The sequence below is a fragment of the Salinarimonas chemoclinalis genome, assembly GCF_041514305.1.
Lineage (GTDB): Bacteria > Pseudomonadota > Alphaproteobacteria > Rhizobiales > Beijerinckiaceae > Salinarimonas > Salinarimonas chemoclinalis.
In genome coordinates this window covers 501,940-558,199 of the sequence record NZ_JBGMWH010000002.1, presented here as the reverse complement: position 1 = coordinate 558,199, position 56,260 = coordinate 501,940, and the positions used below count along the sequence as shown (strand labels likewise).

Annotated in this window: 52 protein-coding genes and 1 tRNA gene (2 of these 53 running past the window's edge); 26 read left to right on the top strand and 27 right to left on the bottom strand. The window is 71.5% G+C overall.

Annotated features, from left to right (window positions below; all coding sequences use genetic code 11):
- Window positions 1-157, bottom strand: partial view of a sodium:calcium antiporter gene (locus AB9M23_RS06415; RefSeq protein WP_372423473.1) — the 5' portion only. The gene continues 893 nt to the left of window position 1, outside the view; 157 of the gene's 1,050 nt are visible here — the first part of the coding sequence; it begins with the start codon at window positions 155-157; its stop codon lies beyond the left edge, outside the window.
- Window positions 158-353: 196 nt separating this feature from the next.
- Between AB9M23_RS06415 and AB9M23_RS06410 the strand changes: the two genes are divergently transcribed.
- Entirely contained in the window at window positions 354-1,283 is a 930-nt protein-coding gene (locus tag AB9M23_RS06410; protein WP_372423471.1) for an AEC family transporter, read from the top strand.
- A 113-nt stretch (window positions 1,284-1,396) separates the two neighbouring features.
- A complete protein-coding gene (locus AB9M23_RS06405; protein WP_372423469.1) occupies window positions 1,397-1,639 on the top strand; it encodes a hypothetical protein in 243 nt (80 codons plus the stop codon).
- A 32-nt stretch (window positions 1,640-1,671) separates the two neighbouring features.
- Here the strand turns inward: AB9M23_RS06405 and dprA are convergent, their stop codons facing one another.
- The 5 genes from dprA to AB9M23_RS06380 all read right to left on the bottom strand — a co-directional run bounded on the left by dprA (window position 1,672) and on the right by AB9M23_RS06380 (window position 6,423).
- Window positions 1,672-2,895 (bottom strand): DNA-processing protein DprA, encoded by a 1,224-nt coding sequence (dprA, locus tag AB9M23_RS06400; RefSeq protein WP_372423467.1) that lies wholly within the window; start codon window positions 2,893-2,895, stop codon window positions 1,672-1,674.
- Window positions 2,892-3,506, bottom strand: a complete 615-nt coding sequence (gene plsY / locus AB9M23_RS06395; protein WP_372423465.1) for a glycerol-3-phosphate 1-O-acyltransferase PlsY — start codon at window positions 3,504-3,506, stop codon at window positions 2,892-2,894. Before plsY ends, dprA begins: the two co-directional genes overlap by 4 nt.
- A 316-nt stretch (window positions 3,507-3,822) precedes the next feature.
- Window positions 3,823-5,112, bottom strand: a complete 1,290-nt coding sequence (locus AB9M23_RS06390) for a dihydroorotase (protein ID WP_372423463.1) — start codon at window positions 5,110-5,112, stop codon at window positions 3,823-3,825.
- Window positions 5,109-5,465: a DUF4406 domain-containing protein gene (locus AB9M23_RS06385; RefSeq protein ID WP_372423778.1), complete on the bottom strand. Its 357-nt coding sequence runs from the start codon at window positions 5,463-5,465 to the stop codon at window positions 5,109-5,111. The genes AB9M23_RS06390 and AB9M23_RS06385 overlap by 4 nt, the downstream gene beginning before the upstream one ends.
- A gap of 13 nt (window positions 5,466-5,478) precedes the next feature.
- On the bottom strand, window positions 5,479-6,423 hold the full coding sequence (locus AB9M23_RS06380) for an aspartate carbamoyltransferase catalytic subunit (protein ID WP_372423462.1): 945 nt from the start codon (window positions 6,421-6,423) through the stop codon (window positions 5,479-5,481).
- Window positions 6,424-6,858: 435 nt separating this feature from the next.
- On the opposite strand from AB9M23_RS06380, the gene AB9M23_RS06375 reads away from it, so the two are divergent.
- A complete protein-coding gene (locus tag AB9M23_RS06375; protein ID WP_372423460.1) occupies window positions 6,859-7,764 on the top strand; it encodes a 1-acyl-sn-glycerol-3-phosphate acyltransferase in 906 nt (301 codons plus the stop codon).
- On the opposite strand, the gene AB9M23_RS06370 is transcribed toward AB9M23_RS06375, so the two are convergent.
- Entirely contained in the window at window positions 7,765-8,271 is a 507-nt protein-coding gene (locus tag AB9M23_RS06370) for a DUF2244 domain-containing protein (protein ID WP_372423458.1), read from the bottom strand.
- A gap of 67 nt (window positions 8,272-8,338) precedes the next feature.
- On the opposite strand from AB9M23_RS06370, the gene nth reads away from it, so the two are divergent.
- From nth to AB9M23_RS06340, 6 genes are all read left to right on the top strand, one after another.
- A complete protein-coding gene (nth, locus tag AB9M23_RS06365; RefSeq protein WP_372423456.1) occupies window positions 8,339-9,226 on the top strand; it encodes an endonuclease III in 888 nt (295 codons plus the stop codon).
- A complete protein-coding gene (pyrF, locus tag AB9M23_RS06360) occupies window positions 9,223-9,930 on the top strand; it encodes an orotidine-5'-phosphate decarboxylase (protein ID WP_372423454.1) in 708 nt (235 codons plus the stop codon). The genes nth and pyrF overlap by 4 nt, the downstream gene beginning before the upstream one ends.
- A 91-nt stretch (window positions 9,931-10,021) precedes the next feature.
- Window positions 10,022-10,312 carry a DUF1330 domain-containing protein gene (locus AB9M23_RS06355; protein WP_372423452.1) on the top strand — a complete coding sequence of 97 codons (291 nt, stop codon included), beginning with the start codon at window positions 10,022-10,024 and terminating at the stop codon, window positions 10,310-10,312.
- On the top strand, window positions 10,312-10,623 hold the full coding sequence (locus AB9M23_RS06350; protein ID WP_372423450.1) for a DUF1330 domain-containing protein: 312 nt from the start codon (window positions 10,312-10,314) through the stop codon (window positions 10,621-10,623). The genes AB9M23_RS06355 and AB9M23_RS06350 overlap by 1 nt, the downstream gene beginning before the upstream one ends.
- Window positions 10,613-11,143 carry a GNAT family N-acetyltransferase gene (locus AB9M23_RS06345; protein ID WP_372423449.1) on the top strand — a complete coding sequence of 177 codons (531 nt, stop codon included), beginning with the start codon at window positions 10,613-10,615 and terminating at the stop codon, window positions 11,141-11,143. The genes AB9M23_RS06350 and AB9M23_RS06345 overlap by 11 nt, the downstream gene beginning before the upstream one ends.
- A gap of 94 nt (window positions 11,144-11,237) precedes the next feature.
- Complete coding sequence (locus tag AB9M23_RS06340; RefSeq protein WP_372423447.1) at window positions 11,238-11,723, top strand: MgtC/SapB family protein; 486 nt, start codon at window positions 11,238-11,240, stop codon at window positions 11,721-11,723.
- A gap of 18 nt (window positions 11,724-11,741) precedes the next feature.
- On the opposite strand, the gene AB9M23_RS06335 is transcribed toward AB9M23_RS06340, so the two are convergent.
- Together AB9M23_RS06335 and AB9M23_RS06330 are read right to left on the bottom strand one after the other, a co-directional pair.
- Entirely contained in the window at window positions 11,742-12,635 is an 894-nt protein-coding gene (locus AB9M23_RS06335) for an extensin-like domain-containing protein (RefSeq protein WP_372423445.1), read from the bottom strand.
- Window positions 12,632-13,624 (bottom strand): L,D-transpeptidase family protein, encoded by a 993-nt coding sequence (locus AB9M23_RS06330; RefSeq protein WP_372423443.1) that lies wholly within the window; start codon window positions 13,622-13,624, stop codon window positions 12,632-12,634. The genes AB9M23_RS06335 and AB9M23_RS06330 overlap by 4 nt, the downstream gene beginning before the upstream one ends.
- Window positions 13,625-13,785: 161 nt before the next feature.
- On the opposite strand from AB9M23_RS06330, the gene AB9M23_RS06325 reads away from it, so the two are divergent.
- The 11 genes from AB9M23_RS06325 (at window position 13,786) to AB9M23_RS06275 (ending at window position 25,557) form a co-directional block, all read left to right on the top strand.
- Window positions 13,786-13,871, top strand: a tRNA-Leu gene (locus AB9M23_RS06325).
- A gap of 548 nt (window positions 13,872-14,419) precedes the next feature.
- Entirely contained in the window at window positions 14,420-14,941 is a 522-nt protein-coding gene (locus AB9M23_RS06320) for a hypothetical protein (RefSeq protein ID WP_372423441.1), read from the top strand.
- A gap of 165 nt (window positions 14,942-15,106) precedes the next feature.
- Window positions 15,107-15,919: a CYTH domain-containing protein gene (locus AB9M23_RS06315; protein ID WP_372423439.1), complete on the top strand. Its 813-nt coding sequence runs from the start codon at window positions 15,107-15,109 to the stop codon at window positions 15,917-15,919.
- A gap of 134 nt (window positions 15,920-16,053) precedes the next feature.
- Complete coding sequence (locus AB9M23_RS06310) at window positions 16,054-18,153, top strand: S9 family peptidase (protein WP_372423437.1); 2,100 nt, start codon at window positions 16,054-16,056, stop codon at window positions 18,151-18,153.
- Window positions 18,150-18,557: a holo-ACP synthase gene (acpS, locus tag AB9M23_RS06305; protein WP_372423435.1), complete on the top strand. Its 408-nt coding sequence runs from the start codon at window positions 18,150-18,152 to the stop codon at window positions 18,555-18,557. The genes AB9M23_RS06310 and acpS overlap by 4 nt, the downstream gene beginning before the upstream one ends.
- Before the next feature lie 186 nt (window positions 18,558-18,743).
- On the top strand, window positions 18,744-19,493 hold the full coding sequence (lepB, locus tag AB9M23_RS06300; RefSeq protein ID WP_372423434.1) for a signal peptidase I: 750 nt from the start codon (window positions 18,744-18,746) through the stop codon (window positions 19,491-19,493).
- Between the two features lie 8 nt (window positions 19,494-19,501).
- Window positions 19,502-20,221 (top strand): ribonuclease III, encoded by a 720-nt coding sequence (gene rnc / locus AB9M23_RS06295; protein WP_372423432.1) that lies wholly within the window; start codon window positions 19,502-19,504, stop codon window positions 20,219-20,221.
- A 7-nt stretch (window positions 20,222-20,228) separates the two neighbouring features.
- Window positions 20,229-21,182: a GTPase Era gene (gene era / locus AB9M23_RS06290; RefSeq protein WP_372423776.1), complete on the top strand. Its 954-nt coding sequence runs from the start codon at window positions 20,229-20,231 to the stop codon at window positions 21,180-21,182.
- 583 nt (window positions 21,183-21,765) lie between these two features.
- Window positions 21,766-22,503 carry a DNA repair protein RecO gene (recO, locus tag AB9M23_RS06285; protein ID WP_372423430.1) on the top strand — a complete coding sequence of 246 codons (738 nt, stop codon included), beginning with the start codon at window positions 21,766-21,768 and terminating at the stop codon, window positions 22,501-22,503.
- A 106-nt stretch (window positions 22,504-22,609) separates the two neighbouring features.
- Complete coding sequence (parC, locus tag AB9M23_RS06280) at window positions 22,610-24,853, top strand: DNA topoisomerase IV subunit A (protein ID WP_372423428.1); 2,244 nt, start codon at window positions 22,610-22,612, stop codon at window positions 24,851-24,853.
- A gap of 128 nt (window positions 24,854-24,981) precedes the next feature.
- Window positions 24,982-25,557, top strand: a complete 576-nt coding sequence (locus AB9M23_RS06275; RefSeq protein WP_372423427.1) for a BLUF domain-containing protein — start codon at window positions 24,982-24,984, stop codon at window positions 25,555-25,557.
- Here AB9M23_RS06275 and AB9M23_RS06270 read toward each other — a convergent pair.
- Window positions 25,501-26,721, bottom strand: coding sequence for a TIGR03862 family flavoprotein (locus AB9M23_RS06270; protein ID WP_372423426.1), 1,221 nt, complete (start codon window positions 26,719-26,721; stop codon window positions 25,501-25,503). The genes AB9M23_RS06275 and AB9M23_RS06270 overlap by 57 nt on opposite strands.
- A 140-nt stretch (window positions 26,722-26,861) precedes the next feature.
- On the opposite strand from AB9M23_RS06270, the gene AB9M23_RS06265 reads away from it, so the two are divergent.
- Window positions 26,862-27,323, top strand: coding sequence for a CAP domain-containing protein (locus tag AB9M23_RS06265; RefSeq protein WP_372423424.1), 462 nt, complete (start codon window positions 26,862-26,864; stop codon window positions 27,321-27,323).
- A 12-nt stretch (window positions 27,324-27,335) separates the two neighbouring features.
- Here the strand turns inward: AB9M23_RS06265 and AB9M23_RS06260 are convergent, their stop codons facing one another.
- On the bottom strand, window positions 27,336-28,370 hold the full coding sequence (locus AB9M23_RS06260; RefSeq protein WP_372423422.1) for a serine hydrolase domain-containing protein: 1,035 nt from the start codon (window positions 28,368-28,370) through the stop codon (window positions 27,336-27,338).
- A gap of 117 nt (window positions 28,371-28,487) precedes the next feature.
- Between AB9M23_RS06260 and AB9M23_RS06255 the strand changes: the two genes are divergently transcribed.
- Complete coding sequence (locus AB9M23_RS06255) at window positions 28,488-29,276, top strand: class I SAM-dependent methyltransferase (RefSeq protein ID WP_372423420.1); 789 nt, start codon at window positions 28,488-28,490, stop codon at window positions 29,274-29,276.
- A gap of 11 nt (window positions 29,277-29,287) precedes the next feature.
- Here AB9M23_RS06255 and AB9M23_RS06250 read toward each other — a convergent pair whose 3' ends face one another.
- From AB9M23_RS06250 to betI, 4 genes are all read right to left on the bottom strand, one after another.
- The gene (locus AB9M23_RS06250) at window positions 29,288-30,565 is read right to left on the bottom strand and encodes a hypothetical protein (RefSeq protein WP_372423418.1); all 1,278 of its coding nucleotides are present in this window, start codon (window positions 30,563-30,565) and stop codon (window positions 29,288-29,290) included.
- 473 nt (window positions 30,566-31,038) lie between these two features.
- A complete protein-coding gene (betA, locus tag AB9M23_RS06245) occupies window positions 31,039-32,745 on the bottom strand; it encodes a choline dehydrogenase (RefSeq protein ID WP_372423416.1) in 1,707 nt (568 codons plus the stop codon).
- A gap of 237 nt (window positions 32,746-32,982) precedes the next feature.
- Window positions 32,983-34,443, bottom strand: a complete 1,461-nt coding sequence (gene betB, locus AB9M23_RS06240; protein ID WP_372423414.1) for a betaine-aldehyde dehydrogenase — start codon at window positions 34,441-34,443, stop codon at window positions 32,983-32,985.
- Window positions 34,440-35,063, bottom strand: a complete 624-nt coding sequence (gene betI, locus AB9M23_RS06235; RefSeq protein WP_372423413.1) for a choline-binding transcriptional repressor BetI — start codon at window positions 35,061-35,063, stop codon at window positions 34,440-34,442. Before betI ends, betB begins: the two co-directional genes overlap by 4 nt.
- 219 nt (window positions 35,064-35,282) lie before the next feature.
- Between betI and choX the strand changes: the two genes are divergently transcribed.
- The 3 genes from choX to choV all read left to right on the top strand — a co-directional run bounded on the left by choX (window position 35,283) and on the right by choV (window position 38,497).
- Window positions 35,283-36,230, top strand: coding sequence for a choline ABC transporter substrate-binding protein (choX, locus tag AB9M23_RS06230; protein ID WP_372423411.1), 948 nt, complete (start codon window positions 35,283-35,285; stop codon window positions 36,228-36,230).
- 174 nt (window positions 36,231-36,404) lie between these two features.
- A complete protein-coding gene (choW, locus tag AB9M23_RS06225; protein ID WP_372423409.1) occupies window positions 36,405-37,256 on the top strand; it encodes a choline ABC transporter permease subunit in 852 nt (283 codons plus the stop codon).
- Window positions 37,253-38,497 carry a choline ABC transporter ATP-binding protein gene (gene choV, locus AB9M23_RS06220; protein ID WP_372423407.1) on the top strand — a complete coding sequence of 415 codons (1,245 nt, stop codon included), beginning with the start codon at window positions 37,253-37,255 and terminating at the stop codon, window positions 38,495-38,497. The genes choW and choV overlap by 4 nt, the downstream gene beginning before the upstream one ends.
- A gap of 338 nt (window positions 38,498-38,835) precedes the next feature.
- On the opposite strand, the gene AB9M23_RS06215 is transcribed toward choV, so the two are convergent.
- Window positions 38,836-40,146, bottom strand: a complete 1,311-nt coding sequence (locus AB9M23_RS06215; RefSeq protein ID WP_372423406.1) for a class I SAM-dependent methyltransferase — start codon at window positions 40,144-40,146, stop codon at window positions 38,836-38,838.
- A 152-nt stretch (window positions 40,147-40,298) separates the two neighbouring features.
- Here AB9M23_RS06215 and AB9M23_RS06210 point away from each other — a divergent pair, with 152 nt between their 5' ends.
- Window positions 40,299-41,120 (top strand): manganese catalase family protein, encoded by an 822-nt coding sequence (locus AB9M23_RS06210; RefSeq protein WP_372423404.1) that lies wholly within the window; start codon window positions 40,299-40,301, stop codon window positions 41,118-41,120.
- A 37-nt stretch (window positions 41,121-41,157) separates the two neighbouring features.
- Here the strand turns inward: AB9M23_RS06210 and AB9M23_RS06205 are convergent, their stop codons facing one another.
- The 11 genes from AB9M23_RS06205 to AB9M23_RS06155 form a co-directional block, all read right to left on the bottom strand.
- On the bottom strand, window positions 41,158-41,823 hold the full coding sequence (locus AB9M23_RS06205; RefSeq protein WP_372423402.1) for a hypothetical protein: 666 nt from the start codon (window positions 41,821-41,823) through the stop codon (window positions 41,158-41,160).
- A 146-nt stretch (window positions 41,824-41,969) separates the two neighbouring features.
- Window positions 41,970-42,686: a hypothetical protein gene (locus AB9M23_RS06200; protein WP_372423400.1), complete on the bottom strand. Its 717-nt coding sequence runs from the start codon at window positions 42,684-42,686 to the stop codon at window positions 41,970-41,972.
- Between the two features lie 30 nt (window positions 42,687-42,716).
- Window positions 42,717-43,175: a hypothetical protein gene (locus AB9M23_RS06195; RefSeq protein ID WP_372423398.1), complete on the bottom strand. Its 459-nt coding sequence runs from the start codon at window positions 43,173-43,175 to the stop codon at window positions 42,717-42,719.
- Window positions 43,176-43,191: 16 nt separating this feature from the next.
- Window positions 43,192-43,902, bottom strand: coding sequence for a glycine zipper domain-containing protein (locus AB9M23_RS06190; RefSeq protein ID WP_372423396.1), 711 nt, complete (start codon window positions 43,900-43,902; stop codon window positions 43,192-43,194).
- A gap of 79 nt (window positions 43,903-43,981) precedes the next feature.
- Window positions 43,982-45,562, bottom strand: coding sequence for a formylglycine-generating enzyme family protein (locus AB9M23_RS06185; protein WP_372423395.1), 1,581 nt, complete (start codon window positions 45,560-45,562; stop codon window positions 43,982-43,984).
- Window positions 45,552-46,754, bottom strand: a complete 1,203-nt coding sequence (locus AB9M23_RS06180; protein WP_372423393.1) for an ABC transporter permease — start codon at window positions 46,752-46,754, stop codon at window positions 45,552-45,554. The genes AB9M23_RS06185 and AB9M23_RS06180 overlap by 11 nt, the downstream gene beginning before the upstream one ends.
- A complete protein-coding gene (locus AB9M23_RS06175) occupies window positions 46,751-47,467 on the bottom strand; it encodes an ABC transporter ATP-binding protein (protein WP_372423391.1) in 717 nt (238 codons plus the stop codon). The genes AB9M23_RS06180 and AB9M23_RS06175 overlap by 4 nt, the downstream gene beginning before the upstream one ends.
- A gap of 7 nt (window positions 47,468-47,474) precedes the next feature.
- Window positions 47,475-49,367 carry a vWA domain-containing protein gene (locus tag AB9M23_RS06170; protein ID WP_372423390.1) on the bottom strand — a complete coding sequence of 631 codons (1,893 nt, stop codon included), beginning with the start codon at window positions 49,365-49,367 and terminating at the stop codon, window positions 47,475-47,477.
- Between the two features lie 14 nt (window positions 49,368-49,381).
- Entirely contained in the window at window positions 49,382-50,506 is a 1,125-nt protein-coding gene (locus AB9M23_RS06165) for a hypothetical protein (RefSeq protein ID WP_372423388.1), read from the bottom strand.
- A 10-nt stretch (window positions 50,507-50,516) separates the two neighbouring features.
- Complete coding sequence (locus AB9M23_RS06160; RefSeq protein ID WP_372423386.1) at window positions 50,517-53,255, bottom strand: virulence factor SrfC family protein; 2,739 nt, start codon at window positions 53,253-53,255, stop codon at window positions 50,517-50,519.
- Between the two features lies 1 nt (window position 53,256).
- Window positions 53,257-56,260 carry the 3' portion of a virulence factor SrfB gene (locus tag AB9M23_RS06155; protein ID WP_372423384.1) on the bottom strand. Its footprint extends 122 nt past the window's final position, so only the last 3,004 of its 3,126 coding nucleotides appear in the window; its start codon lies off the right edge, out of view; its stop codon occupies window positions 53,257-53,259.

Below are 56,260 nucleotides of genomic sequence, written 5' to 3'. Positions count from 1 at the left end.
GCAGCACCGCGCCGACGAGGGCCTCCCCCCAGCCGATCCGGTCCGCCAGGACGTCGGCGCGCGCGGCGAGGAGCGTACCGGCGATCGCGATGACGGCGGCGCTGACGAGAAAGCCGCCGATGATCCAGGCCATGGAGGCGTCGGAAAGGTCGAGCACGGGTCCTCCCGAGCCGCCGCGTTCCGATGCTGCGTCGCGGCGGGTCGTGCGCCAACCTGCCCGCCACGGCGACGGTTCCGTCGCGGGGCTCGCGGACACGCATCGGCGCGTGCGACGGCGCGCTTGACTTGGCCGCGTCCGCGGCCCGACACAGCCGAGCGACCCGCCCGCGGCCGCGCGCCGCCCGAGTTTCCCGATGTCCAGCGTTCTCGCCTCGCTCGTTCCCGTCTTCCTGGTGATCGCCGCCGGCTGGTCGGCGCGGGTCACGGGGTTCGTCGAGGAGGCGCACTGGCCGGGGCTCGAGAAGGTGACCTACGTCGTCTTCTTCCCGGCCATCATCATCGCCACGCTCGCCCAGGCGGAACTCGCGACCGTGCCGGTGGGCGGCGTCGGCGCCGCGCTCGTCGCCGCGATCCTCGTCAACGCCGGCGGGCTCCTCGCCGCGCGCCGGACGCTGCAGCGGCGTGCGGGGATCTCCGGGCCGAGTTTCACCTCGGTGTTCCAGGGCTCGACGCGCTGGAACACCTTCGTGGCGCTCGCCGTCGCCGGCAGCCTCTACGGAGAGCGCGGTCTCGCGCTGATGGCGGTCGCCATCGCCGTGATGATCCCGCTCCTGAACCTGATGGCGATCGGCGTCCTCGTGCGATTCGCCGGCGGGCCGCCCCAGAGCGCCCGGCAGATCCTGCTCGCCATCGTGACGAACCCCTTCATCTGGTCCTCGGCCATCGGGATCGCGATCAACGCGAGCGGCCTCGTCCTGCCCGCGCCGGCGCTCGACTTCGTCGAGATCCTCGGCGCGGCGGCGCTGGCGGCGGGACTGCTCGTGGTCGGGGCCGGGCTCGACATGCGCCGCCTCGCGCGGCCGGGCCGGGCGCACTGGCTCGCGATCGCGACGAAGATGCTCGTCCTGCCGGTCGTCGCGGTGACGCTGGCGCGCCATCTCGGCGTCTTCGGCGACGATCTCGTCGTCGTGGCGATCGCCTCGAGCGTGCCGACCGCGAGCGGCGGGTACATCCTCGCCAAGCAGATGGGTGGCGACGCGCCGCTGATGGCGGAGATCATCACGCTTCAGACGCTCGCGGCCATGCTGACGATGCCCGTCATGATCACGGTGCTCGCATTGTGAACATGCGTGAAAAAACGTCCTGGAGATGATCAACTTTTTGCTGTAGCCAATATACAGGCTCGAATAGGTTGCACTAGCGCTCTGCGCGTGCGTCTGTCAGTCCGGAATTGGAAATGCGCTCGACCGACGATACCGACCCTGCACCCGAGACCGCCCCAGGTGGCGGACGCACGTCGCCTCTCTCGCGCGAGGAGGCCGCGCGCTACATAGGAGCGATCACCGCCGAGCTGGGCGAGATCGCGCGCCGTTCCGACCTCGATCTCCTCGCCTATTTCCTCGAGATGGCACGGATGGAGGCGCAGGAACTCACCAAGGCGCAGCGCAAGGCCGAGGCCAAAGCGCGCAAGGGCCTCTGACGGAGCCTCCCGCCCGGGCGGAGGCTCTGGCCTCACGGCGTGAGCGAGACGCCGTTTCCGCCGTGGCGCTCCAGCCGCCCGGAGAGCTCGAGTTCGGTGAGCACCCGGTTCACGGATCCAATCGGCAAACCGGACTGCCGGGCGAGGTCGTCGATGCCGACGGGCGCCGGGCCGAGGAGGGCGAGGACCCGAGCCTCCGGTTCCGCGGCGTCTCCGCCTGCGGCCGGCGCCTGCGACGGCGGCTCCTCGAGATCGATGCCGACGAGGGGTGCGCGCGGGGGAGGGGGCAGCGGCACGCCGAAGTCGAGCCAGTCGAGCTCGTCCCAGAGCGCCTCCGCCGTGATCTCGCCGGAGACCTCCTGCGCCTCCAGGCTGTCGATCCAGCTCGCGTCGACCAGCGGCATCAGCGCCGAAACGACGTGATCGGCGGCGGCGCAGAGGGTCGCGCCCTCGCGGATCAGCGCGTTGGCGCCTTCCGCCCGCGGGTCCAGCGGCGAGCCGGGAACGGCGAAGACGATGCGGCCCTGCTCGTTGGCGAAGCGCGCGGTGATCAGCGAACCCGACCGGCGCGCCGCCTCGACGACGACGGTCCCGAGCGACAGCCCCGAGACGATCCGGTTGCGGCGCGGGAAGTCGCGGGCCTTCGGCTCCCAGGAGAACGGCATCTCTGAGAGGACGGCGCCACCCTCGTCGAGGATGCGCGCGTGGAGCGGCTCGTTCTCGGCGGGGTAGACCCGGCCGAGCCCGCCGGCGAGCACCGCGATCGTCGCCCCCGGCGCCGCGCGGTGGGCGGCGGTGTCGACGCCCCGCGCGAGGCCCGAGACGACGCCGAAGCCGGCGTCCGCGAGCTCGCGCGCGAGGCGTCCGGCGAAGGTGAGGCCGGCCGCGGAGGCGTTGCGCGAGCCGACGATCGCGACGCAGGGCGCGGCGAGCGCCGCGACGTCGCCGCGCACGCAGATCACCGGCGGAGCGGTGTCGACGGCGCGCAGTGCCTTCGGGTATCCCGGCCCGGCGGAAGCGAGGAAGCGCGCGCCCACCGCCCGCGCCGCCCGCATCTCGCGCTCGATCTCGGCCTCGCTCGCGATCCGCAGCCGCGCGCGGCCGGACTTGCGGGCGAGGTCCGGCAGGGCCTCGAGCGCCGCGCGCGCGCCGCCGAACTGGTTGACGAGCGCACGGAAGGTTCGCGGGCCCACGTTCTCGCTGCGGATCAGGCGCAGCCAGTCGAAGAGCTGGTCGTCGCTGAATGGTGCCGTCATTTCCCCCCGATCCTGCTCTCGGAGCCGGCGAGCAACCGTCTCAGGTTCTCGCGATGCTTCCACCAGAGCAGGATTGTGAGGAGAATTGCAAGCTCCGCCATCTGCCGCTCGCCGACGTACCACAGCGCGAGCGGTGCCGTCAGACTGCCGACCAAGGCCGAGAGGGACGAGTAGCGGGTCGTGACGGCGACGAGCAGCCAGGCGGCGCAGAACGCGAGCCCGATCCGCCAGTCGAGCCCGAACAGCACGCCGATGTAGGTCGCCACGCCCTTGCCGCCCTTGAACCCGAGCCATACGGGATAGCAATGGCCGAGGAAGGCGGCGAAGGCGGCGATGACGGCGGTGTTCGGCCCCCATTGCCAGGCGATCAGCACCGCCACCGTGCCCTTGAGCGCGTCGCCGAGCAGGGTGGCCGCGGCGAGGTCCTTGCGGCCCGTGCGTAGCACGTTGGTCGTGCCGATGTTGCCCGAGCCGATGTCGCGCACGTCGCCGAGCCCGGCCGCCTTGGTGAGCAGCAGCCCGAAGGGGATCGAGCCGGCGAGGTAGCCGAGGGCGAGGGCGCCGAGATAGTAGGGCCACGCGAGGCCCCAGTTCATGGATTCGACGATCATGGGCATCCCTTCGAGCGAGGAGGCGTGACGGCGGCACGGCCGGAGGACGGGCGTGGTCGCCGATTACGGGCGCGCAGCGATTCCCCTCTCCCTCGTGGAGAGGGGCTAGGGGTGTGGGGCGTCGCGCAGCGCGGTCCGGTGGTCGGACGCGCGACGAGCGTGTTGCAGATCGGCATGCGCGTCGAACTGGTCCTGCACGCCCCACACCTCCGACCCCTCTCCACGAGGGAGAGGGGAGAGCCGCTGCGCGCGACATCGGCGTATCGCACGCTGCGATTCGGCGCGCTCGGGCGGCGGGAAGGCATGAGCCGCCCGCTCAGGGCTCGGCCGAATACGCCACCCGCCCGGCGACGAGGGTCAGGTGGACACGGCCTTCCATGCGCGCCTCGTCGAAGGGCGAGTTCTTCGAGCGGGACTTGAGGTCGGCCTTGTCGAGCACCCAGGGCTCGTCGGGGTCGAACAGGATCAGGTCGGCGGGCGCGCCGCGCGAGAGCCGGCCCTGCTCGAGGCCGAGGATGTCGGCGGGGCGCGAGGTCATCGCCGCGATCAGCGCCGGCAGCGAGATGCGGTCGGCGTGGACGAGGCGCAGGCCCGCGCACAGCAGCGTCTCGAGGCCGAGCGCGCCGTTCGCCGCCTCCGCGAAGGGCAGGCGCTTGGTCTCGACGTCCTGCGGGTCGTGGTCGGAGACGATCACGTCGAGCGTGCCCTCGACGAGCGCCTCGATCAGCGCCTGGCGGTCCTCCTCGCCACGCAAGGGGGGCGAGAGCTTGAAGAAGGTGCGGTAGCCGCCGATGTCGTTCTCGTTGAAGGTCAGCGAGTTGATCGAGACGCCGCAGGTGAGGCCGATGCCCGTGTCCTTGGCGCGGCGGGCGATCTCTATCGAATCGGGGCACGACAGCATGGGCGCGTGCAGGCGCGTTCCCGCGAGGCGGGCGAGGCGCACGTCGCGCTCGAGCACGATGGTCTCGGCCTCCTTCGGGATGCCGAGCAGGCCGAGCCGCGCGGAGAGCTCGCCCTCGTTCATCACCCCGTCGCCGACGAGGTCGGGGTCCTCGCAATGGTTCATCACGAGCGCGCCGACGTCGCGGGCGTAGAGGAGCGCGCGGCGCATGACGCGCGCGTTCGTCACGCAGCGCGCCCCGTCGGTGAAGGCGACGGCGCCGGCCTCGCCGAGGAGGCCGAACTCGGTCATTTCCCTGCCTTCGCGACCCTTGGTCAGCGCGGCGGCGGGGAGCACGCGCACGATCGCCGTGTCGCGGGCGCGGCGCAGCATGTAGTCGACGATCGCCGGCTCGTCGACGGCGGGGTCGGTGTCGGGCATGGTGACGAGCGTCGTCACCCCGCCCGCGGCGGCGGCCTCGCTCGCGGAGGCCAGCGTTTCGCGGTGCTCGGCGCCCGGCTCGCCGACGAAGGCGCGCATGTCGACGAGGCCCGGCGCGAGCACGCGCCCGTCGCAGGCGATCACCCGCGCGCCCTCCGGCGCCGGCGGCGCGGCGCCCCAGACGACGTCGGCGATCAGGCCGTCCTCGACGCGCACCGAGCCGCGGCCCTCGCGCAGGCGCTCGGGGTCGACGAGGTGCGCGTCCTGGAGAACGAGGCTCGTCATGCGGCGCTCGGGATCTCGTCGAGGGCGTGGAATACGCGGCATCCGTGGGACCGGGCGGTGGCGACCATGTCGTCGGCGCCGGCCGAAGGCCCGCCGATCCGCAGCACGCCGTCGCACTTGGCGACGAGGCGCCGCGCGATCGGATGGAAGATCTCGTCGAACACCGCGTCACCGATACCCGTCGAGCCCGCCCGCTCGATCAGCGGCAGCGCGTACCATTCCCCCAGCACCGGCAGGTGCCCGGCGCGGAACAGCGCCAGCGCCGTGTCCGTCATGGCATCGACGTTGGCCTGGATCTTGGCCGGGTCGTCGCCCGTGCCGGATCGATAGGGGCCGGCGACGAGGATCATCAATGCAGCCATGGTGTCACCCGTTCGGCAGATGCGAGGCGAGCGCCTCGAGGACGGCCATGCGGACCGCCACGCCCATCTCCACCTGCTCGCGGATGAGCGACTGCGCGCCGTCGGCCACGTCCGACGCGATCTCGACGCCCCGGTTCATCGGGCCTGGATGCATCACGAGCGCGTCGGGGGCGGCGTGGGAGAGCTTCTCCGCGTCGAGCCCGTGGTAGCGGAAGTACTCCTTCACCGAGGGCACGAAGGAACCGTGCATGCGCTCGCGCTGGAGGCGCAGCATCATGACGATGTCCGCGCCCTCGATGCCCCGGCGCAGGTCGGAGAAGCAGGGGAAGCCCAGCGCCTCGATGCCCGCGGGCAGCAGCGTCGAGGGCGCGACGAGCCGCACCTTGGCGCCCAGCGCCGCGAGCAGGATCATGTTCGAGCGCGCCACCCGCGAATGCAGGATGTCGCCGCAGATCGCGACCGTGAGCCCCTGGATGCGGCCCTTGTTGCGGCGGATCGTCAGCGCGTCGAGGAGCGCCTGGGTCGGATGCTCGTGCGCGCCGTCCCCGGCGTTGACCACAGCGCAGTCGACCTTGCGGGCGAGGAGGTGCACCGCGCCCGCGGAATGGTGGCGCACGACGATGATGTCGGGGTGCATGGCGTTGAGCGTCGCCGCGGTGTCGACGAGGGTCTCGCCCTTCTTCACCGAGGAGGAGGCGACCGCCATGTTCATGACGTCGGCGCCCAGCCGCTTGCCGGCGAGTTCGAAGGAGGCCTGCGTGCGCGTCGAGGGCTCGAAGAACAGGTTGATCTGCGTGCGGCCCCGCAGCGTGGACTTCTTCTTCTCGATACGCCGCGACACCTCCACCGCATCGTCCGCCGCGTCCAGCAACGCCTCTATGTCGAGGGGCGAGAGGCCCTCGATCCCGAGGAGGTGGCGATGCGGATAGCGGGGGCGGGCGTCGGGCATGAGAGGACGGTATAGACGCTCCGGGGGCGGGGGCAAGCGGTCGTGTGGGCGTGACGGAAGCGCCTTTGGGTGCCGACGTCGAGCGCCCCGGGTCCTCTCCGAGAGTGAGGAGAGCGCGTCTGCGGGTCCGATCCGCCGTCGACCTCGGCCGATCCGCGTCGACGGGACCGGCGTTCCCGCAGTGCCCTCCCGTCCTCCCGCACACCGGAGGAACGAGAAGCCGCCTTCGCGCGTATCGCTCGACGCCTCGCCCGCGCGCTCTAGCCTCGCGCGCTGCGGCTCCGCGAGACGGGGTCCCTCTGCCATGCCCTGCGCGCACGTGCGACATGCACGCCAGCGCTGCGCGGCGTCATCCACTTGTCAAGGACGACGGGCACGAGTCACGATCAAGCATCGCCGGGCGAGCCCGGCGCCGAGCGCGAAGGGGTGACCCGAATGAAGCTCATGTCCCGCACGCAGGCGCGCCTCCAGGCGCTGGTGGGGCGCATCGACACGCGCTCCGACGCCCGGAAGATCGTCGACGCGCTCATCGCCGAGCGCGGCCAGAAGATCATGGAGGCCTGGTGGTGGCCGGCGGCGAAGCCGCTCGTCGAGGGCGTGCTGCGCTATCCGGAAGCGGTGCGCATGGCCGAGACGATCGCCCCGATGCAGGCGGACGCCGTGTTCGAGCATCTCTCCCGGCGCCTGAAGCTCGACGTGCGCACGAAGAACGCCGAGCGGCTGCCGCGGACCGGCAAGGTCGTCATCGTCTCGAATCACCCCACGGGCATCGCGGACGGCGTCGCGCTCTGGAACGCGGTGAAGGAGCGCCGGCGCGACCTCTCGATCTTCGCCAACCGCGACGCGATCCGCCTCAACCCGCGGCTCGCCGACATCATCGTGCCGGTCGAGTGGCGTTCCGCGTTCAAGACGCGGGAGAAGACGCGCGAGACGATTCGCCTCTCCACCCGCGCCTTCGACGACGAGCGCGCGGTGGTGCTGTTCCCGTCGGGGCGGCTCGCCTATTGGAACGACGACGAGAAGCGGCTGTGCGAGCGGCCGTGGATGTCCTCGGCGCTGGCGCTGGCGCGCCGCTACGATGCGCCGATCGTGCCGATCCACATGGGCGCGCGCAATTCCGGGCTGTTCCACTTCCTGGCGCGGGTATCGACGGAGCTGCGCGACATGACCGTGTTCTACGAGCTCCTGAACAAGACCGGCCAGCGCTTCGACATCCACTTCGGCGAGCCGATCGTGCCGGAGGCGCTCGAGGGGCGCGACATCCAGGTGCTGACGGAGCGCATGCGCGCGCACTGCTTCGAGACGCTGGCGCGCGACCCGGACGCCGCCTTCCTACCGTGATCAGAGCCCGCGCTTGGCCCGTGCCAGCGCGTCCCCGAACGCGTCGGCGAAGTCCGCCCGCTCGGGCGGGGAGAGCTCGCGGGCGATGACGACGCGCTCGCCGCGGGAGACGAGGGCGAGCGCCATCAGGCCGTAGTCCTCGTCGTGCTCCCGGTCGAGGCGCGTCCAGAGGGGGTTGAAGCGCCGTTCGGACCGCTCGCCGCGATGCGTCACCTTCCGGAAGAGCAGCTCGAGCGGCGTGAGAACCACCTCCTCGAAGCCCTTGGCCGAGCGGAAGCTCGCCTTGAAGGCGATCGCGAGCGCGACGAGATCGAGGCCGAGGAAGCCCGCCACGGGCCAGGCGCCGAGCACGATGAAGGGGATGCTCGATCCCACCGCCGCGAGGCAGCACAGGACGAGCACCAGCCGCGCGCCCGAGGGCGCGAGCGAGCGGTGCGGGGTGATCTTCGCCGAGAACAGCGGTGCCGTCTCGTCTCCTGGATCGTCTCGGGTATCGGTATCGGCCATCGGGGGAACGCCTTGCCGTCTTCGCGAGGGAGAGTATAACGCGCACGTCGCCGCTTGGGAGTGTGCCGTGCGCTCGAAATCGCCGGAGGAGACGGTCGCCGACGCCGCACCCGCCGACGGGAGCGGGGAGGGGCGGCCCGTTCGCGGACGCGCCGCGACGGCGAAGACGGCCTCGAAGCCCCGACCGAAAGCGACCAAGCCGAAGCCAGCCGCCAAGTTCGCCGGCGCCATCGGCCGCAAGCCGCCCAGGCCCGTCGACGCCGAGACGCGCCGCGAGATCTTCCGCCGCCTCGCCGCCGCCGATCCCGATCCGCGCTCGGATCTCGAGTACACGAACCCCTTCACGCTCCTCGTCGCCGTCGTCCTCTCCGCCCAGGCGACGGACGCCGGCGTCAACAAGGCGACCCGCGGCCTCTTCCCGGTGGCGGACACGCCCGCCGCCATGCTGGCGCTCGGCGAGGAGGGGGTGCGCGAGCGCATCAAGACGATCGGCCTGTTCAACGCCAAGGCGAAGAACGTGATCGCGCTGTCGCGGATCCTGGTCGAGGAGCACGGCGGCGCGGTGCCGGCGGACCGGTCGGTGCTGGAGACGCTGCCCGGCGTCGGGCGCAAGACGGCGGCCGTCGTGATGAACGTCGCCTTCGGCGAGCCGACGCTCGCCGTCGACACGCACATCTTCCGCGTCTCCCACCGCATCCCGCTCGCCTACGGGCGCGACACCGATGCGATCGAGGCCGCGCTGACCCCGCTCGTGCCGGAGCCCTACCGGCGCAATGCGCATCATTGGCTGATCCTGCACGGCCGCTACGTCTGCAAGGCCCGCAAGCCCGAATGCTGGCGCTGCGCCGTCGCCGATCTCTGCCGCTTCCCCGACAAGACGCCCGTGCCGAGCCCCGGCAAGGGCAGGCCCCGAACCGCGCCGACCATCGAGCCCGAGGAGGACCCGAGCCCGTGACCCGTCCCGCCATCCCGCTCGAGGAGCGCCTGATCATCGGCCTCGACGTCCCCTCCGTCGAGGAGGCCCGCGCCCTCGTGGCGCGCATCGGCGACGCGGGGCGGTTCTACAAGATCGGCTACCGGCTGGGCTTCTCGGGCGGGCTCGGCTTCGCGCGGGAGCTCGTCGACGCGGGCAAGAAGGTCTTCCTCGACTTCAAGCTCCACGACATCGCCAACACGGTGGAGGAGGGCGTCGGCGCGGTCGCGGCGATGGGGGTGGATTTCCTGACCGTGCACGCCTACCCGCAGACCATGCGCGCGGCCGTGGCCGGGCGTGGCGAAGGTGGCCTGCGGATCCTCGCGGTCACCGTGCTGACCTCCTGGGACGACGCCGACCTCGCCGAGGCGGGGTTCTCCGGCGACGTCGCGAGCCTCGTCGCACGCCGCGCGGCGCAGGCCGGCGCGATCGGCATCGACGGCATCGTCGCCTCGGCGGCGGAGGCGGCGCGCCTGCGCGGCGTCGTGGGCGACGAGACGCTGATCGTCACGCCGGGCATTCGCCCCGCCGGCGCGGAGGCCGGCGACCAGAAGCGCGTCGTCACCCCGGCGGCCGCGCTGGCCGCGGGCGCAGACCACCTCGTCGTCGCCCGCCCGATCATCCGCGCGGAGGACCCGCGCGCCGCCGCGCAGAGCGTGCTCGACGAGATGGCGCAGGCCGTCTGAGCGTCTCCGCCGCTTGCCTTCGCGACGGGCGGATCGGCTAGGATGCGCGCACCGGGCGCCGCGTCGGCACCGCCCGAGACCAGGAGACACCATGCCCAAGGCCTATTTCATCGCCCGCGTCACCGTCACCGACCCGGAGCGCTACGCCGAGTACGCCAAGGGCGCCACCGAGGCGATCCGCAAGTACGGCGGCCGGCCGATCGTGCGCGGCGGCGCGATGAAGGTCATGGAAGGCGAAGGGCGCCCGCGCAACGTCGTCATCGAGTTCGAGTCGATGGAGCAGGCGCAAGCCTACTACCACTCGCCGGAGTACCAGGCGGCGAAGGCCAAGCGCGAGGGCGCCGGCATCGCCGACATGGTCATCGTCGAGGGAGCGGAGTGATGCCCAAGGGCTACTGGGTGGGCCGCATCGACGTGCGCGACGCCGACGCCTACAAGGACTACGTCGCCAGGAACGGCATCGCCTTCGCCAAGTACGGCGGGCGCTTTCTGGTGCGCGGCGGGACCTTCGAGGCGGTGAAGGGCGCGGCGCGGGCACGCAACGTCGTCATCGAGTTCCCGAGCTATCGGGCCGCGCTCGATTGCTTCCATTCGCCGGAGTATCAGGAGGCGCTCGCCGCCCAGAAGGGCGGGGCGGACATCGACCTCATCGTCGTCGAGGGCTACGACGGGCCCCAGCCTGGTGAGGGCTGATCCGGCGCCCGGCTACCGCATCCGCCCGGCGGCGGAGCCGGACGTGCCGCTCCTGCCGGCGATCGAGGCGTCCGCCGCGACGCTCCTCGCCGAATCCGCCGTCGGACTGCCGGAGCCGTCGGCGACGATGCCGCCGGAGGCGCTCGACCTGTGCCGCGTGGCCGGCACGCTCTGGGTCGCGGCGGATGCGAGCGATACGCCGGTCGGCTTCGTCGCCGCGGGCGAGCTCGACGGCTTCCTGCACGTGCACGAACTCTCCGTCGCCCGCGACCACCAGCGGCGCCGCCTCGGCACCGCGCTGATGGCGGCGGCGATCGATTTCGGGCGCTGGGCCTTCGTACCGGCTGTGACGCTCACCACCGATCGCTTCCTGGCCTGGAACAAGCCGTTCTACGCCCGGCTCGGCTTCGTCGAGCTGACCATAGCCGGTCTGCCGCCGGGCCACGCCGCGCGGCACGCCAACGAGATCGCCGCTGGGCTCGACCCGGCGCGACGCTGCGTCATGGCGAAGGTGCTCTGACCGTCGGCCCGCTCGCTCCGCGCGGGGCCGAGCGGAGCGAACCGCCGACCTCGTGCGTTCTCCCAAGGGGCGACGAGGACGAGGTGGCGCACACGTGGTCGACGAGATCCTCCATTCCGGCGAGATCCCGCTCTGGGACGTGACGATTCGGCTGTTCGCCGCGGCGATCGGCGGCATGCTGCTCGGTCTCGACAGGGAGCTGCGGGGTCGCGCGACGGGCCTGCGCACCCACGGCATGGTCAGCCTCTCGTCCTGCGTCATCACGATCTCGGCCTTCCTCGTCTACGAGCAGGCACTCGCGACCGGGGACCAGGTGACGGTCGACCCGCTGCGCGCGATCCAGGGCCTCGCCCAGGCGATCGGCTTCATCGCGGCGGGTGCGATCTTCGTCTCGAAGGGAGACGTGCGCAACCTCACCTCGGCCGCCAACCTCTGGCTCGCCGCCGCCTTCGGCATCGCGCTGGGCGCGGGACAGTACACGCTCGCCGCGGTCTCGGTCGTGTTCGGCATCATCATGATGTCCGTCGTGCGGGTGATCGAGCTGAAGCTCCACCTAAAGCACGAGCGCGACGCCGACTGAGGCGCCGTGTCGCGCGGATCACTCGCACAGGCGATAGTCGTTCGTTCGCTGGCGCTGATCGAAGTGCAGATGGTCGTCGTGATGGGCGTCCGCACCCGGGCCGAGCACGGTGCGGAAGTGCGCGCAGGCCCCCCGGCGGATCTCGCGCTGGAACGCGGCTTGCGGGCCGTCCTCGTCGCCGCGCGGCGCGACCGGCACGGCGGCGCGCGTCTCGAAGCCGATGCCCGTGATGTCGAGCGCGTTGGCGAAGGCGTGCTCGGAGAGACGGGCATCCTCCTGACGGTTGCGGCCGCGGCAGGCGTAGGATCCTCCCGTGGACAGGGTCGTCGGCCGGGCGTCGAGATGCTCGCGCGCGGCAGGCAGGAGCGCCTCCTCGACCCATCCGTCGAGAGCCCGGGCGACGGAACATCGGACCGTGACGGACGGCTCGAGCGCGATGCCGCGCACGGCTCGTACCAGCAGCGGGAAGGCCGCGCCGCAGCGGCCCTCGCCGTCGATCGGGGGCATCTCCTCGTAGACGACGCCGCGCGCGTCGAGGTCCGCGAGGCAGGCCTCGTGGGCCGCGCGCTCGGCGGGGTCGGTCTCGAGCGGCCTGCGCGGCGCGTCGGGCAGGACCGCCTCGGGCTCCACCACGACCGGGCGCGCGGGCGGAAGCGGCGACTCGTCGGTGCGCGCGTCGACCTCCGGCCGCTCCGGCCCGTCCTCCTGCTCCTCGAGCACGGGCCGTGCCACGGGGAGCGGCGGGTCGGTGTCGATCCGCCCGAACTCCGCCGGGCGCTCGGGCGGGCGCGGCGGCGGGTCTCGCGCGTCGACCGGAAGGGCGACGAGAAGCATCGAGAGCGTCGTCGCGCCGATGGCCGCGCCCGCGAGCCGCGAGCGCACGCGCCGGGGGAGGGACGGCCGCGGGCTCATTCGACGAATACCACCGGCGTGCCGGTCTCGACGAGCCCGGCCAGCTCCTCGGCGTCCCAGTTCGTCAGCCGGACACATCCGTGGCTGAAATCCTTGTCGATCTCCTCCGGCGTCGGCGTGCCGTGGATGCCGTAGGTCGGCTCGCTGAGGTCGATCCACACCGTGCCGACGGGGTTGTTGGGCCCGGGCGGGATCTCGAGCGCCTCGTCGAGATCGCCCTGCTGGAAGTTGACGTCCGGCCGGTAGTAGTAGGCCGGATCCCTCGCGATCGCCGTGATCTCGTGCGTGCCCGACGGGGACGGCGTCTCGCGGCTCCCGACCGTCGCGGGATGGAACAGGACGAGCGCGCCGTCCGCGTCGAGCGCCCGCAGGGCGCCGACGGAGCGGGAAACCTCTATTCGTGCGATCGCCCCTTCCTGCAGGGGCTCTCCCGGCCGGGCGACGAGGATCTCGGTCCCCGCTCGCGAAAAGTCGGCGTCGGGGTTCATGGCGGCGAGGAGGTCCTGGTCCATGTGGAATCGCTCGGCGAGCATCTCCTGCGGGCCGCGATAGGCGAGGCGCTCCATCTCGGCGAGCGCGGCGTAGTCGTCGGGGATCTCGTCGACGAAGGGGCCGGCGACGTCCTCCTCGGTGATCGCGTAGGTGGCGAGCACGGGATCGCCGTCGCCGGCGATCAGCGCCTCGACGACCGACGCCGCCAGCGGCGCGTCGGCGTCGAGGCCCTCGCGGCCGGCCCAGGCCTCGAGCGCCTTGCGGACGTTTTCGCCGAGATACCCGTCGATGACGCCGGGGGAGACGTCCGCGCGATCGAGCAGGACCTGGAGGCGCAGGACGAGCGGGCTGCGCTCACCCTCCACCGGCTCGTGCTCGTCGAGACGCGCCGTCTCGACGGCGATGGGGTCGATCGCGCGATCGGCGGCGGCCGCGGGCGAGACTCCCGCGGAGGCGAGCCCGAGGCCGAGGGCGGCGGCGAAGCGGAAGTGGCGCATGGGGAAGGCTCCCGTCGATCGTGTCGGCGAGGCAACGCACGGGGGCGCGGGAGGCTCCCTCGCCGTGGACGGCCCGCGCGTGGGCGTTTCGGGAACGGGACGAATCGCCGTGCTTCGCAGGCGCCGCGACGTGTGATAGATGCGCCTCGCATCGCTCGCGTGGCCCCGTGGCGAAATTGGTAGACGCACCGAACTTAAAATTCGGAGCCCTCGAGGCGTGCCGGTTCGAGCCCGGCCGGGGCCACCAGCGCACGTCCTCCAATCCGCGAATGGCCGCGACACCCTTCGGTGACGTCGCGCCCTCCGCATCTCGGTGCGGCGCGGCTGGATGAACGAAATGCAATAGCAATCAATCTTCCATAAAATGCGCTGTTCTTCATTCGGTATAATTGCCCGGTACGATCCTCGCACAGTCTCCGGCCAGCGTCTTGTTCGGTTCCGTTCAGGAACACCGAACAAGCGACATTGACATCCGTTGACGAGGAGGCGTTTCGATATGGCCAACTTCGATTTTCATCGTTTAACACCGGGAAAACCATTCTCCGGCACAATCCCGAATCGAGGCGAATTCACGGGGGGCGCATCGGGCGCGCGCAATCGGGCGCGGCGTCTTCTCCACGGGAGATCGGCAGGCGTGCGCCATAATCAAACCACTGTTCACCTTTTTCTCGAAAGCCACGGTTCCGTGCCGGTCGCGCGCATGCGGCCGCCGGAGGCGCCCTTGGTCCGCTCCGTCGTCCCGCTCCGCGGCACGCCGGTCGCGGTCGCCCGCCCGAGCTCGCGAGGATCCGAGTGATGCAGGGACGTTCGAACGCCCCCGAGACGTCGGCCAAGCCGGCGAAGGAGCGGACGCTCCCGATCGACAAGGACGCGTTCTCGCAGCGCCTCTGGCAGGCGATCAAGCGCAGCGGCCTCACCTACAAGGAAACCGCCCGGCGGGCCCAGGAGCACCTGCCGCCGGGCATGCGCATCTCCGACGTCAGCGTCTGGTCGTACGCGAAGGGCCGCAGCCTGCCGCGGCGGATGACGCACGTGGAGGCGCTCGGTCGCGTGCTCGGCGTCGAGACGCAGGAACTCCTCGGCTCCGTCGACCTCGTCGGTCCCGGCGGCGCCGCCGCCGAGGAGGCCGCCGTCTCGGGCGTGCACGTCGACGATCTCGGCGACGGGCGCGCCATGCTCAAGATCGCCATGGCGGCGCCCTGGCCCGTCGCGCTCGAGGTGCTGCGCCTGCTCAAGGGCGAGGAGGGTGAGGAGGGCGCGGACCCCGAGGATGGCGACGAACCCGCCGAGAACGACGAGGAGCCCAACCGACTTTAGCGACGCGGGGCGCAAATCCGACGCATTCTGCCCCGACCGTCCGGCCGGTTCGCGCTTGACGGTGCGATCGCAGACAACGAGAGCGTGGCGCGGGCGCCCGCGGGACCTCCCCGCCGGGCGCCCGAGAGGCACGCCCCGCCCCCACAGCGTCGAGACATCGAGACAATGAAGCAGCAACGCCGCTACGCCATCGCGCCGTCCCTGGTGCGCCTGATCCGCCGCGAGCGGCCGGGCGCGCGGGTGCTGGAGGGGCACTTTCCCGATCAGCCGGATCGCCGCTCTCACGTACGCCTGGAGGGCGAGCGCTGCGAACTCGTGCTCGAGACGCTCCAGGACGGCGCCGTGTCCGGCGAGGAGCGCACCGAGGTCTCGCGGGCGCAGGGGGAGATCCTGCTCGACGTCTGCGCCGGCAAGGTGAGCTACGAGCGCATCCGCATGGACCAGGGAGAGGGGCCGATCGTCGTGGTCGACCGCTATCTCGCCCCTGCGACCGCCGCCGTCGTGCGCGTCGCCTTCGACGATGCGGAGGAGGCGAGGGCGTTCGTGGCCCCGCACTGGTTCGGCCCCGAGCTCGCCGGCGAGGAAGCGGTCGAGCCGCGCGCGCTGGCGCTCGGCGCCCGTCCGCCGCTCTGGGAGGGGCCGATCGCCGATGCGGCGCTCGATTCGCTCCTCGACCACCTCGATACGCGAACACCGCGATTCGCCGGGCGCGGCCGAGACGACGCCGTGCTGAGCGCCCTCAAGCGCCTCGCGCGCAGCGATGCGCCGGCGGCGCAACCCGCCGCCCAGCCGGCTCCTTCCGCCCCGAAGGCGCCGGCCCCGAACGGCTCCAAGCCGCAGGCGGCGCGCCCCGCGCCCGCGGCTCCGCCCGCCGCGCCCGATCCGGGCGACGGCGCCGCCGAGGACGCCCTGTTCGAGCCCGTCGAGCCGGGGCGGCCGGCGAAGCCCACGAACGGCACGGCCGAGCGGCCCTCCTGACCGGGGGGCGCGCGCGAGCCGCCGCACCCTCACCCCGTGCCTCGCCCTTGCCTCGCACGCTCGCGCGGGTCATGTCTGGCCCACGCGCCGCGTGCGCGCTCCCCCGCGCGCCACCCATCTGCGAGAGGCCCCGCATGATCCGCTTCGAGACGCCCGTGCGCCCCGCCCCGGTCGCGCCCGTGCGCGAGCACGTCGTCCGCCTCCACGGCCGGGAGGTCCACGATCCCTACGCCTGGATCAAGGCCGAGAACTGGCGCGCCGTCCTCGAGGACCCGAAGGCGCTGCCCGAGGAGATCCGCGCCTATCTCGAGGCGGAGAACGCCTACGGCGAGGCCGTGCTCGCGGGCACCGACGCGCTGCGCGCGGCGCTCGTCGAGGAAATGCGCGGGCGCATCAAGGAGGACGATTCCTCCGTGCCCGAGCCGGACGGCCCCTTCGCCTACTACACGCGCTACCGCGAGGGCGGCGAGCACCCGCTCGTCTGCCGCCAGCCGCGGGACGGCGGGGAGGGCACGATCCTCCTCGACGGCGACGCCCTGGCGCAGGGGCACGGCTACTTCGCCTTCGGCAGCATCGCGCACACCCGCGATCACGCCCGCCTCGCCTGGGCGAGCGACACGGAGGGCTCGGAGAGCTATGTCGTGCGCGTGCGAGAGCTCTCCACCGGCGAGGACCTGCCCGACCGGCTGGAGCGCGTCGCCGGCGGCCTCGCCTGGAGCGCCGACGGCCGGGCGCTCTACTACGTCGAGCGCGACGAGAACCACCGCCCCGCCCGCGTGCGCCGCCACCTGCTCGGGACGCCCCAGGACGACGACGTGCTGGTCTACGCCGAAGGGGACGCCGGCTGGTTCGTCACTCTCGGCGAGACGCGCGCGCGCGATTTCGCCGTGATCTCGCTCGGCGACCACGAGACCTCCGAGGCCTGGCTCCTCGACCTCGCCGATCCCGAGGCCACGCCGCGCCTCGTGGCGAAGCGCGAGCGCGAGGTGCGCTACGACGTCGAGCAGCGCGGCGATGCGCTCGTCATCCTCACGAACGCCGACGGCGCGGAGGACTTCAAGCTCGTCACCGCGCCGCTCTCCGATCCATCGCGCGGCAACTGGCGCGACCTCGTCCCGCACCGCCCGGGCACCATGATCCTCGACCACGCCGCCTTCTCCGGCCACCTGGTGCGGCTCGAGCGCGAGGACGCGCGCCCGCGCATCGTGATCCTCGCGCTCGCCACGGGCGAGGAGCACGCGATCCGCTTCGAGGAGGAGACCTATTCGCTCGGCATGCGGGCCGGGGAGGAATACGACACGACGCGGATGCGTTTCGTCTATTCCTCGCTCACCACGCCGGGCGAGACCTTCGACTACGACATGGCGAGCCGCGAGCGGGTGCTGCGCAAGCGCCAGGAGGTGCCGAGCGGCCACGATCCGGCGGCCTACGTCACGAAGCGTCTGTTCGCCACCGCCGCGGACGGCGCGCGCGTGCCGATCTCGCTGCTCCACCGGGCGGACACCCCGCTCGACGGGAGCGCGCCGGCGCTGCTCTACGGCTACGGCTCCTACGGCATCGCCATGCCGGCGTCGTTTCGCACCAACATCCTCTCACTCGTCGACCGCGGCTTCGTCTTCGCCATCGCCCACGTACGCGGCGGCACGGAGAAGGGCTGGCGCTGGTACACCGACGGCAAGCGGGAGAAGAAGGCCAACACGTTCGAGGACTTCGTCGCCTGCGCTCATGCCTTGTGCGAGGCGGGTTACACCGCCCCCGGGCGCATCGTGGCGCAGGGCGGCAGCGCCGGGGGCATGCTGATGGGCGCCGTCGCCAACACGGCGCCGGAGCTCTTCGCCGGCATCGTCGCGGAGGTGCCCTTCGTCGACGTGCTCAACACGATGCTCGACGCCGACCTGCCGCTCACCCCGCCGGAATGGCCCGAATGGGGCAACCCGATCGAGAGCGCGGAGGCCTTCGCGCAGATCCTGAGCTACTCGCCCTACGACAACGTGCGGCCCCAGGCCTACCCGGCGATCCTCGCCATGGGCGGGCTCACCGATCCGCGGGTGACGTACTGGGAGCCGACGAAGTGGATCGCGCGGCTGCGCGCCACCATGACCGGCGGCGGGCCGATCGTGCTGCACATGAACATGGGCGCCGGGCACGGCGGCGCCTCCGGGCGCTTCAAGCACCTGGAGGAGGTGGCGCTCGCCTACGCGTTCGCGCTGGCCAGCGTGGAGGCGCGGGGGTGATCATCGGCATCGGCTCGGATCTCTGCGACATCCGGCGCATCGAGACGTCGCTCACGCGCTTCGGCGAGCGCTTCACGCGGCGCGTGTTCACCGAGGGCGAGCGGGCGCGGAGCGAGCGCCGCGCGTCACGCGCCCCGTCCTACGCGCGGCGCTTCGCGGCGAAGGAGGCCTGCGCCAAGGCGCTCGGCACGGGATTCGCGGAGGGCGTGTTCTGGCGCGACATGGAGGTGGTGAACCTGCCCTCCGGCGCGCCGACGATGGCGCTCGCGAACGGCGCGGCGGCACGGCTCGCGGCGATCACTCCGCCGGGACACCGCGCGGTGGTGCACCTGAGCCTCACCGACGATCCGCCGCTCGCGCAGGCCTTCGTGGTAATCGAGGCGGTTCCGGCCTCGCCGGGATGAGGGCGCCTTGCGGCGACGACGACCTTCCCCCGCGTCCCGCCGCGATTGCGGCGCCCGCGCCTTTCGGATAGACCCGCGCGGGGGGACTTCATCCCGCGTGCCTGCGCCGCGGGCTCCTCGAGGACGAGCGACTTGACGAACGACGTGAAGGACGACGCGCAGGCCCCAGGGACGAAAGGGCGCCCGGTGACAGGCAAGCAGAAGGCCGACGGCGGCATCCTGGAAACCGTCAAGGTCATCGTCCAGGCGCTGCTGATCGCGCTCGTGGTGCGCACGCTGCTGTTCCAGCCCTTCAACATCCCCTCGGGCTCGCTCGTGCCGACGCTGCTCGTCGGCGACTATCTGTTCGTCTCGAAGTATTCCTACGGCTACTCGCGCTACTCGATTCCCTACGGCCCGCCGGTCTTCGACGGGCGCATCTGGGGGTCGGAGCCCGAGCGCGGCGACATCGCCGTGTTCAAGCTGCCGGCCGACAACGCGACCGACTACATCAAGCGCGTCATCGGCCTCCCGGGCGACCGCGTGCAGATGATCGACGGGCGGCTCTACATCAACGGCGAGCTCGTCGCACGCGAGGAGGTGGAGCCCTACGTGACGACCGACCCGTTCGGGCGCACCGTCTCCGTGCCGCGCTACCGCGAGACCCTGCCGGACGGCACCGAGCACTTCATCATCGAGCGCGACGGCGACCGCGGCTTCTGGGACAACACCGAGGTCTACACGGTGCCCGACGGCCACTACTTCATGATGGGCGACAACCGCGACAACTCGACCGATTCGCGCGACCTCGGCTCGGTCGGCTTCGTGCCCTACGAGAACTTCGTCGGGCGCGCGGAGATCATCTTCTTCTCGATCGACGATGACGCCTCCGCCTGGCGCATCTGGGAATGGCCGTGGACGGTGCGCTGGGAGCGCCTCCTCGACCAGATCCGCTGACCGCGGCGATGGCGGCCGCCCGCAAGAACCCGGATCCACTCGGCGCGCTCGAGGCGCGCATCGGCCACGGCTTCGGCGATCGCGACCTCCTGCAGGAGGCGCTCACGCACATGAGCGCCAGCAAGGAGGGCAAGGGCGCGCACTACCAGCGCCTCGAGTTCCTGGGCGACCGGGTGCTCGGGATCGTCGTCGCCGCGCTCCTGTTCGAGACCTTCCCGGACGCCAACGAGGGCGAGCTCTCCAAGCGCTTCTCCGAGATCGTGCGCAAGGAGACCTGCGCGGAGGTGGCGCTCGGCTGGGAGGTGGCGCCGCACATCGTCTTCGGCCACGGCATCGGCCGCACGGCGGCGCGGGCCAACCGGTCGATCCTGGGCGACGTCTGCGAGGCGATCATCGGCGCGGTGTACGTCGACGGTGGCCACGAGGCGGCGCGGCGGGTGGTCGAGGCCGGGTTCGGCGACATGGTCCGCGCGACGCGGCCGGTCCCGCGCGACCCGAAGACGGTGCTGCAGGAGTATCTGCAAGGGCGCGGCGAGCCGCCGCCGCGCTACGCGCTCGTCGATCGCTCCGGGCCGGAGCACGCGCCCTCCTTCCGGGTCGGCGTGGTGATCGAGGGGATGGAGACGATCACGGGCGAGGGCCCGAGCAAGCGCGCCGCCGAGCAGGACGGCGCCCGGGCGGTGCTCGCCCGTCTTGGATTGTGGAAGGACGCCGATGGCGGACGTTGAGGACGACATGCCCGAGGGCGAGAGGCCCGAGGACGCGCAGGACGACGGGGCCGTCGAGGCCGCTGGGCCGACATCGGCGGGGTTCGTCGCGCTGATCGGCGCGCCGAACGCCGGCAAGTCGACGCTGCTCAACCAGCTGGTGGGGACCAAGATCTCGATCGTCTCGCGCAAGGTGCAGACGACGCGCGCACTGGTGCGCGGCATCGCGATCCAGGGCCGCGCGCAGATCGTCTTCGTCGACACCCCGGGCATCTTCAAGCCCAAGCGCCGGCTCGATCGGGCGATGGTGACCTCCGCCTGGGGCGGCGCGGCGGACGCCGACGCCGTGTGCCTCCTCGTCGACGCGCGCAAGGGCGTCGACGAGGAGGTGGAGGCCATCGTCGAGAAGCTCGCCGAGGTGCGCCGGCCCAGGATCCTGGTGCTCAACAAGATCGACCTGATCGAGCGCTCGAAGCTGCTCGCGCTCGCCGCGGCGCTGAACGAGAAGGCCGCGTTCGACCACACGTTCATGATCTCGGCCTTGAAGGGCGACGGCGTCGACAAGCTGATGGAGACGCTGGCGGGCATCATGCCGGAGGGGCCCTGGCTCTACCCGGAGGACCAGATCTCGGATGCGCCGCTGCGCATGCTCGCCGCCGAGATCACCCGCGAGAAGATCTACGAGCGCCTCCACGAGGAGTTGCCCTACGAGAGCCACGTCGAGACCGAGAGCTGGGAGATGCGCAAGGACGGCTCCGCGCGCGTCGAGCAGACGATCTACGTCGCGCGCGAGAGCCAGCGCAAGATCGTGCTCGGCGAAGGCGGGCGCACCATACGCTCGATCGGCCAGGCGGCCCGTCTCGAGATCGCCGAGGCGGCCGAGCACCCGGTCCACCTGTTCCTGTTCGTCAAGGTGCGCGAGCGCTGGATCGACGATCCCGAGCGCTACCGTGCGATGGGGCTCGAGTTCCCCAGGGGGTGAGCGGGGAGGCGCCGATGAAGGCCGCCGAGGGTCTCCCCTCTCCCTCGTGGGTAGTCGATGCACACGTCTCCTGCGCCTCTCTCGGTTCTGGAGGACCTGTGCCGGGGTGGTGGTCGGGGGACGCCTGCCAGACCTCTCCTTCCCTGTAGGGGAAGGTGGCTCGGCGGCGAAGCCGACGAGACGGATGGGGCGCGCGGGACGCGCGTTCGGCGCAGCCGAAATGCGACGGCAGATGCGGACACGGCGGCTTCCGCTTCGCGGAACGCGTCGCTTCGCGCCGCGCCCCATCCGTCACCGGCTACGCCGGCGCCACCTTCCCCTACAGGGAAGGAGAAGACCTGCATCTGCGTCGCCGGGTCGGTCGTCCGACGCGACGTGCCGCAGATGTGTCAATAGACTGGCCCTCGTGGAGAGGGGCCGGGGGTGTGGGGCGTGGAAGACTGGTGCGACGCGGATGCGGAGTGCTCGACTTGCGGTCGCGGCCTCGATCCACGTCGGGTATCGTCCTGCACGCCCCCACCCCCGACCCCTCCCCTCGATGGGGAGGGGAGGACGTCGGCGGTTCCTGCGATAGAGGGCGACCATGGAGTGGACCGACGAGGGCATCGTGCTCGGCGCGCGCTCCCACGGCGAGAGCGGGGCGATCGTCGAGCTGCTGACGATGGAGCACGGCCGGCATCTCGGCTACGTCAACGGCGCGCGCGGCAGGCGGCTCGCGGCGGTGGTCCAGCCGGGCAACACCGTCGCCGCCGTCTGGCGGGCGCGCACCGACGAGCAGATGGGGACCTACACGCTCGAGGGCGTCGCGCTGCGTTCCGGTGCGCTGATGGGCTCGCGCCTCGCCCTCTACGGGCTGGCCACGATGAGCGCGCACCTGCGCCACCTGCCCGAGCGCGACCCGCATCCCGCGCTCTACGTCGCGGCGCAGGCCCTCGTCTCTCACCTCGACGACCCCGACCTCGCGCCGCGCCTGCTCGTCGCCTTCGAGCTGGCGCTGCTCGCCGAGCTCGGCTTCGGCCTCGACCTCGGACGCTGCGCGCTCACGGGCGTGACGGACGACCTCGCCTGGGTCTCGCCGAAGACCGGCCGCGCGGTCTCCCGCGACGCCGGCGCGCCCTGGGCCGACAGGCTCCTGCCGCTGCCGGCCTTCCTCGGCGCCCGCGGGGCGGGCGAGGACCCGAGCCCCGAGGAGATCGCGCAGGGCTTCGCGCTGACGGGGCATTTCCTGGAGCGCGACGTGCTCGCGCCGAGCGGCGTGCAGGCGCCGCCGGAGCGGGCGCGGTTCGTGGGGCTGGCGACGGCCTGCGCCGAGCGGGCGTGACGGCGATCGGGAACGTGGACAACTCCGCCTCGGCCCATCGTGCGCTCTTGCCCCCGTACCCCATCCGTTCTAACGACGTGAGTCGCACATCAACCCGAGGCGCCACATGGGCAAGCCCGTCGATCCGCCGTCCGGCCCCGACGCCGAGAGCATCAACCTGAAGGACGCGCTCGAGGAGCGCTACCTCGCCTATGCGCTCTCGACGATCATGCACCGCGCGCTGCCCGACGCGCGTGACGGGCTCAAGCCCGTGCACCGGCGCATCCTCTACGGCATGCGGCTCCTGCGGCTCGATCCGGGCACTGCGTTCAAGAAGTCGGCCAAGGTCGTGGGCGACGTGATGGGTTCGTTCCATCCCCACGGCGACCAGGCGATCTACGATGCGCTGGTGCGGCTCGCGCAGGACTTCGCCTCGCGCTACCCGCTCGTCGACGGGCAGGGCAACTTCGGCAACATCGACGGCGATTCGGCCGCCGCCTACCGCTACACGGAAGCGCGCCTCACCGAGGTCGCGCGCCTGCTGCTCGACGGGATCGACGAGGACACGGTCGACTTCCGGCCGAACTACGACGGCTCGACGGAGGAGCCCGTCGTGCTGCCGGCGGCCTTCCCGAACCTGCTCGCGAACGGCTCGCAGGGCATCGCGGTGGGCATGGCGACGTCGATCCCGCCGCACAATGCCGCGGAGCTGTGCGACGCGGCGCTCTACCTCATCGACCACCCGCAGACCACCTCCGAGCAGCTCCTCGCCTTCGTGCCCGGGCCGGACTTCCCTACCGGCGGCATCATCGTCGAGAAGCGCGAGCAGATCGTCGAGGCCTACAACACCGGCCGTGGCGGCTTTCGCGTGCGCGCGCGCTGGCACAAGGAGGACGGCGGGCGCGGGCAATGGTCGGTCGTGGTGACCGAGATCCCCTACGGCGTCGGCAAGTCCCGCATGATCGAGAAGATCGCGGAGCTGATGGCCGAGCGCAAGCTGCCGCTCGTGGCGGACGTGCGCGACGAATCGGCGGAGGACATCCGCATCGTCTTCGAGCCGCGCACGCGCACGGTCGACGCCGCGCTGATGATGGAATCGCTCTTCCGGCTCACCGACCTCGAGGCGCGGGTCCCGCTCAACATGAACGTGCTCGTCGGCGGGACGGTGCCCCGCGTCATCGGGCTCGCGGAAGCGCTCCGGGCCTGGCTCGACCATCGCCGCGACGTGCTCCAGCGCCGCTCGCGCCACCGCATGGCGGCGATCGACCGCAGGCTCGAGATCCTGCGCGGCCTCCTCGTGATCTACCTCGACCTCGACGAGGTCATCCGCATCATCCGCGAGGAGGACGAGCCGAAGGCGGAGCTGATGCGCACGTTCGAGCTGAGCGACATCCAGGCCAACGCCATCCTCGACACGCGGCTGCGGAGCTTGCGCAAGCTCGAGGAAATGGAGCTCAAGCGCGAGCTCGACGCGCTCACGGAGGAGCGCGGCGGCCTCGAGGCGCTGCTCGGCAGCGAGCAGAAGCAGTGGAAGACGGTGGCCAGGCAGATCCGGGAGGTGCGCAAGAGCTTCTCCGGCGAGACGGCGGTGGGTCGCCGGCGCACCTCCTTCGAGGACATGCCGGACACGGCCGGCATCGACATCACCGAGGCGATGGTGGAGCGCGAGCCGATCACCGTGATCGTCTCGACCAAGGGCTGGATCCGCGCGCTCAAGGGCCACGTGCAGGACGTCTCGTCGGTCGCGTTCAAGGGGGACGACGCGCTCGCCTTCTCCTTCCACACCGAGACCACGGCGAAGATCCTGGCGCTCGCGACCAACGGCAAGGCCTTCACGCTCGACGCCTCCAAGCTGCCGGGCGGGCGCGGTTTCGGCGACCCGATCCGGCTCATCGTCGACTTCGACGACGACGCCGAGATCGCGGCGATCTTCCCCTTCGTCGCGGGCCAGAAGCGGCTCCTCGTGTCCACCGACGGGCGCGGCTTCGTCGCGCCCACCGACGCGCTCGTCGCCAACACCCGCAAGGGCAAGCTCGCGCTCAACGTCGATGTCGGCACGAAGGCCGTGCTCGCCGTGCCGGTCGAGGGCGACCACTGCGCCATCGTCGGCGAGAACCGCAAGCTCCTCGTCTTTCCGCTCGCGCAGGTGCCGGAGATGAGCCGCGGGAAGGGCGTGCGGCTCCAGCGCTACCGCGACGGCGGCGTGTCGGACGCCAAGATCTTCGCGCTCGCCGACGGCCTCACCTGGGTCGACACGTCCGGGCGCACCTGGACCGTCAAGGGCGAGGACCTGCGCGACTGGATCGCCAATCGCGCCGATGCCGGCCGCCTGCCGCCGAAGGGCTTCCCGAAGACCAACAGATTTTCATAATTCCACAGATCGGCATCCGCGAATTTCGCGAGTCCCCATCGTGCCTCGTTAACGGTTCCTGCGCATCCTCGGCCTGTAAAACGACTGATGCGCGCGCCGCTCGAACGGCGCGCCTCCGGGAGAGTGCGATGACGACGTTGGCCCGCCTCGTCTACGTCAGCCGTCCCCGTACGACGGGGCGGCGTGGAGAATTCCTGGCTATGTGCGACGAGATCCTGGTCGATGCGCGCCGGCGCAACGCCGACGACGCGATCACCGGCGTGCTCGTGGCCGGCCCCGGCCTGTTCGCCCAGGTGCTCGAAGGCGACCGCACCGCCGTGTCCGGCACGTTCGCTCGCATCTGCCGCGACCCGCGTCACGAGGCGATCGAGATCCTCGACATGCGCGTGGTCGACGAGCGCCGCTTCGCGCAGTGGAGCATGGGCTTCAGCGACATCGACGGCGCGCCGGAGGCGCTCGTCGCGCGCTTCCGGCAGGGGCGGAGCCCTCGACGTGCGGGCGATGACGCCGACCGCGCTCCTCGCCTTCCTGGAGGCCGTCGCGCAGGCGCAGGCGCAGGACAACGCGCTCTTGGGCGCGCCGCGTCCGAGCGTGGGATACGTCGACGACATCGTCTTCGTGGAGGCCGCGGAATAGCCGGCGAGCCCTCAGGAGCGACCGAGCCGGGCGAGCACGCCGTCGGCGGCCGCCCGGCCGGTGGCTAGGCAGCCCTGCAGCAGGTAGCCGCCCGTCGGCGCATGCCAGTCGAGCATCTCGCCGGCGACGAAGGTTCCCGGGCGCGCGCGCAGCATGAAGTCTTGGTCGAGCGCCTCGGCGCGCACGCCGCCCCGGGTGGAGATGGCGCGCTCGAGCGGCCGCATGGAGGCGACCGCGAGGACGCAGTCCTTGGCGCGGGCGGCGAGCGCCGCCGGCTCCGCCGGCAGCGGACCCGCCTCTCGCATCAGGCCGATCGCCGCCGGCGCGAGGCCCGCGCGTCGCAGCCGTTCGGTGAGCGTGCGCCCCTTCGGCGCCGCGGCGATGCGCGCAGCGAGGGCGTCGGCGTCCTGGTCGGGCCGCAGGTCGAGATGGAGCGTCACGCCGCCCGAGGCGTCGAGAGCCTCGCCGATCGCGGCCGAGCGGGCGTAGACGCCTGTGCCCTCGAGCCCGTGCGCGGTGATCAGCGCCTCGCTCGTCTCCGACGCCTCCGCCCGGCGTCCCGAGCCGATGGCGACGCGCTTGAGCGGCGCCCCGGCGAAGCGCTCGCGGAAGACGTCGCTCCAGGCGATCTCGACGCCGGCGTTCATGGACGCGAGCGGAGCGACGGTGACACCGGCCTCGACGAGGATCGGCGCCCACGCCCCGTCCGAGCCGAGCCGCGACCAGGAGGCGCCGCCGAGCGCCAGGATCGTCGCGTCGGCGGCGAGCGTACGCGCCTCGCCGCCGCTCTCGACGACAAGCCCGCCGTCGGCCGAGAAGCCCGTCCAGCGCGTGCGGGCGCGGAGCCGCACCCCCGCCGCCTGGAGCCGCGCCAGCCAGGCGCGGGCGAGCGGGCTCGCCTTGAAGCTCCGCGGAAAGACGCGGCCGGAGGAACCGACGAAGGTCGGCTCGCCGAGCCCGTCGGCCCAGGCGCGCAGGTCCTCCGGCGAGAAACGCACGATCGCCTCGCGCACCGCCGGCGCAGCGCTGCCGCCGTACCGCGCGAGGAACCGCTCCAGCGGCTCGGAATGCGTCAGGTTGAGCCCGCCGCGCCCCGCGAGCAGGAATTTTCGTGCGGGGCTCGGCATGCGCTCGACGAGCGTCACCGCGACGCCGCCCGCCTCGACCAGCCGCTCGGCGGCGGCGAGGCCGGCGGGACCGGCGCCGACGATGACGACGTGGGGACGGCTCAACTGCGGGCTCCTCTTCGCGGGCTCCAGCGTGCGGGCCGGCGACCATCGGCCCAGGACCCGGACTTGTCCAGCGGACATGCCGAGGGTGGCGATCCGGCGGCCTTGATTTCGCCCGTGGCCGCGGGCAGGGGAGGCGCGCCATGAAGCTCGTCCTCTGCTCCCTCCTCGCCCTTCTCCTGTCCGCCTGCGCGCTCCTGCCCGACCGCGCCGGTCCGATCACGATCGAGCGCGAGCACGCGGACGCCATGGCGCGCATGGTCTCGGACTACCGGCGGGCGAACGGCCTCGGGCCGGTGCGGGTCGATGCGGCGCTGATGGCGGCGGCGGAGCAGCAGGCGCGCACCGTCGCCGCGCGCGATCGGCTCGACCACGGCAATTTCGAAGGCCGCATCCACCGCCACCGCGTCGACACCGAGCGCGCCTTCGAGAACCTCGCCGCCGGGGACCCGACGCCGCGGGCCGCGCTCGCGACCTGGAAGGCCTCGCCGGCGCACCAGCGGGCGCTGGTGAGCCCGACGTCGACCCGCATCGGCTACGTGCGCGCCCTCGCCCCGGGGACGCGCCACCGCACCTTCGACGTGCTCGTGCTCGCCTCCGACTGAGCCCGCGCACGGTCACTCGCGCGACACGACCGCGACGATGTCCCCGAGGAGCGCGTGCAGGCGGTCGCGGTAGCCGGTGCGGGCCGAGGGGCGGGTCTCGTCGGAGGTCATCGCGACGACGAGGTCGAGATCGGGCACCACGTAGAGCATCTGGCCGCCGTAGCCCCAGGCGTAGCGCACGTCCCGCCCGCCGATCTCGCGCGCGAACCAGGCGTAGCCGTAGCCGTCCCCGGTGAAGCGCGAGCGGGTGCGGGGCATCCAGCTCTGCGCGATCCAGCTCTCGGGGACGACCCGCGTCCCGTCCGCTGCGCGCCCGCCGGCCGCGTATGTCTCCCCGAAGGCGAGGAGCGACCGGGGCGTCATCGCCATCTGGTTGCCGCCCAGATGGATGCCAGCCGGGCTCGTCTCCCAGCCCGTGATCCGGAAGCCGTCGATCGCGCCGAGCCAGTCCTCGGCGAGCGCACGCGTGGAGCGGCCGCTCTCGCGGGCGAGGATCGCGGAGAGGAGATGCGTCGAGCCGGTGGAGTAGAGCATCGTGCCGCCGGGCTCGTCGACGAAGGGACGCGCCAGCGCGTCGCGCACCCAGTCCCGGCTCGCGACCCAGGAGCCGTAGTTCGCGCCCGACGTGCGCTCGAGCCCCGCCCGCATGGTCAGCAGGTGGCCGATCGTGATCCGGTAGAGCCGCGGGTCCGGGTCGGCGGGGAGCTTGTCGCGCAGGAGAGGGGCGACGGGCTGGTCGACGCCCTCGAGCAGGCCGCGCTCGATCGCGATCCCGACGAGGGCGGAGACGATCGTCTTCGAGGCGGACTTGATGTTCGTCGGCCGGTCGGGCGCGGCGCCGCCGTAGCCCCGCTCGGCCAGGACCGTGCGGCGGCGCGAGACGAGGACGGTCTCGAGCGCATCGAGGGAGGCGGCCTCGTCGAGGAGCGCGTCGAGCCCGACGAGCGTCGCGGGGGCGACCTCGTCCTGCGCGCGGGCGAGGCCGCACGGGAGCGCGGCCGCGGCGAGGAGGGCGAGGGCGGCGCGGCGGGTGGGGGCGTTCGGCATGGAAGGTGAGCTAGGGGCGTCGAGGGCTTACGCAAGGCGACGCGCGTGCACATCCGACTTTGCCCGTCGCCCCCGCCGCGCTATGACCGCGCCCCGTCGCATGCGAGGAGCCCCGCCATGAAGCCCGAGGATGTCGCCGCCTGCTGGGAATCGAACGCGGAGACCTGGACGCGGCTCGTCCGCGCGGGGCACGACCGCTACCGCGACGTGCTGAACACGCCGGCCTTCCTGGCCATGCTCCCGCCCGTCGCGAGCCGTCCCGGGCTCGACCTCGGCTGCGGGGAGGGGGCGAACACCCGCGCGCTGGCGCGGCTCGGCGCGCGCATGACCGGCATCGACGTCGCGCCGACCTTCGTGCGGCATGCGCAGGAGGCGGAGGCGGCCGAGCCCCTCGGCATCGCCTACCGCGTCGCGGACGCCGCCGCGCTGCCCTTCCCGAATGAGAGCTTCGCCTTCGCCACCGCCTTCATGTCCCTGATGGACATGCCGAATCAACCGGCGGCCTTGGCGGAGGCGCACCGTGTCTTGTCGCCCGGCGGCTTCCTCCAGTTCTCGATCCTCCACCCCTGCTTCGTCCCGCCCCGCCACCGCAACGTCCGCGATGGCGAGGGCCGGGTCGTGGCGCTGGAGATCGGCGGCTATTTCGAGGAGCTCGACGGGGAGATCGAGACCTGGATCTTCTCCACCGTCCCGCCGCAGGAGCGCGCCGCGATCCCGCCCTTCCGCACCCCGCGCTTCCACCGCACGCTGTCGCGCTGGGTCGAGATGGTCGCCGGCGCCGGCTTCCTGGTCGAGGCCATGGGCGAGCCGCGGGCCACCGAGGAGGCGGCCGCGGCGGAGCCGGTGGTGGCCGATACGCGCAACGCGCCGATCTTCCTGCACGTGCGGTGCAGGAAGGCAAGGTGAGGCTCGTCGGCTCAGTGAGCGGCGCAGGCCTCGTCGATGCGGGAAGCGTTCTCGATCTGGCGGTCGATCACTTCGGGCGATACGCCGAACTCGTCGGCTATCGCCAGACGGTCGTAGCCGTCGGCCTCCATCGACCGGATCTCCTCGATCGGGGCGAGGAACTCGGCGGCGAAGGCTCGGCCCGCGGCCTGGCGGTAGGCGGCCTGGAGGTCGTTCACGACGGAGCGACCCTTCTCCGGAAAGCAGACGACGTCGCCGCAGGCGCGGGCGAAGGCGAACAGGGCGGCCTCATCGCGCGCGGTCCGGCGCAGGTGGATGTGGACCTGCGCGTCTGTCCCGTCGCTCCGCAAGGCGCGAATCCCGCTCATCGCTTTCGGGTCGGCGGTGGCAGAAGCGAACCGCGGACTGCTGCCGAGACGGCGCGCCAGCGCTCCGGCCGATCTCGTGCGGTCTGCGGAAGTCAGGCCGAGTTGCGCGCGGAAAGCGCGGGCGCGCGGATAGCCGAGCTGCCAGGCGCGCGCCGGCTGTGGCATGTCGCGGAACATTGCGGCGATGCGCGGCAGCCAGAGTCCGGGCAGGGCCGACGCTGCGTCCGGGCGGGCCTCGGTCCGCGCGATCCAATCGAGAGTCGACCGCAGGCGCGCACGATCGGTCCCGGCCAGGAACTCGAGCAGCCCCTCACCCGAGAAGTGCTCCGCGGCCTTCTCGATGAGGTCGGCATCGGCGTCGTCGATCCGATACGGATCGCGCCCCAGTGCGCCTGCGGCCTCGCAGAAGGAGGCCTCCTCGGGATCGGAGCGCGAGTCGACCACGCGTCGCCAGCGCACCGACGCGTTCGTCTCCGAGACACCGCGATCGCCGAGCCGCTCCAGGACGGTGTTCACCAGCCCATCCAGCGCCCGTTCCGCCTCGTTGCGGGGCAACATTTCTTCTGCCGAAACGATGTAGTCGGTCGTCCTTCGGGGATCGTGGAGGCTCGCACCGGGCGAGGCGGATACACGAAGCAGAGCCCCGTCGAAGGCGACGCTGATGTCGGGGAGCTGAAGACCGCTGCACGTCGCCGAGATCGAGAACGCCCGATCACGACCACCGAAGATGGCCCACCATCCGTACGCGATGCTTTCCGCAATCGGATACAGTGGTATCGTGATCTCGTCCACGAGGCGGCGTCCGAGACGGTGCTCCGTGACGTTTCGGTCGGCGATCCGAAGCGTGAAGTCGGCGACCGTCGCCGCCTCCTCGGGGGCGGCGTTCGGTGCGTCCTCCTGCCAGTCAGCCGAAAACCGCACGCCGTTCCTCCTCCGTGATCGGCCAACCCTTGTACTGGCCTCGCACCGTGTTGATGCAGTAGCCGATCCACACCCTGCCATCGCTGTCACGATACCAGACGCGACCCGGGTAGTCGCGATCCGCGTCCAGGAAACGATAGCGACCCGTCGAGAGCGCATCCCGCACCCAGCCTGTGGCCCGCGCCTGGTCCGCGGGAGTCACGAGAGGGCAGATGGTCGTGTTCTGCTTCTTCGGCCTGCCCGCTCGCCCCGTCGAATCGACCCGCACGCACGGCAATCCGCCCCACCAGCGCCGGCTCTTGTGCTCGCAGCTGCCGATATACTCCGCATCCGCGATCTCGGTGGAGGAGAGCGCTCGAGGAGGTGACTTTTGGGTCGGGCGACGCGCCATTTTGGAGAAGAGGCCGAATCGTTCATTGAATTACTGAATAGCAACCTGAGCGGCTGGTGTCCAGTGCTGCACGCCAGCAGCTCTACTCCGCCGCTTCCCGCACCGCCACCTCCGGCTCCCGCGGCCTCTGGCGCGTCTGCCACTCCGGATCCTCGTGCCAATCCGCGTTCGACGGCGCCAGCGGCTCGCGGCCGCGGATCAGGTCGGCGGCCTTCTCGGCGAGCATGATGGTCGGGGCGTTGAGGTTGCCCGAGACGATCGAGGGCATGATCGCCGAATCGACCACCCGCAGCCCCTCGATCCCGTGCACCCGGCAGGCGCCGTCGACCACCGCCATCGGGTCCGAGCCCATCTTGCAGGCGCCGGAGGGGTGGTAGGCGCTCTCGCAATTCGCGGCGACCCAGGCGTCGATCTCCGCGTCCGTACGCACGTCCGGGCCCGGAGCCAGCTCCGCGCCGCGGAAGCGGTCGAAGGCGGGCTGCGCGAAGATCTCGCGGGTGAGCCGCACGGCGGCGCGCATCTCCTCCCAGTCCTCCGGATGGGACATGTAGCGCGGGTCGATGATCGGATGAGCCGCCGGATCGGCGCTCGCGAGCCGCATCTTGCCGCGGCTCTTCGAGCGCATCGGCCCGACATGGGCCTGGTAGCCGTGCCGGTCGGACGGGTTGCGGCCGTCGTAGCGCACCGCCATCGGCAGGAAGTGATATTGCAGGTCGGGATGGCGCACGCCCGCGCGCGAGCGAATGAAGCCGCCGGTCTCGAAATGGTTGGTGGCGCCGAGCCCCGTCTTCCGGAGGTACCACTCGAGCCCGATCTTCACCTTGGCCACGGGGTTCAGCGCCGAATAGAGCGTGATCGGCTCGCGGCTCTCCTGCTGGACGTAGATCTCGAGGTGGTCCTGCAGGTTCTCGCCCACGCCGGGCAGGTGGTGGCGCGGGGTCACGCCCGCCGCCTTCAGCTCGTCGGCATTGCCGATGCCCGACAGCATCAGGAGCTGCGGCGAGCCGATGGCACCGGCGCAGAGGATCACCTCGCGCTCCGCGAAGAGCCGCTCGACGCCGTCGGACGGATCGGCGACGACGAGGCCGCGGGCGCGCGTCCCCTCCAGGACGATCTCCAGCGTCGTGACGCCGGTGCGCACCTCGAGGTTGGACCGGGACATCGCCGGGCGCAGGTAGCCCTGCGCGGTGGACCAGCGCCGGCCGGCGTGGACCGTCATGTCCATCGTGCCGACGCCTTCCTGCCGGTAGCCGTTCTGGTCCTCGGTGCGGTCGTAGCCCGCCTGCACGCCGGCTTCGACCCAGGCGCGGTAGAGCGGATTCTTGGCGACGCCCGTCGAGACCCGCAGCGGCCCGTCGGCGCCGTGATAGGCGTCCGCACCCGTCTCGCGCGCCTCCGCCTTGCGGAAGTAGGGGAGCACGTCGGCGAAGGACCATCGGGCGAGCGCCGGATCCTCGGCGGCCCAGCGCTCGTAGTCGAGCGCGTGCCCGCGGACATAGGCCATGCCGTTGATCGAGGACGAGCCGCCGAGCACCTTGCCGCGGGGCCAGTGCATCCGCCGCCCGGCCAGGGTCGGCTGCGGCTCGGTCCAGTAGTCCCAATTGTAGGTCTTGGACTGCATCGGGTAGGAGAGCGCACTCGGCATGTGCAGCCGCCAGTCCCACCAATGGTCCTTCGGGCCGGCCTCGAGCAGCAGCACCGTGACGTCCGGGTCCTCGGAGAGCCGGTTCGCCAGGACGCAACCGGCCGAGCCGGCGCCGACGATGATGTAGTCGTGGGATTTGGTCATGATGCTCTCGTTCGCGATGCCGCGGATGAAGGCCGCCGACGGGACTCCCCTCTCCCTCGCGGAGAGGGGCTGGGGGTGTGGGGCGGGCAGGACCAGCGCCGTCGTCGATGCCGTGCTCGGGCACCCGAGATCGGCGTCTCGCTCCTCACCCGACGCCCCACACCCCCGACCCCTCTCCACGAGGAGAGGGGAGAGCGTCGCGCCCTGCATAAGCGTCTCGTCTCTCCTCTCGAAGCCTCAATACGGCGCGTCGACGTCGCCGAGCGCGACATAGACGCTCTTCTCCTGGGTGTAGTGCGCGACGGCGGCGTGCCCGTTCTCGCGGCCGAGCCCCGATTGCTTGACGCCGCCGAACGGCATCTCGATCGGCGTGAGGTTGTAGGCGTTGATCCACACCGTCCCCGCCTCGAGGGCCGCCGCGACGCGGTGGGCGCGGGTGAGGTCGTTGGTGAAGACGCCCGCCGCGAGCCCGTAGGGCGTGGCGTTGGCGCGGGCGACGACCTCGTCCTCGTCGTCGAAGGGCAGCACCGCCATAACCGGGCCGAAGATCTCCTCGCGCACCACGTCCATCTCGTCGGTGCACTCGGCGAAGATCGTCGGCGCGACCCAGAAGCCCGTGTCGAGCCCGTTCGCGGTGACCCGGTCGCCGCCCGTCAGCAGCCGCGCGCCGGCGGCCCTGCCGCGTTCGATGGCGGCGAGCACCTTGCCCATGTGCTCGTGCGAGATCAGCGGGCCGACATGCGTCGCGGGGTCCATCGGATCGCCGATCACCATGGCTTTCGTGCGCGCGACGAGCTTCTCCAGGAAGGCGTCCATTGACTTGCGCTGCACGAAGACGCGGGTGCCGTTCGAGCAGATCTCGCCCTGGGAGTAGAAGTTGCCGAGCAGCGCCCCGCCCACCGCGTTGTCGAGCGTCGCGTCGTCGAAGACGACGAGCGGCGACTTGCCGCCGAGCTCCATGGTCACGTGCTTGAGCGTCGAGGCCGCGTCCGCCATCACCGCCTTGCCGGTGCCGACCTCGCCGGTCAGCGAGACCTTGGCTATTCCGGGATGACGGGTGAGGAGGCGGCCCGTATCGGCGAAGCCCTGGACGACGTTGAACACGCCCGCCGGGAGCCCGGCCTCGGCGTAGATCTCGGCGAGCGCCATGGCTGTTAGCGGGGTCAGCTCCGCCGGCTTGAAGATCATGGCGTTGCCGCAGGCGAGCGCGGGCGCCGACTTCCAGCAGGCGATCTGGATCGGGTAGTTCCAGGCGCCGATGCCGGCGCAGACGCCGAGCGGCTCGCGGCGCGTATAGGCGAAGGCCTGCAGCCCGAGCGGGATGTGCTGGCCCGTCAGCGTCGGCGCGATGCCAGCGTAGTATTCCAGGCAATCCGCGCCCGAGATCACGTCGACCACCGAAGTCTCCGCGATCGGCCGGCCGGTGTCGCGCGTCTCCAACCGCGCGAGCGCGTCGTTTCGTTCCCGCAGCAGCGCCGCGGCGCGCATCAGGATGCGCCCGCGGTCGACGCCGGTCATCCGCGACCAGACGCGGAAGCCCGCGCGCGCGGCCTCGACCGCGGCCTCGACGTCGGCCTCGCCGGCGATGTCGACCGTCGCGAGCACCGAGCCGTCGGCGGGATTGCGCGTCTCGAAGCGCTCGCCGGAGGTCGCGGGGCGGCGCTCGCCGCCGATGAACAGGGGGAGGTGGGAGGTCACGCCGTCTTCCTCTTCTTCTCTCCGGCGACTTCGTGGGCCGGCGTCGCGCCGCGGGCGGCGAGGTGGAGATCGATCGTCTCGCCGACGAGCCGCCGGGCCGCGACGATGTCGAGCCCGCCGCCGTCGAGACCCGCGCGCACCCAGACTCCGTCGATCAGGCTCGCGGCCACCTCGGCGAGGTGGGCGGCCTCGCCGTTCGGCAGGCCGAGCCGGCAGAACTCGCGCTTGAGGTTCGAGTGCAGCCGCCGGCGGTAGATCCGCTGGAGCCGGCCGAGCGCCGGCACGTGGGGCACCTGGCCCCAGAAGGCGAGCCAAGCGGAGACCGTCTCGCGGGCGCACTGGCTCTCGTCGAAATTCGCCGCGACGACGGCCGACAGCCGCGCCCGCGGCGCCTCGCCGGCCTCCCCGAGCCGCCGCGCGACGAGGGTCTGGAGGTCGGTGAGCAGCGAGCGCATCGTCGCTTCCAGGAGCTCGTCCTTGGAGCCGAAGTAATGGGCGATCAGACCGGCGGACATGCCCGCGCCCTTGGCGATCCGCGCCATGGTCGTCGCGTCGTATCCGTGCGCGTGGATCGCCGCGATCGTCGCGGCGATCAATTGCTTGCGTCTGATCTTCGACACGCCGACGCGCGGCATCCGGGGCACCTTGGCGGGAAATCTTCGCGGTGGGTTGACATCCGCACGGTGCCCGATCTTAATTGAACGGTCAATCAATTTTGGCCCCGACGAGAAACCGCATCCACCGAGGCGCGTCCCCGCGCACCGGCCGCGGCGGCGTATCCGCAAGCCGCTGGCGGCCGGCGGCGCGCCCGAACGGGCCCGACCAGGAGAGACGACCCGATGACGATCCGCCTTCCCGCCCTGGCCGCCGCGAGCGTCCTCGCCCTCTCGACCGCGCCCGCGCTGGCCCAGGTCCCGGAGGCCTGCCGCGCGCCGGTCTTCGCCGACGTCGGCTGGACGGACATCACGGCGACCACCGCCGCTGTCTCGGTCGTGCTCGAGGCGCTCGGCTACGCGCCCGAGTCGGAGCTGCTCTCCGTGCCGGTGACCTACGCCTCGCTGGCGAACGGCGACGTCGACGTCTTCCTCGGCAACTGGATGCCGACCATGGCCGCCGACATCGCGCCGTACCGCGAGGCGGGCACGGTCGTCTCGCTCGAGACGCCGAACCTGACGGGCGCCAAGTACACGCTCGCGGTGCCCGCCTACCTCGCCGAGCAGGGCCTGACCGACTTCGCCGACATCGCGACCTTCGCCGACGCGCTCGACGGCGAGATTTACGGCATCGAGCCCGGCAACGACGGCAACCGGCTGATCCAGTCGATGATCGACGAGGACATGTTCGGGCTCGGCTCGTTCCGGCTCGTCGAGAGTTCCGAGCAGGGGATGCTGGCGCAGGTGCGCCGCTCCGCGGCTCGGGATCGGGCGATCGTGTTCCTCGGCTGGGAGCCCCACCCGATGAACGCCAATTTCGACCTCGTCTACCTCTCGGGCGGTGACGACGTGTTCGGCCCGAACTACGGCGGCGCGGAGGTCTACACCAACGTCCGCTCCGGGCTGATGGAGGAGTGCGCGAACCTCGGCGCGCTGCTGACGAACCTCGAGTTCACGCTCGCGATGGAGAACGAGATCATGGGCGCGATCCTCGACGACGACCGGGCTCCCGCGGACGCCGCTCGCGCCTGGCTGTCGCAGAACGTCGACACGGCGCTCGGGTGGGTCGAGGGTGTGACCACGGTCGACGGGGGCGATGGCGCCGAGGCCGTGCGAGCGGCGCTGACGCGGTAAGCGCCGACGTCGCATCCTCCCCGGAGGGGAGGAGTCCGCGCGCAGCGCGGGCGGTGGGGCCGCTCGATCATGCGAGCGAGCCGGCCTGCCGCCCTATCCACCCTCCGGCCTTCGGCCTCCGTTCTCCCCTGCGGGGACCAAGCGGCCGCGGCGAGCGCAGGAGACCAGATCGCCATGGACCCCGTCGCCTGGCTGACCGACAACAAGATCCCGCTGGGCCGGGTGATCCGCGACGGCGTCGACTGGCTCAACGACCACGCCGCCTTCGTCTTCTACGCGATCTCCGACGGGCTCGGCTTCGTCATCGACGGGGTCACGGACGCACTCCTGTGGGCGCATCCGCTGGCGATCGTGGCGGTTTTCGGCGCGCTCGCCTGGATCATCCACCGCGAGCGGAAGCTGCTGGCCCTCGTCGTCGCCTCTTTCCTGCTCGTGATCAACCTGGGCTATTGGGAGGAGACGATGGAGACGCTCTCCCTCGTCGTCTTCGCCACGGCCCTGTGCATGCTGATCGGCGTGCCGCTCGGCGTCGCGGCGGCGCACCGGCCCTGGCTCTACCAGGTCCTGCGCCCGATGCTCGACCTGACCCAGACGATCCCGACCTTCGTCTACCTCATCCCCACGCTGATCCTGTTCGGACTCGGCGTCGTGCCCGGCCTGATCTCGACCGTGATCTTCGCCGTCGCCGCGCCCGTGCGCCTGACGTATCTCGGCGTCACCTCGACGCCGCGCCAGCTGATCGAGGCGGGCGAGAGCTTCGGCGCCTCCGAGCACCAGATCCTGTGGAAGGTCGAGCTGCCCCACGCGCTGCCCACGATCATGGCCGGCCTCACCCAGTGCATCATGCTCTCGCTCTCCATGGTGGTGATCGCCGCCCTCGTGGGCGCCGGCGGTCTCGGCCAGCCGGTCGTGCGCGCGCTCAACACCGTCAACATCGCCATGGGCTTCGAGGCCGGGCTCGCCATCGTGCTCCTCGCCGTGGTGCTCGACCGCCTGTGCAAGCAGCCCAAGAGAGCGACCCGATGAACCGCGACATCGCCGTCCGCTTCGAGCACGTCGACGTCGTCTTCGGCGGCCGCGAGCGCGAGGCGCTCGCCCGTCTCGACCGGGGCGAGGACCGCGATACGATCCAGCGCGAGACGGGCGCGATCGTCGGCGTCGCGGACGCGAACCTCGCCGTCGCGGAGGGGGAGATCTCGGTGCTGATGGGGCTCTCGGGCTCCGGCAAGTCGAGCCTGCTTCGCTGCGTCAACGGGCTCAACCGGGTCTCGCGCGGGCGGGTGCTCGTGTCGCTCGAGGGCGAGGAGATCGACGTAGCGTCCTGCCGCCCGGCGGACCTCAAGCGCCTGCGCGGGAGCGGCGTCGCCATGGTCTTCCAGCAATTCGCGCTGCTCCCCTGGCGCACGGTGGCGCAGAACGTCGGCTTCGGGCTCGAGGTCAACGGGCGCTCGAAGTCCGAGATCGCGCGCGTCGTCGAGGAGAAGCTCGCGCTCGTCGGCCTCACGGACTGGGCGAATGCCTATGGTCACGAGCTGTCGGGCGGCATGCAGCAGCGCGTCGGCCTCGCCCGCGCCTTCGCCATGGACGCGCCGATCCTCCTCATGGACGAGCCGTTCTCGGCGCTCGACCCGCTGATCCGCTCGAAGCTGCAGGACGAGCTCGTGCAGCTGCAGAAGGAGCTGCGGAAGACCATCCTCTTCGTCTCCCACGACCTCGACGAGGCGATGAAGATCGGCGACCGGATCTCCATCATGGAGAGCGGGCGAATCGTCCAGACCGGCACGCCCGAGGACATCGCGCTCAATCCGGCCAACGCCTACGTCGCCGAGTTCGTGGCACACATGAACCCGGTCGACGTGCTGCGCGGCCGGAGCCTGATGACGCCGCTCGACGCGCTGACGCGGCAGCGCGACGGGCGCGTCGTCGCCGAGCCGGGCTCGGGCGTGACGCTCGAGATCGCCGAGGACGGCACCGTCGCCGGCGCGCGGATCGACGGGCGCGGCCCGGCTCCGATGCGGATCTGGGAGGGCGAGGCGAGCCGCGCGGTGGCGGGACCGGCCGACGCGGTCGTCGTCGTCGCCCCGGACGTGACCCTGCGGGAGGCGATGGAGATTAGGCGCCTGACGGGCGCGCTCCTCGTCGTCGCCGAGGACGGGCGAGCGATCGGCGTGCTCGGCGAGAAGGAACTCTACGACGGCGTGCTCGGCGCCGCCGAGCGCTCCGAGCGCGCGGACGACCCGCGGGAGGGCACCTCGTCCGCGGCATGACGCCGGGCTTGCCGGAGCGGGCGGGGAGGGGGCATGATCACGGCCGCGCTTTCGGACGAGCGCCCGCAGGAGCCCTCGCGATGACACCAAGGCGCCCACCGCCACCGCCACCGCGCCGCCGCGCGCCGTCGCCGATGGCACGGGTCGCGCTGGGGATCGTCGGTCTCGTCGCGATCCTGACGGTGATCATCTTCGGATGAGCCACGAAAAGGCGGCCCGCCGGCGCCGGCAGGGCGCGCGGGCGGGCCGCAGTCGAGGCGGGAGCCGCTCCGTGCGCTCCCGAGGTCACCCTACGCCGCGCACCTGAACCGCGCCTGAACCCGTCCCGCCTCGTACGCTCAGCGGTAGAGATCCGCCCGTGTCGGCGGCAGGCCCGAGGGGCCGCGGATGCGCTTGGATGCGAGGGTCTGGTTGATGTAGGCGCCACCGCGGGCGAAGGCCATGGAGCAGCCGGCGAGGTAGAGCAGCCACATCCGCACCTTCTGCGGCCCGACGAGCGCCTCGGCCTGCGCCCGGCCGTCGAGCAGCCGTTTCCACCAGAGATGAGTCGTCTTCTGGTAGTGCTCGCGCCAGCCCTCCACGTCGTGGATCTCGAAGCCGGCACGCTCCAGGTTGGCGATCGACAGGCCGAGGTGATCGAGCTCGCCGCCGGGGAAGATGTAGCGCACCAGCGCCCGGTATTCGGACGTCATCTTGGCGAAACGCTTGTCGCTCTTCTTGGCGCGCCGGGCGATCGTGTGATGCAGGTAGAGGCCCTGCGGCCGCAGCAGGCGGTTCACGGTCGCGAAGTAGGTCGGGTGGTTGGCGATGCCGACCTGCTCGAACATCCCGATGGAGGCGATCTTGTCGAACGTGCCCTCCATCTGGACGTAGTCCTTGAAGTGGAACGTCACCTTGTCGGCGAGGTCGAGCCGCTCGGCCTTCTCCTTCGCGAGCGCCAGCTGCTCGGCGGCGAGCGTCACGCCGTGCGCCTCGACGCCGTAGTGCCGTGCCGCATGGCAGACGAGCGCGCCCCAGCCGCAGCCGATGTCGAGGAAGCGGTCGCCGGGCTTCAGGCGCAGCTTGCGGCAGATCATGTCGAGCTTGTCGCGCTGCGCGCGGTCGATGTCGCCGTGGTCCTCGACGAAGTAGCCGCAGGTGTAGACCATCTCCTCGTCGAGGAAGAGGCGGTAGAAATCGTTGGAGACGTCGTAATGGTAGGCGACGTTGGCGCGGTTCGTCTCCGGGCGACCGTCGCGATCGATCTCGTCGCCGCGCACGGCGTCGAGCACGCTTCGAGGCCCGCGGTCCACCCGCCAGAACAGCCCCGCGACCCGCAGCGCCTTGCGCTTGGAGATCCCCCGCGCCAGCCGCCCGATCTTGCCTTTGGGCCGCGCCGCCGCGAGGTCGAAGAAGGTGCCGTTCTCGAGGTCGATGCGGCCGTCGACGTGCAGCTTGATCAGCGTGTCGAGTCGCGGGCGGCGCACCAGCGCGGCGACCACGCCCTCGTCGGCGAGCGTCACCGCGAGCGCGTCTTCCGGCCAGTCCGCGGGAACGCGGCTGCCGTCCCAGAGGCGAAAGCCGAAGCCCGGGGCCAGGACCCGGTGCGCGTCGGCGAGGAGGTCCGCAAGCGCCTCGCGCCGGGTCCCGGCGGCTCGATCGTGTTCCATGCACGCTCCGACGATGATCGGCGCGCACGCTAGTGCATGAGCGCCGAGGCGGGAAGAGCGCATCGTCGGATCGTTCGTTCCGGCGGGCTCGGAACACCGATCGCCGTCGGCGGTTCGGGCCGGCAGCCACAGAGCCGGAGAGGATTTTCGACATGTTCTTCCACAACAGCAAGCTCCAATACGAGGTCCGCTGCGAGAAGCCGAGCCCGCTCTTCGCCAAGATGCTCCAGCAGGCCATCGGCGGCGTCGAGGGCGAGATTCGCGTGGCGATGCAGTACTTCTTCCAGGCCATGGGCGCGCGCGGGAACCCGAAGTACCGCGATCTCCTGATCGCGACCGCGACCGAGGAGCTCTCGCACATCGAGTTCCTCGGCCATGCGGTCGCGCTCAACCTGGAGAAGGCGCCCGCGCACATGAAGGACGAGGCGGCGAAGGACCCCGTCGTCGCGGCGATCCTCGGCGGCATGAACCCGCGCCACCTGCTCTCGTCGGGCCTCTCGGCGATGCCCGTGAACGCCAACGGCGTGCCCTTCGACATGAGCCACGTCTACGCCACCGGCAACCTCGCCGCCGACATGCTGGCCAACGCCACCGCCGAAGCCGGCGGGCGCGTGCTCGCCTCGCGGCTCTACGAGCTCACCGACGATCCCGGCATGAAGGACATGCTGTCCTTCCTGATCGCGCGCGACACGATGCACCAGCAGCAATGGCTCGCGGTGATCGAGGAGCTCGGCGGTCTCGAGGCCACGCTGCCGATCCCGAACTCGACGCCGACGAGCCACGAGGCGACGGAGCATTCCTACGTCTTCCTCAACACCTCGCTGGACAAGAAGGCCCCGGAGGGCCGCTGGACGTCTGGCCCCTCGCTCGACGGCCGCGGCGAGTTCGGCATGCGTCCCGCCGAGCCGATGGGCCAGGAGCCCTCGCTCGGCAAGGCGCGGCCCGACAGCGGCGCCCAGAAGGAGCAGATGTGAGGCGGTGACCGGGCGGCGCGCCGTTCGCGGCGCGCCGCTAACGCACGCGGCGGAGGGTGGCGTCGCGGATCTGCCTGTCGCGGGCCTCGGGTCGGCCGTGGACGACGTCGATGATGTCGCAGATCGCTCGGTCGGTGCCCTGCCGGCACTCGATGATGCCGGGCCAGAACCCGCCGCCCCCTCGGCAGGCTGCGCGCTCGTAATGCGCCACCAACCGATCGCCCTGCCGTCGTGCTCGCATCGGACCGCGACAGGGGCCATTCCGGGTCCCGCGGATCTCGACCGTACCGCGGCCCTCGCCTCCAGCGAAGCAGTAGCGATACTGAATGCGGACCCCCGTTCCCTCCTCGAACATGTTCTCGTTCTGCGGAGACTCCCAGCAACCGTCGAGGAAGGAGAGGTCGTCCTCGTTCTCGGGCAGGGTCAGTTCCTGCCCGTCGACGGGAGCCTCGGCCTGCCGAACGGGCACCTCGCACACCGGCCGAGCGACGAGGGCGTCCTCCAGAGCGTGGACCTGTAGAAGCAGTTCGTCGAGCTCGTCCGGCGGAGAGACCGCCGCGGCGGCGCGGGCGGGATCCGCGCACCAAGCGGCGACGATCGGCCCGAGCCGTAGCCCGCAGGCCGGCAGCAGCAGCGCACCCACTCCCACGAGCAGCGCCGCGAAGGCGCTCCATCCAACGATCGCGAGGCCCTTCCCCCTCATGCCCGGCTCCCCCTCCGTGCGTGCTGTCACGACCTCGTGCAGCGAAGCGGCAGAAGGTCGACTATGGCATGCCCGAAGGAGGTCCATCTACGTCTGACCTGACCCTCGGTCGTGTCGGAGCCGGCGGCCGCGGCGAACCGCTGCCGTCAATCGACGCGCCTCAAGGTCGCGTCGCGGACCTGCCGCTCGCGCGGCTCCGGCCGCCCGTTCTGGAGGTCGATGATGTCGCAGGTGACCTGGTCGGCGCCCTGGCGGCAATCGATGATGCCGGGTGAGAACGTCGCGCCGCCGCGCTCGCAGATGGCCCGCTCGTACTCGATGAGCAGCCGATCTCCCTCGCGCCGCGCCTGCATCGGGCCACGGCAGGTGCCGTCGCGCGTGTCGCGGATCTCGACGGTCCCGCTGCCGTCTGGACCCGTGAAGCAGTAGCGGAACTGGATGCGGATGTTCGTCCCGGTCTGGACGATGTTGGCGTTCTGCGGAGACTCCCAGCACCCTTCGAGGAAGGACAGGTCGTCCTCGTTCTCCGGGAGCGCGAGGTCGTCGCCGACCTGCGGTTCCGGGGGCTCGGGCTCGGGAGGTGGCTCCGGAAGGGGAGGTGGAGGCGGCTCGGTCGGCCGAGCCGGCGGCGGGTCGCACGGCGGCCGCGCGACGAGCGCATCCTCGAGCGCCTGGACCTGACGCAGGAGGTCGTCGAGCTCGTCGGGAGGCGTCGCCGCGGCGGCGCGCGCCGGGGGCGCGCACCACGCGACGTCGATCGGCCCGAGGCGCAGGCCGCAGGCCGGCAGCAGGAGCGCGCCCGCCGCGACGAGCAGCACCGCGAACGCGCCCCAACCCAGTACCGCGACACCCCTGCCGGCCATCGTCCGCTCCCTCAGCGTTCCCGATCCGCCTCAGCGCCGTGCGCCGAGGCGGCTGATCTGCGCCTGGAGCGCGGCGATCTCGGTGCGAAGACGCCGCACCTCCGAGTCGGCGCCGCGCGCCTCCGCAGCCGCGAGCTGCGCCCGCGCGTTCTGGAGCTGAGCACGCGCCTGAGCGAGCTCGGCCTGCTGACGCATGTTGCGCTCCTCGGCCGCGCGGGCGCCGGCCGTCGCAGCCGCCGCGTTCGCTCGCACGACGTTCGCCCGGGCGGCCGCGGCCGCGGCGGCACCCTGGCGCTGCGCCGCCGTCGCCCTCAGGTTGCGTGTATCCTGCTCGTAGCGGCCACTGCCGATGCCGATGCTCGCGCAGCCGAGCCCGTCGAACCGCGGGTCGCCCGTGCAATTGGTCGCACACCCGCCGAGCCCACCGGCCATCAGGCCGAGGACGCCGACGATCGCGGCGCTTCTTGCGATGGTGTTCGCTCGTCTCATGGTCGATCCTCCGAGATCACGGGACACGGTCGTAGACCTGGCCGAGCTGGCGAGCCAGGCCCTGGAGGCGGTCGCGCTGGGCGCGCATCTGGTTGAGCTGCGACTGGGCGGACGAGTTGCCGCCCGCGACCGCGCGCTCCAGGGTGGCGACGTCCGCATTCGCGCGGCTGACGCTCGCCTCGATGAGAGACACGTTCTGGCGCGCGCTGCGTGCCTGGCTCCGGTACTCCGCGAGCGTGATCTGGCCGCGCCGGTACTGCGCGTCCAGGCTCGCGACACGGCTGCGCTCCTGCGAGACGATGCGCGAGGCGCTCGCCGCCTGGCGGTTGAACGACGCGATGCTGGCGTTGGCGCTGCGGATCGTGCTGCGCGCGGCGTCCTGCTCGGCCGCGATCCGTCGGGTCTGCTGGTTGACGTTCTGGGCGTAGGCGCCGCCCGCCGCGCCTCCGGCGAACGCGCCCGCGAGGCCGCCGATCAGCGCGCCGCGCCCGCGGTTGTTCGGGGAGGCGAGGGCGCCGAGGCCCGCGCCGACGGCACCGCCGAGCACGGCGCCCACCGCCACGCCCTGCTGGACACGCTGGTGCTCCACCTGCTGCTGGCGCAGCTGCTGAGCCGCCGGCGAGAGGCTGGCCACGTCCACCGGACCGGCGGCCGTGCAGGCGGCGAGCAATCCAGCGATGGCGATCGCCACCACCGTCTTGCGGGCGAAGATACGTATGGATCTCATGGTTGCACCCCCGTGTTGAAGATCTGACCTCGACGTCACGCAATAGAAGACAATTTTCGTGAGCCGAGGACAACAAGAATCAAGGCGAGTTCACTCCCGGACGGTTGGCTTCGACTTCCGCCCGTGATCGCTCGAGGATCCCGGAGAGGACGCTGCGCGTGTCCTGCGTGCCGTCGCCGAGGCTCGCTGCGTCCGAGTGCGCGCGCTCGACGAGCGCGCCGAAGGTCGCGATCTGGTCTCGCGTCGCCAGGTCCCGCATGAGCTGATCGAAGGCGGCGGGAAGCTGCTCGCCGAACTCGTCTCCCAGCTGCAGCAGCACGGTCACATAGGCCGAGCCGACCCGCCCGAAATGGGCGAGGTTGCTGTTCGCCCGCTCGGCCCATTCGGCGGCGAGGTCCGGCGACAGGTCGGGGTTGTTCTCGCTCTCGTAGCTGAAGAACTCCACCGTCTCGCCGGTCTCGTCGAGCTCGTTGAGAAGCGTCGCGGCGCTGAAGAGCATCGCGCTCGCGCTGCGCAGGTCGGCTTCCCGGCGCCGGGCCTCCTCGGCACGCAGCTCCGCGACGACCTCCGCGATCTGGTTGCGCAGGCCCGCCGTCTGCTGGCGGGCGATCGCCTCGAGCTCGACCTCGGGTCGCGGCGCCGCCTCCGCCGTCGGCGCCTCTCCGGCGTCGCGCAGCGCGGCGAAGGAGCGCTCCAGGCTGTCCGCGCTCGCGAGATCGCCCATGGCCGGCGCTCCGAGGACCACGCGGTAGCCGAGCGTGTCGCGGCGCGATTCCGCCGCAACTCCGTCGTGCGCCTCGAAGAACGGATATTCGCTCCGCTTCGCGCTGGAGATCACCTCGGCCTGGTCGCGCGTGGAGCCGCCGCGCGCGACGAAGCCGCCGACATGGCCGTGCATGCGTCCGACGCGATTGAGCCTGAACGGCTCGAGCACGATCTCCTCGGCGTTGCCGAGCACGTCGTAGAGACCGAGCGGGTTGGGATCCTTCCCGCCGATGGCGAGCGGCAGCTGGTTGCCCGGGGACCAGATCTCGGCGACGTTGTCGACGAGGTCCGCGAAGACGTCGGCCCGGAACACCTCCGGCCCCACCGCCATGCCGCCGCGGGTCGCGAACTCCCACTCGGCCTCCGTCGGCAGGCGCACGAAGGCGACGCCGGTCTCCGCCGAGGGGAGGGCGTCCGCCGCGTTCTCGAGGAGCCAGGTGCTGTAGGCGCGCGTGAACGCCACGGCGTCGTACCAGCTCGCATTCGTGGCGGGCATCGGGCTCGGCTGCGCGGGGCAGGTGCCGCTCACCGCGTCGCGCTGGGCTTCGGTGACCTCGTACTTGCCGATCAGGTAGTACGACCGGTCGCCCTTCGCGAAGGGACCGTCGACATGGGCCTCGCGCCGGAAGTCCTGCACCGCGCGGACCTCGTCGTTGCGGCCGAGGATGACGCGGCGGTCGTCCAGGACCCCGGACGAGCCGGTCTCCACGACGCGGAAGGCCATTGCCCCGCCGCAGGGCATCGGCAGCATCACGTCGTCGGGATCCGGCCGGGGGTTCCAGACCCATTCCGGCCACGTCGGGGCAGGCTGGGCCGCGGCTGGCGCGAGGAGGGCGACGGCGGTGAGGACGAGGACACCGGCACCGGCGGCGACGAGCAGCGCACTAGGCTTCATGCAGAACCTCCGAGGGCGCGATCCGAACGAGGAAGCGGGCGAGGCCGGCCGTGACGAGGATGACGACGAGGGTCGAGCCGGCGGCGGCGACGAGGATGTCGAGCCCGGTGAGGAAGCACGCCGGCCCGGCGCCCGCGATCTCCACGGCGAAGCGCAGGTTGATGAGCAGCGCGAGGAGGCCGAAGATCGAGAAGGCGAGGACGACGCCGGCGATCGCGATCGCGATCCCCTGCACCAGCGCGAAGGCGACGAGGTCCCCACCGCTGCCGCCCATCAGCCGCACGAGGCTCAGCTCGCGCCGGCGCTGCGCCAGGCTGGCGGACAGGCTCGCCCAGAAGGAGACGAGGTATCCGCTCGCGCCGATGCTCGCGATCAGGGTGAAGAGCGTGGCGAGGTCCCGGTCGAGCTTCAGCACGCCGGAGACCTCGTCCGCGCGCGAGGTCACGGCGAAGTCCATCGCCTCCATCGCCGCCGCGAGCGGGCCGACGGCCTCCAGATCCGAGGCAAAGAGGCGTATGCGCACGTAGCCCGGCGGCCGCTCGGCGGGATCGCGCCCGCCGACGCCGTAGCGCGGGACGGCGTAGCCGTCGATGAAGGCCTGCAGCGCGTCGATCGTCTCCCAGGCGAGAAGGGCGCGCTCGCCCGCGACCGCGCTCGTGGGGGCGACGCCGGCGACCCGCACCGGGATCACCAGGCGATCCTCCGCACCCGCCTCGCTCTGCCGCTCGCGCAGGACGAGGATGCGCGCGCCGGCCTCGACGCCGAGCCGTCGCGCGAGGCCGGCCGACAGGATCGCCTCGTCCAGCCCCGGCGTCGGCGTGCCCTCCGGCAGCAGCGGGTCGCCCGCCGCCGTCGGCCAAGCCTGACCCGACACGAGCGGCGAGCGCTCGTCCGCGGCGAAGCGCGCGCTCGCCGTGATGGAGCCGATGTCCGGCATGAGGAAGCCGACGCCCGGCAGCGCGTCGATGCGCGCGTACTGCGCCGGTGTGATGGTCGACTGGCCGCGAAACACGATCTCGAGCGAACGCGAGTCGTTGCGAAGCGTCTGCAGGAGCGCACCCACGACGCCGTTCTTGAGACCGAGGAGCACGAGCAACGGGCCGAGCACGGCCGCGAGCGCGACGGCGGTGAACACCACCATCGTGCGGTCGCGCTGGATCGCGCGCAGACCGAGCCCGGCGCCGACGATCATGCCGCGACCCTTTCGCCGATGAAGCTCCAGCTGCGATCCTGCTCGGTCGTGAAATGGACCGGGAGGATCTCGAAGCCGTGCGCCTCCATCAGCTCGACATTGTGGGAGATCACCAGAACGGCGGCACCCCGCTGAGCCGCGAGCTCGGTCAGGAGGTGCATGACGCGCGCCGCGCTCGCCGGATCGAGCGCCGCCGTCGGCTCGTCGGCGAAGACGAAGTCCGGATGATGGGCGAGCGCGCGGGCTATGGCCACGCGCTGGCGTTGGCCGACCGAGAGCTCCGAGGGCATGGTGGAAAGCGGCACGTCGAGGTCGAGGGCGGCGAGCAGCCGGCGGATCTCGCGGCGATCGCCGCGGCCGGCGAGCCGCTGCGGCAGCGCGACGTTCTCCCCGATGGTCAGGAAGGGGAGGAGACCCGAGGTCTGGAGCACGTAGCCGAAGCGCCGGGCGCGTACCCGCGAGAGCCGGCCGGCCGAATACCGGAGAAGGTCGACGGGGCGGCGCCCCGTCTCCTGGAGAACCAGCCTGTCGCAGCCGTCGGGCGCGCTCGCCAGCGCGAGCATGTCCATCGCCGTCGTCTTGCCGGACCCGGACGGGCCGACGATCGCCTTGCGCATGCCCGGACCCAGCACGAGATCCTCGATCCACACCTCGAAGGTGCGTCGACCATCCGTCAGGATACGCATCGCATTGCGCACGGCGAGCAGCGACATCGGTCCCTCACGGCATACGCGCGAGGGGGATCGTGGTCACCCGCTCGCCGTCCTCGGCATCGGGTCGCAGCGCGATCCACAGCTCGGGCGTGTCGTGCAGGCGGCGATAGTAGGCGACCTTGGAGCGCAGCGTCTCCAGAAGGTCTCGCTGCTGCCCTCCCGTCATCCGGTTCCAGGTGTCCTCGGTCAGTGAGGTGATCGGGCTGTCGTAGGGCAGGAGCGCGAGGTACTCGCCGAGCGCGTCCCCGAGCGAGTCGATCTGGCTGCGGGCGAGCCGGTCGGGATCGAGCGCGAGAAGCACGACCGCCTCGCGCAGGCTCGTGAAGAACCCGTCCGGGTCGAGCCGGTCGAGCCCCGATTGCGCGGTGTCGATGATCCGCTCGCCCATCTCGAACAGTGTCGCGAGCTGGTTCTTGGTCATGAGCACGCGGATGTCGAGCGCGTCGCGGCGGGGGTTCTCCAGCGCCTTGTCGATCATCCAGGCACGGAACACGTCGGGCGGGTCGCCCGCGAGGTAGCTGAGCTGCATGGCGCGCCAGCTGCGCCGGAGGCGGGCCTCGTCCGAGTCGTCGTTCGGGTCGGCGTCCGCCACCACGCCGTTGCGCCTGGTCTCCGATGCGAGACCAACCATCTGGTCGGATATGCCGTCGATCAGCCCGGTGAACCGAGCGACGTCGCCGCCCTGGATCTCGCGATAGTAGCTGTCGACCTCGACCCGGGCGAGCTGCGTGTAGGCACGCCGGCCGAGCGAATGATCCGGGCCGCCCTGCGGCGTGGTCAGGTGGAAGACGAGCGGGTGGAAGCCCGCGGAGCGCAGGCGCGCGTTCATCTCCGGGGGCAGCATCGCCGTCAGCGTGTCGCCGTACTCGGGCGAGCGCGGGCTCGCGTCCGTGATCAGCACGAGGAACTTGACCTGGAAGGCGGAGAGATCGGCCGTGCGGACGGCCTCCTCGATGCCCCCGAGCGAGTCCTCGGCGAACCCGGGGCTCGCCGCACGGGAGGGGCGCATCGTGGCGAGCTGCGCGCTCAACCGATCGACCGTCGAGTCCTCCGCGAGCGGGAGATAGGTGCGCGTGTGGTACTCGAGCGCCGGGGTCACGGCGTCCGACTGACGGAAGCCGACGAGGCCGAAGCGCACGGCGTCGGCGATCTCGGAGTCCATCAGCCGTCCCCGGATGCGGTCGACGGCGCGCCGGACTCCCTCGATGTAGGGACCCATCGAGGTCGTCGTGTCGATCACGAACACCACGCCGGCGCGGAACTCGCCCTGCTCGGTATCGCTCGGCTCCTGGAGGGCCACGGAGGCCACCTCCAGCATGCGCCCGCGCGCGCCGAAGTGCAACACCCGCTGCTCCGCCTGCAGAATGGGAAAGATGTAGAAGTCGTCGTCGATGTCGACGTGAAGCTCGGGCTCGATGGAAACCACGGGCGCGTCCGGCGCCAGCGCGTCGGCGACGGCCGCGGTCCGCAGGTCGGTCACCCGCGTGAGCACGTCCTCGCAGCAGATCGTCTCCTCGAGCGCCTCGCGGGATCGGAACAGCAGGGTGCGCTCGCGCCGGTTCAGCGCCGGGTCGTTGAAGGCCACGACGATCGTCTGCTTCCAGTCGATCGCGCGATCGGCGGGGATCCAGCCCTCGGCGCCGTCGTCGTCCTCGCCCACGTGCAGCCAGTCACCGCGGCGTTCGTAGACGTAGAGGATCGTGAAGGGGTCGAGCGGCTCCGCTGCGGCCGTGCCGGCGTCGGGCGCGCCGTGGATGCGCGCACCGGTGCGGGTGATCACCTTCTGGTAGAGGGTCTCCGCGCCGTCCATGAACAGCGGCGCGTCCGCGCGAGCGATGGACGGGGAGCCGGCGACGAGCGCCGTCACCAGTCCGGCGAGCAACAGGGCGGTGCGAAGCATCGACGTTTCTCCTCCTAGCTCTCGCAGTAGTTTTCGCGGGCGATCGGGTCGTCGGCCTCCGGCCTCTCGGAGAGCCAGGCGCACAGCGCCGCGATCTCCTCGGCGGCCCGTGCCTCCCCCTGGCCGCGGGCGGCCGTGTAGTGGCGAAGGGCCGCGGACGCGTTGGGGCCCGGCGCCTCGATGCGCTCCCACAGCGAAAGGCGCGGATCGAAGGTCTCGCCCATCCACATCGCGGCCTCGCCGAGGCCCTCGCGCCCGGCGCGCTCGATCGCGGCGGCCGCGAGGTCGACGTCCGGCGGGTCCGCCCGAAGCTGCTCCCGACCGAGCTCGAAGAGCCGCTCCGGCGTCGTCGTCGGGTCGAGGATCTCGTCGCGCGCGCTGCGCCCGGGGCCCGCCGGGGCGGGAGCGACGGCAGGCGTCGTGTCCTCGACCACGACTTCGTCGTCCGAGCCGATCAGCCCGGGCAGGAAGACGATCGCGGCGACCGCGAGGAACAAGGCGACAACGGCGCCGGCGATGAAGAGCCCCTTGTAGGACTTTCTCTCGTCCTCCTCCTCGTAGCCCTCGTCCTCCTCGCGGAACGCGTCGTCCTCATCCCGGTCGTCCCCGTCACGGTCGTCCCCGTCACGGTCGTCCCCGTCACGGTCGTTCCCATCCCGGTCGTCCAAGCCTCGATCGCGGACATGCGGTTCGTCCTCGATCACCGGGTCGCCATCGCGACCGCGTGCGGGCTGCGCCTGGGACGCGGCCGGAGCGGGGGTCGGCGCCGGCGCGGCCGATGCCGCGGCGACGGGACCCTGCGCGGACGAGGCGCGCGCGAGCTTCGGGATGGAGGGCCAATCGACCTGCGCCTGCAAGCCGATCGAGCGGATCGCGATGGTGATCTGCTCGTACTCCTCGATCTCGTTGACGACCTCCGGTCCTACGCTCAGGCGCACGCCCATGTCCGTCGACTCGACGCCGAGCGGCTTCATGTCGTGGCTCTGCGCCTGCCAGCCCGCCGGTCCGAGATGCGGCTTGGCGGGATGCTCGCGCGTGATCTGGATCGGCGCGCCCTCCGGCAGGGCGGCCGCGATCTCGATGTGCGCGAAGCCTGCCGGCCGTCGTGGATCGCGCGTGACCTTAACCGGGACGTTCATGCCGCGCGCCTCACAGAGCCTGATCGAGGACGTCGATGATGCGCCCGAGCCGCGCGTTCTGCGCGACGTTGACGAAGCCGCCCTCGCCGCTGCGCGCGTTGTCCTGGACGATCTGGTAGAAGCCGAAGATCCAGTCGTCGAAATAGGACTGGCGGAAGGGGACCGGCTCGGCCGTCAGGCTCTCGGCGAGGTAGGCGACCGCGCGCTCGGCGAAGACGGTGCGCGCGCCGCCGTCGGGCAGCGTCACCGTCGGGCGCTCCGCCGCCGGCGTGTCGCGCCAGCCGAGATCCGAGACGAAGCGGTTGAGCACGTGCTCGCTGAGCACGGCCGCCTTGGCGATCAGCTCGTCGCGCCGCTCCTCGTGGGCGAAGACGGTGAGCTTCTCCGCGAGCCTGGCGCTCAGATTCAGGCGGTGCGCGGCGCCGGCGATCTCGCCCACGAGTTCGCGCAGCGTCGTCGACGCGATCCCCATCCGGCTGCAGAAGGCCGGCGTCTCGGTCTGCGCGTACATGCGCTCGAGCCACGCCTTCTGCGCCGCCTCGGCGAGGATCGCCTGGCGCGTGCGCCGACGCTCCTGCGGCTGCGCGCTCGCCGACGCGGTCGCGTCGGGCGCGGCGGCGACGGGCGCGGTCTGGCCCGGCCGGACGCGGCCCGGTCGCGGGCGCTCGGGCGAAGGCGTGGCCGCCGCCGGGCGCTCCCCGCCGTTCGCGGCCGGCTGCCGCTCGTGCCAGGTCAGGGCGTAGTGGAAGCGATCCGCGAGCGTGCCGGCGTCGATCGTCAGCCCGCGGACGAGCGAGCCGAAGCGCCCGAGATCCTCGCAATGGTAGAGTTCGTCGATGACCTTGTCGGCGACGGCCGTGCGCTCGGCGATCCGCTCGTCGACGTCCGTCGAGACGTAGTAGCGCCCCACCTCCTCGTGCATCCGGTCGCGCACCGCCCGGAGGCGATCCCGCACCTGCGCGAGCTTGACCTGCGGGTTGCACACGGGGGCGAGCGAGCGCGCGATCAATGTCGCACCGCCGTCGTTCAGGCGCATCATCTCGTCGAAGGCCAGCGTCGGGTCCGCGAAATGGCGCTGCACGGCCGGGACGGACACGAACGCCGAGCGAAGCTCGTCGATGAATCTCTCGCGTTGGGGAAGGACGCCCGTCTCGCGCTTGTCGGCGTCGAAGGTGAACACCGCCTCGTTCTGGATGTTGGGGTTGCGCATCAGGAAGCAGTTCGAGAACGGCGTTCCCGGCGTCCATTGCTGGACCCAGCTGTCCGGCGCCTTGCCGAAGGAATCCAGCAGGGACGCCTTCATCCGGCCTTCGAAGCGCTTGTCGAGGCCGAGCGACCGGTCGCTCTGCTTCTGCTCGAAGTGCATGTCGAAGCGCGTGAAGACGAAGTAGAGCAGCGGCGGCTTGTCCCGGCGTTCCTTGGCCTGCGCCCCGTGGGTCGCCGCGACCCAGGCCGCGACGACGTCCGGCAGCTTGTTGACGTCGAGGTTGCTCTCCTTGGCGCAGAGCAGCATCGCCGTGATCTCCTGCTCCGCGACGTAGCGCTGGAACAGGTACTCGACCTTGCCGCGCAGCAGCATGTCGTTGAGCGTCTTGACCCGGTTGTTCTGGAAGTGGCGGGCGAGCCCCTTGGGACCGGAGCCGTCTTCGGAGTCGGCGGCCGGCAGGCCGCGCCCGCGATAGCCGGGGAAGTCGAGGAGATCGGTGTCGTCGAGGAAGTCCCAGGGCTTCTCCAGGATGGTGATGCGCAGCTCCGCGGTGAGCGCGGAGACGATCGGGCGCGGCAGCTGGACTGCGCGTCCGGGGCCCGCCATGACGCTCAGCATCGGCGCCTCGGGGCTCTCGAGCGTCTCGAGCGCCTCCACGTCGAGGATGCTCTTGACCGGACCGCGCACGTCGACCGCCTCGAACGGCACGAAGGCGTCTGCGACGAAGGCGAGCTGCGCGAGCCCTCCGACGAGCGACAGGTAGAGCCGGGTCAGCTCGTCGTGGCGTCCCCAGAGGATCGAGAAGAAGGGCCCGAGTCGCTCCAGCGGCAGGCGCGGGGCGACCCGCGCGGCCACCTCCCAATAGGCGCCCAGGCGCTTGGTCAACTCCGATTCCGGCATGTAGCGCTGGAAGTAGTCGCCGATGTCCCAGACGTCCTCCATCGTCAGGCCGACACGGCCCTCCGGCCCGGACGCGTCGAGGAAGGGGGCCACGTGGGCGTCGATCTCCGAGGCCTCGGGCCAATCCTCGTAGCGGCCGGGAGTGCCTTCGAAGAAGTAGGAGTTGGCGATGATCTTGATCACGTCCGCGTGGCTCAGGAGCCGCAGCGCCACGGGATGGCCCGCCGGCGCCGGGCCGCCGGAGGGCGGGCGCACCGTGAAGCGCGAGACCAGGCCCGAGGCTTCCTTGCCCGTGTCGGGGTTCATGCGCTCGATGTAGTTGATCGGCTCGGCGATGCCGTCGAACTGCACGAGCAGTGCGTCGCCCTTGCGCGCGAGGACGGAGATCAGGTGCGACTTGCCCACCTGGCTCGCGCCGAAGACGGCCACCGACATCGGCCGCTGCGCCGCTTCGGCGAGGCGCCGGGCGCGCACGACGCCCTTGCGCAGTTCGCGCTCGACGGTGCCGCGCAGGTCGCCGATCGTGCGCTCGTTGTCGGGATCGGCGACCCAGCCCACGGCGTCGGCGCCCGCGTCCGCGATCGCGCGCGCCGCCTGGGACAGGGTGCTCGCCTCGGGTGAGATCTTGGCCGGGTTGGTCATCTCAAAGCACCTTCACGACGCCGGTATCGAGCCAGTAGCTGTCGCCCACCGGCATGGTCCTGAATGTGAGGCTCATCTTCGCCTTGACGCCCATACCCGACTTGTCGGACGCGTCGGTCAGGCGCAGGTCCTCCTTGGCCGCCTCGGCGTCGAGGCGCGCGTCGGCGGTCTCGGGATCGGCATCCGGCGGCTCGCGCTCGAGCGTGACCTCGATCGGCGGCTCGGGCCGGTCCGACGCCTCGTAGGAGAGCTGGTAGAGCGGCGAGCCGAGCCAGCGCTCGAACGGGAGCTGGCGGTAGCCCAGCTGCATGACCGCGAACCAGCGCAGCGTGGCGGAGGGCGCCGCGCCGGGCTTCTCCAGGTCCGAGAAGCGGAACAGTACGTTCTCCTCGCGAAGCTGCCGACCGAGCTCGAGCCGGCCGATGTAGCGCGCCGTCGAGCGCATCTGGATGCTCTCGGTCGCGAGCCGGAAGTTCTGCAGCTGATGCTCGGCGAGCAGGCACAGCGTCGCGCCGACGACGACCGCGGTCTTCGGGTCGGCGATGCTGCGGTTGTCTCGCCCGCGGAAGGGATACCAATCTCCGGCCCGGAAGGCGTGGAGCGGAAGCACCCGGTCCGGCGGCACGGCGAGCCGGTCGATCAGCATCTCCATCACCGCCGGCAGCCGCGACGGGCGCCCGGAGACGAGCACCATGTCGCAGTCGAAGTGGTGGACCGCCTCGGCGATGTTGTCGAACACCTTGTCGAGCTCGGCCGTGATCGCGGCGCGCATCGCCCCGAAGGCCAGGGAGACCGGCACGGAGAGGATGTCGAACCCGTCCCCTCCGGCGGCCCGAGCCGCGTCCTCGACGAAGCCGCGGATCGCGTCGGGTGGGCCCTCGCCCCCGTCGGGCAGGAAGTCGACGAGCAGGCGCGTCTCGACGGTCTCGTAGGCGTCCGCCCCCGCCTGCTCGTAGGCATGGAGCAGGCCGAGCGCGACGGGCTCGAGCACGCGCAGCACGAACTGCCGTCGCAGCTGCTTCTCCTGCTCGGAGACGCCGGCGCGGCCGCCGGCGAACTTCGTGGTGAGGATCTCGCGCGCGCCGCGCACGCCGGCCTCGGCCATGGAGTCGGCGATCGCCGGCAGGACGAGCGCCTCGATGATCGCGCGCACCACGTCGTCGCCCGCCACCCGGAAGCCCTCGCGGAAGGTCTGGACCGGGTTGATCTGGGTGTTGTCGTCCTCGAAGTAGGTGATCACCATCAGGTCGGTCGTGCCGCCGCCGATGTCGATGCTCGCGACGCGAAGCGACGGTTCCGGCCTGCGGTCGGCCGGGGGCTCCTTGTCGGCCTCGCAGCGGATCCGCGGGCGGCCGACGAGCTCGAAGAACTCCCTTATCTGGCCGCCGAAGTTGCGGGCGATCTGCCCGTAGAGCCAGACGAACTGGACGCAGGTCGCCTCGTCCCACGCCACCTGGACGACCGGCGGCACGACCCCGGGGGGCGCCTTCTGGCGCCAGCCGGTGAGGTCCCAGATCAGGTCGATCGCCGCGTTCGCCCGCGCCATCATGATCCGCTGCTCGCGGACCGGGGTCGCGGAGGGCAGCGTGAGCACGATCCGGCGCAGCCGTCGCGGCGTCGCCTTCTCCCGGCGCTCGCCGCGGAAGCGCTCGGAGTTGATCATCACCCAGGTCTGCCAGATCACCTCGACGAGCATCAGCGTGTAGAAGGACGAGCGCGAGAAGGTGAGGCGCGCGCCCATCTTGCTCCGCAGCTCGGCCTTGCGGCGCCCGCCGTGGAGCGTGTCGAACAGCTTCAGGTCCGCCTTGCGCGTCGCGAGCTGGCTGAGCACGTCGCCCATCGGGTTGACCATCGAGCGCACCGCCCGCTCGACGGGCGGGCCGATCCCGTCCTTGCCGTAGTCGCCCTTTGGGAAGCGCCATTCCTGGTTCACGGGCGTGACGTCCCACAGGTAGCGTTTCGGGCTCGACATGCCGCCGACGCCCTCGGTGCCCTCCTGCTGCGCCCGCAGCCGGCTGGCCTCGGGCCCGACGCGGACCAGACTCGGCCAGTAGAACGCCCGCGAGCGCCCGGACTGCCGCGAGGTGAAGTCGTCGCCGAACCAGGCTTGAGCGAGCTCGACCCGGCTCTCGAACGGCTCGGCGTAGACGTGCTCCGGCCGCGCGATGTCGCGCAGTTCCAGTACCCGCGCGTCCGAGAGGTCGGCCCCGCCCTGATGCTTCTCGATGAGGATGCCGCAGGTGCGGCTGTTGCCGACGTCGAGCACGAGGTCGACGTCGATGGGCTTCACCGCGAGCTGCTCGGAGATCGTGTCGGCCAGGCGCACGTTCTGCACCGGCACGGCCTCGTTCAACAGCTCCATGAAGGCGAACCAGCGCGCCGCATGCTCCAGCTTGTAGGGCAGGTCGCCTTCTCGCAGCTCGGTGCGATTCTTCGAGGCCTTCTTGAAGGCGACGAAGAGGTCGCGTACCCAGTCGAGCACCCAGGCCTGATAGTCCACCCGCTCGTCGAGCCCCTCGACCTCCTGCGGGTCGCCGAGGAACCAGCCGAGGAGCGACATCTGCGAGACGAACTTGAACTCGTGCGGGTTCTCGGCATCGGCGTAGATCGGCGCCGTATAGGGGAACGGGGTGGCGCCCTCCAGCGTGTCGCGCTCGGGCGCGAGCTCCGTGTCGAAGGCGAAGATCGCGAGATGGCGCGGGCCCTCGCCGGGACTCTTCGTGCGATCCTCGACGACGCGCACGCGCGCCCAGTTGGTCGGCCCCTTGTCGTAGTACTCGCGCCCGTCCGCGCCGCGGCCCGGGCGGATGCGCAGATAGGGGACCGGCACCCAGCGCCCGAGGAATGGTTCCAGCGCCTTCTCGCGGTTGATCTCGTAGACCTCGTCGTCCTCCCGGACCGGGTTGTGCGGGTCCTCCCACTCCTCGCGTGGGTTCTCCTCGCTCCAGCCGCGGAAGATGCGCCAGACGACGTCGCCGTCGACCACCTCGTCGGGATACTTGCGC

Coding starts and splice junctions, on each gene's coding strand:
- AB9M23_RS06410 (WP_372423471.1), top strand. CDS start 354: ATGTCCAGCGTTCTCGCCTCGCTCGTTCCCGTCTTCCTGGTGATCGCC.
- AB9M23_RS06405 (WP_372423469.1), top strand. CDS start 1,397: ATGCGCTCGACCGACGATACCGACCCTGCACCCGAGACCGCCCCAGGT.
- dprA (WP_372423467.1), bottom strand. CDS start 2,895: ATGACGGCACCATTCAGCGACGACCAGCTCTTCGACTGGCTGCGCCTG.
- plsY (WP_372423465.1), bottom strand. CDS start 3,506: ATGATCGTCGAATCCATGAACTGGGGCCTCGCGTGGCCCTACTATCTC.
- AB9M23_RS06390 (WP_372423463.1), bottom strand. CDS start 5,112: ATGACGAGCCTCGTTCTCCAGGACGCGCACCTCGTCGACCCCGAGCGC.
- AB9M23_RS06380 (WP_372423462.1), bottom strand. CDS start 6,423: ATGCCCGACGCCCGCCCCCGCTATCCGCATCGCCACCTCCTCGGGATC.
- AB9M23_RS06375 (WP_372423460.1), top strand. CDS start 6,859: ATGAAGCTCATGTCCCGCACGCAGGCGCGCCTCCAGGCGCTGGTGGGG.
- AB9M23_RS06370 (WP_372423458.1), bottom strand. CDS start 8,271: ATGGCCGATACCGATACCCGAGACGATCCAGGAGACGAGACGGCACCG.
- AB9M23_RS06355 (WP_372423452.1), top strand. CDS start 10,022: ATGCCCAAGGCCTATTTCATCGCCCGCGTCACCGTCACCGACCCGGAG.
- AB9M23_RS06350 (WP_372423450.1), top strand. CDS start 10,312: ATGCCCAAGGGCTACTGGGTGGGCCGCATCGACGTGCGCGACGCCGAC.
- AB9M23_RS06335 (WP_372423445.1), bottom strand. CDS start 12,635: ATGAGCCCGCGGCCGTCCCTCCCCCGGCGCGTGCGCTCGCGGCTCGCG.
- AB9M23_RS06330 (WP_372423443.1), bottom strand. CDS start 13,624: ATGCGCCACTTCCGCTTCGCCGCCGCCCTCGGCCTCGGGCTCGCCTCC.
- AB9M23_RS06320 (WP_372423441.1), top strand. CDS start 14,420: ATGCAGGGACGTTCGAACGCCCCCGAGACGTCGGCCAAGCCGGCGAAG.
- AB9M23_RS06315 (WP_372423439.1), top strand. CDS start 15,107: ATGAAGCAGCAACGCCGCTACGCCATCGCGCCGTCCCTGGTGCGCCTG.
- AB9M23_RS06310 (WP_372423437.1), top strand. CDS start 16,054: ATGATCCGCTTCGAGACGCCCGTGCGCCCCGCCCCGGTCGCGCCCGTG.
- rnc (WP_372423432.1), top strand. CDS start 19,502: ATGGCGGCCGCCCGCAAGAACCCGGATCCACTCGGCGCGCTCGAGGCG.
- era (WP_372423776.1), top strand. CDS start 20,229: ATGCCCGAGGGCGAGAGGCCCGAGGACGCGCAGGACGACGGGGCCGTC.
- recO (WP_372423430.1), top strand. CDS start 21,766: ATGGAGTGGACCGACGAGGGCATCGTGCTCGGCGCGCGCTCCCACGGC.
- parC (WP_372423428.1), top strand. CDS start 22,610: ATGGGCAAGCCCGTCGATCCGCCGTCCGGCCCCGACGCCGAGAGCATC.
- AB9M23_RS06275 (WP_372423427.1), top strand. CDS start 24,982: ATGACGACGTTGGCCCGCCTCGTCTACGTCAGCCGTCCCCGTACGACG.
- AB9M23_RS06265 (WP_372423424.1), top strand. CDS start 26,862: ATGAAGCTCGTCCTCTGCTCCCTCCTCGCCCTTCTCCTGTCCGCCTGC.
- AB9M23_RS06260 (WP_372423422.1), bottom strand. CDS start 28,370: ATGCCGAACGCCCCCACCCGCCGCGCCGCCCTCGCCCTCCTCGCCGCG.
- AB9M23_RS06255 (WP_372423420.1), top strand. CDS start 28,488: ATGAAGCCCGAGGATGTCGCCGCCTGCTGGGAATCGAACGCGGAGACC.
- betA (WP_372423416.1), bottom strand. CDS start 32,745: ATGACCAAATCCCACGACTACATCATCGTCGGCGCCGGCTCGGCCGGT.
- choX (WP_372423411.1), top strand. CDS start 35,283: ATGACGATCCGCCTTCCCGCCCTGGCCGCCGCGAGCGTCCTCGCCCTC.
- choW (WP_372423409.1), top strand. CDS start 36,405: ATGGACCCCGTCGCCTGGCTGACCGACAACAAGATCCCGCTGGGCCGG.
- choV (WP_372423407.1), top strand. CDS start 37,253: ATGAACCGCGACATCGCCGTCCGCTTCGAGCACGTCGACGTCGTCTTC.
- AB9M23_RS06215 (WP_372423406.1), bottom strand. CDS start 40,146: ATGGAACACGATCGAGCCGCCGGGACCCGGCGCGAGGCGCTTGCGGAC.
- AB9M23_RS06210 (WP_372423404.1), top strand. CDS start 40,299: ATGTTCTTCCACAACAGCAAGCTCCAATACGAGGTCCGCTGCGAGAAG.
- AB9M23_RS06205 (WP_372423402.1), bottom strand. CDS start 41,823: ATGAGGGGGAAGGGCCTCGCGATCGTTGGATGGAGCGCCTTCGCGGCG.
- AB9M23_RS06200 (WP_372423400.1), bottom strand. CDS start 42,686: ATGGCCGGCAGGGGTGTCGCGGTACTGGGTTGGGGCGCGTTCGCGGTG.
- AB9M23_RS06195 (WP_372423398.1), bottom strand. CDS start 43,175: ATGAGACGAGCGAACACCATCGCAAGAAGCGCCGCGATCGTCGGCGTC.
- AB9M23_RS06190 (WP_372423396.1), bottom strand. CDS start 43,902: ATGAGATCCATACGTATCTTCGCCCGCAAGACGGTGGTGGCGATCGCC.
- AB9M23_RS06185 (WP_372423395.1), bottom strand. CDS start 45,562: ATGAAGCCTAGTGCGCTGCTCGTCGCCGCCGGTGCCGGTGTCCTCGTC.
- AB9M23_RS06180 (WP_372423393.1), bottom strand. CDS start 46,754: ATGATCGTCGGCGCCGGGCTCGGTCTGCGCGCGATCCAGCGCGACCGC.
- AB9M23_RS06175 (WP_372423391.1), bottom strand. CDS start 47,467: ATGTCGCTGCTCGCCGTGCGCAATGCGATGCGTATCCTGACGGATGGT.
- AB9M23_RS06170 (WP_372423390.1), bottom strand. CDS start 49,367: ATGCTTCGCACCGCCCTGTTGCTCGCCGGACTGGTGACGGCGCTCGTC.
- AB9M23_RS06165 (WP_372423388.1), bottom strand. CDS start 50,506: ATGAACGTCCCGGTTAAGGTCACGCGCGATCCACGACGGCCGGCAGGC.
- AB9M23_RS06160 (WP_372423386.1), bottom strand. CDS start 53,255: ATGACCAACCCGGCCAAGATCTCACCCGAGGCGAGCACCCTGTCCCAG.